Genomic DNA, 55681 nt, shown 5'->3' on the forward strand with positions numbered 1-55681 from the left:
TGGAACACAACTGGTGCAGATATCAACTTCTTCGCCATTTTTATGAGCGTGGATAAAAACCGCATTTGTATCATCGCTGCTTTTTAGTCCGCAAACATTGCAAACCACTAGATCTTTTTCTCTCATTTTTTCTCCTTTGAAATTTTTGCTTATTTTAGCTCCTAAATTTTATACATAAAATGATTTAAGTCAAGCTTGCCTCGTGGCATTTAATAATTTTTTGTTATAATCCTTTAAAATTTTAAAAGGCCTAAAATGAATGAAAGAACGATTATTTTAGAGATGTTAAAGATGCAGCAAAGTCTAAATGATGAGACAAATGGGCTTGGCTGGGAAAATGGTTATACTAATAAAAATAAATTAATCAGCTGGAGGCGCTGCATATATATGGAGTGTGCTGAGCTAATCGATAGCTTTGCATGGAAACACTGGAAGAGCATCGATGCAAAGACTGATGAGCAAAATTTACGCATAGAAGTTGTTGATATTTGGCACTTTATAATGAGTCTAGCTTTGCAAATTTATAAATCAAAACAGCTTGGAGATATAGAAACTTTAGCTGATGATATTTGCCAATCAAGCGGATTTAGTGAGTTTTGCAAAGAGCCATTAAGGATCGAAGACGAGAGCATTTATGAGATAATGAATGACGTTGAAATGCTCATACATGAGTGCAGCGGGTTTGACTACGATATATTTGATATTTTAAAAATTTACTTCTCTATGTCTTTAAAATGTGGCGTAAATTTATACTCACTTTATGAGTGCTACATCGCCAAAAATGTACTAAATCGCTTCCGTCAAAATAATGGCTACAAAGAAGGCAGCTATAAAAAAAATTGGAACGGACGCGAAGATAATGAAGTAATAAGTGAAATTTTGTCAAATGGCATTAGCAAGATCGATGAAATTTACGCCGCACTTGAGCTTGAATATAAAAAGGTGAAATGATAAACCTTCTTCGCCTTGGCTTTAAAGATTTTTTTACAGCCAAATTTATAGCGCTATCCATCTTGCCACTTTGTCTTAGCATTTTTAGTCTTGCGTGGCTTACGATTTGGGGCGGTGGTGAGATATTTGACCTTTTAAATGATAGCGCTAAAAACGAAAATTTTGCCTTTTTAGAGACAAACTCGGCACTCTCTTTTATCGCTATTAAAATTTTAAGTTTTAGTGCTACTAAGTGGATAGTTAGTATACTTTTTTATATTCTGAGCACCTTTTTAACGATCATCATTAGTATCGTGATTGCCCTAATCGTAGCTGGCTTTTTAACGCCGGTTGTGGCTAAAGAGATAAACAAAAGGCACTACAACTACGTGCTTAAAAACGAGGTTAGCACGGCTAGAGTGCTAAAGGTGATGATGATTGAGATCATGAAATTTCTTGGGATATTGCTCGTTTGCCTACCGCTTTTATTTGTACCAGTCTTAAATTTTTTCATCATAAACGTGCCATTTTTTTATATCTATTACAAACTTTTACTGATAGACGTTGGCTCAAACACTCTTGATAGTGATAAATTTGAGCTAGCACTGCTTGAAGGTGGTGGGATAAAATTTATAATTTTTACACTTTTGTTTTATCTAATATCGCTTGTGCCGCTTGTGGGACTCTTTTTTCAGCTTTACTTTGTAATAGTCTTGTCGCACCTCTTTTTTGGGAAAGAAGCACTTGTAAAAATTTAGAGCCAGAAGGCCCTAAATTTAAGCATAGTAAGATACTTTGTTGCTCTCATCAAGTAATGTGTCAAATAGCCTTTTTGTGGCACTTAGTAGATTTTTGTTTGCATCATTTTTAGCCAGAAGCTCGTCAAACATCTTTAGCATATTGTCATTTATAAAATTTTTGTGATTTAGATCTTTTGCGGTAGGCAACATTTGCTTGATCTTGTTTGAAAGATCACTTATGCTTTGGCTGCTACCAGCGATCTTGTCGCCCTCTTTGACGTTTTTCATAAATTCATCAACTTGTGGGCGAATTTGCTTCATCGCCTCTTCGATCTCTTTCATATCTTGCTCGTCTATGCCGTTTCCTTTATATAAAAACTCATAGCCGTATTCGTGCGTGAGAGTAAGGCTTCTTTGGCTTGAAGTACCATTTTTCTGGCTTGAAAACTCCAAACTTTTGTTGTCATACATCGAAAAGCTTATCTCATCGCCTGAGCTAGTTTTCATCGAAAAGCTCATGTTGTTGTAGCTTCCTTGAGAGTAAAAATTTGTTTGCATTTTTAAATCCTTTTGAGGCTAAATCGGCAAATTTTTAATTTCATAAAGCAAAATTTTGTAAAATGCGTCAAAAAAGGACGGGCGATGTGTTGTTTTGGCACTAGGATCTTTTTGCTTATGCTTATCACTGTTTCAAGCTTTGGCTTTGCTAGGCTCTACCCAGTTTTACCGGTCGTTGGTTACTACTTAATACTTGCAAATTTACTTGCCATTTTTATGTTTTCACTATTTTTTAAAGGGCTTTTACCAAGCTTTGTAAAAGTAAATGCGATTCACTATTTTTCGCTAATTGGTGGCTTTTTAGGAGCATTTTTAGCGATGCTTGTTTTTAAAAAAGTTGCAAAAGATAAATTTACTTTAGTAGAGCTTATTATTTTTACGCTTTGGGTGCTAATAATCGCCATAGTCATCTTTAAATTTCAAACCATTCTTGATATTTTTAGGGGAATTTAGATGGATGAGAGGATAGTTAAATTTCTAAAAAAGATGCATCTCGCAAGTGTCTGCGCCATTGATGACGAGGGTCAGCCTTACGCTTTTAGCGCATTTTACGCCTTTGATGAGCTAAATTTTAGCCTTTTGTTAGCTAGCTCTGATGAGAGCTCACATGTTAAATTTTTAAAAAACTCAAAGCTTGTTGCTGGCACGGTCGCTCTTGATACAAAGATCGTTGGCAAGATAGAGGGCGTACAGTTTCAAGGAGTGATGAGAGAGGCCAAAGAAAATGAAATAGAAATTTATTTCGAAAGATTTTTTTATGCAAAAGCAATGGATCCAAAAATTTGGTGTATAAATCTTGAAAAACTAAAATTTACAAGTAATATTCTTGGTTTTGGCAAGAAGATAAAATGGGAAAGAAGCGATAAAATTTAGACGTTAAGCTTATATAAGCTACAATCGTTGAAAAATTAGAAAAAATAAGGAGAATCTATGAAATTTAGCGGAAAAAACGTGCTAATAACAGGTGCAAGCAGAGGTATCGGCGCACAGATCGCAAAGACACTTGCAAATATGGGCTTAAAAGTGTGGATAAACTACCGCTCAAAGCCTGAGATAGCAGACGCTTTACAGGCTGAGATCGAGCAAAATGGCGGCAAGGCTGCGGTGATAAAATTTGATGCAACAGACGAAGATGAGTTTATAAAAGGTATAAATTTGATAGTCGATAGCGACGGCGAGCTAAGCTACCTTGTAAATAACGCTGGTATCACAAATGACAAACTAGCACTTCGCATGAAAACTAGCGAATTTACAGATGTGATAAATGCAAATTTAACTTCAGCTTTCATAGGATGTAGAGAGGCTTTGAAAGTGATGAGTAAAAAGCGCTTTGGAGCGGTCGTAAACGTCGCATCTATCGTTGGTGAGATGGGAAATGCAGGGCAGGTAAACTATTCAGCTAGCAAGGGCGGACTAATCGCCATGAGCAAAAGCTTTGCAAAAGAGGGTGCAAGCAGAAATATACGCTTTAACAGCGTAACTCCGGGCTTTATCGAGACTGATATGACGCATGGACTAAGTGATGAGGTGAAAAAAACTTATAGCGATAATATCCCGTTAAAACGTTTCGGCAGTGCTAGTGAAGTAGCTGAGGCTGTTGCATTTTTACTAAGCGATCACGCAAGTTACGTGACTGGTGAGACACTTAAAATAAATGGCGGACTTTATATGTAGGTAAATTTCAGACAAGTTTTGAAATTTAAAATAAATAAAAGCGTAAATATTATAAGATAACAGACATTTTTTATAAGGAGACCTTAAAATGGCAGTATTTGAAGACGTAAGAGACGTAGTTGTAGAGCAACTAAGTGTAGATCCACAAGCAGTAAAATTAGAGTCTAAAATCATTGAGGATTTAGGCGCTGATTCACTTGACGTTGTAGAGCTAGTTATGGCTTTAGAAGAGAAATTTGAAGTAGAAATTCCTGATAGCGAAGCAGAGAAATTAATAAGCATTCAAGACGTTGTAAATTATATAGAAAAACTAGGTAAGTAATTAAATTTACACAGTTTGATTTAAGGAGATGTATTGAAACGAGTCGTTGTAACTGGTATAGGCATGATAAACGCACTTGGTCTTGACAAAGAGAGCTCTTTTAAGGCTATTTGCGAGGGTAAAACAGGTGTGAAAGAGATCACAAGCTTTGATGTAAGTGACTTTCCTGTTAAAATTGCTGCCGAGATAACTGATTTTGATCCAAATAGCATTTTAGACGGCAAAGAGGTGAAAAAAGTAGATCGTTTCATACAGCTTGGCATAAAAGCATCTAATGAAGCTATGGCTGATGCGAATTTTAAAGAGTTTGATGCTCATAAATTTGGCGTTAGCTCGGCAGCTGGCATAGGTGGTTTGCCAAATATTGAAAAAAATTCAATTACATACTTTGAAAAAGGCGTAAAGAGAATTTCGCCATTTTTCATCCCATCTGCACTTGTAAATATGCTAGGTGGCATAGTTTCTATAAATCACGGACTTAAGGGTCCAAATTTGTCTAGCGTAACAGCATGTGCAGCAAGCACTCATGCGATATCGCAAGCTGCAAAATGCATTATGATTGGTCAAGCTACAAATATGCTAGTTATCGGTGCTGAGTCTACTATTTGTGGTGTAGGTATAGGTGGCTTTGCAGCAATGAAAGCACTATCAACTAGAAATGATGAACCAAGTAAGGCGTCAAGGCCATTTGACGCAAATCGTGATGGTTTTGTAATGGGTGAAGGAGCCGGTGCGCTTGTACTTGAAGAGTATGAGTCGGCTGTTGCAAGAGGTGCTAAAATTTACGCTGAAGTAGTTGGATTTGGTGAGAGCGGAGATGCACACCATATCACATCACCAACACTTGAAGGTCCATTAAGTGCGATGAAACAAGCACTTGATATGGCAAAAGGTTTAAAGATAGATTATGTAAATGCGCACGGTACTTCAACACCTGTAAATGATAAGAATGAGACTGCGGCACTAAAAGCGGTTTTTGGTGACAAATGTCCACCAGTTAGCTCAACAAAAGGTCAAACTGGACACTGTCTAGGTGGTGCTGGTGCGATTGAGGCTGTTATATCTATAATGGCAATGAGAGACGGTATTATCCCTCCAACAATAAACTACGAGACTCCTGATTCAGAGTGCGATCTAGACTACGTTCCAAATAAAGCTAGAAAAGCTGATATAAAAGCTGTTATGAGCAACTCATTTGGCTTTGGTGGAACAAACGGCGTCGTAATATTTAAAAAGTTGGATTAAGATGTCAAATTATTTAGATTTTGAAAAAAGCATAAAGCAAATTGATGAAGATATAGCAAATGCTAAGATCAGAGGCGATGAACATGCTGTTGAAATTTTAAATAAGAATTTATCCAAAGAGATATCAAAAGTATATAAAAATTTAAACGAATATCAACGTTTGCAGCTTGCTCGTCATCCAGATAGACCATATTCTATTGATTATATCAATGCGTTTTTGATTGATGGATATGAGATTCATGGAGATAGAGCTTTTAGAGATGATCCAGCGATAGTTTGCTACATTGGCTATATCGGAGGTAAAAAGACTATTGTTATAGGCGAGCAAAAGGGCCGTGGTACTAAAAATAAGTTAAGAAGAAATTTTGGTATGCCTCATCCTGAGGGTTATCGCAAAGCTCTTAGAGTTGCAAAAATGGCTGAAAAATTTAATTTACCTATTTTATTTCTCATAGACACTCCAGGCGCATATCCAGGTGTTGGAGCTGAAGAGCGAGGACAAAGTGAGGCTATAGCTAGAAATTTATTTGAGTTTGCAAATTTAAAAACTCCAATAATTGCTGTTGTTATTGGTGAAGGTGGAAGTGGTGGCGCTTTAGCTATAGGCGTGGCTGATAGACTTGCTATGATGAAAAATTCTGTGTTTTCGGTTATTTCACCAGAAGGCTGTGCTGCAATACTTTGGAATGACCCAGCTAAACAAGAACAAGCTACAAAATCTATGAAAATAACAGCTGATGATTTAAAAAGTCTATCACTGATTGATGCTGTTATAGATGAGCCGATAAATGGAGCCCATAGAGATAAAGATGGTGCTGCAAAAGCACTTGCAAATTATTTTGTCTCAGAGCTAGCTGAGCTTGAAAAGCTTGATATAAATGATCTTGTAGCAAAAAGAATAGAAAAAATTCTCTCTATCGGAGCATTTGAAGAATAAATTTATAGTCACAACAATTTTATAAGAATACTTATCAAATTTGTTTGTGGCATCATCTACTAAAATACTAAAAATATTTAAAATCAATATAAATTTAATCGCTTTAACAGCCATAATTTTTATACTAGCTTTTATATCTTTAAGATTTAAACACTAAAATTGTTAATATCAAATCCATATAAAGAGTATTAATGGATAAATTTCAAGAAAAATATATCACTCTTTCAAAAGAATATTATAAAAATAATGGCAATGCTTCTAGTATTGAGGCACTCTATGAGTTTAAAGAAGAGTTGGAAAATTGTGATGACGTTTGCGCAAAGTATGTTTTGGTCGATGTTTATCAGCTTTTATCTATGAGAAAGAGTGCTTACGACTTACTTTTAAAAATATATGACAAAAGTGATAAAAAACAGCTAAAGACACTTGGCTATCTAGTGCAATTCATTGACGAAAATGATAAACGGGCACTGCCTCGCCCAAAAAGTAGAGGCCAAATTTTGGCTCAAAAAGATAAAGCTATCACGTTACCAAAATTTATCTACCATCCCAATCCTTTAAAAACTGGCGCATTTAAAGATGATATGAACATAGTGTGTGAGTGTTGTGGCAAAGATACTGAAGTTTATTATAGCGGCAGCATTTATTGCGAGCAAGATATTTCGTGTCTTTGTCCTACTTGTATTTCTAGTGGTAAGGCTGCTAAGAAATTTGACGCTACATTTGTGCAAGATGCTGACAAACTAACTACAAGTGATGCTAAAAAGGATGACGAACTCTTTAGAAGAACCCCTGGCTACGAGAGCTGGCAGGGCGAGCATTGGATAGCTTGTTGTGATGATTATTGCGAATTTTTAGGTGATGTTGGTACAAAAGAGCTCGAAGAAATGGGCATAGTAGACGAGGTCTTTGAGGACTACACAAAAAGAGCCGAATACGACGATAAAATGCTACGCGAACATCTTGTTAAAGCTGGCGATATTGCTGGATATTTGTTTCGTTGTTTGCATTGTAAGAAGTATCATATATACGTTGATGCTTGTTAAAGAGGAAAATATGGATATTATAAAAATTTCTAAAGGTTGTAAAGAACGTGGGCTGGATGAACTTTTTAAACTTTTATCGCCACTAGCAAGAAATGCCATAAGGATAGATGTGCAAGCTAAAAATGACGATGATATCGCCGTTGGAGCGTCTAAATTTGGCGGCTCGCCAGATCTGCCAGATGGTTTATCATGGCCTTCAAATGAAAACGGCGCTTTGAGTTTTGTGGCACAGATAAATTTTGCTGAAGCTAGCAAATTTGACATTGACTCACTATTGCCAAAAAGCGGAATGCTCTATCTCTTTTATGATAGAAATTTGCGTATTTGGGGCTATGATCCTGCCGATAAAAATGGCTTTGCAGTGATCTTTTCTGATGTAAATAATGGACTGCTTTCTCGTAGGAGAGTGGAGAGCTTAGAGGGAGAAAATTCTACGTTTAACGTACGCTTGCTTAGCTTTGAAAATGAGATAAATTTGCCAAATTTACAAAGCTCGATTGTGCCATTTAGTAAAATTAGTGAGGCTGAGTGGGAGGCTTATCATGAGGTTATTGAGCCAAGCTGGCAGGCTAAAGAAAATAAGCTCCTTGGACACTCCGATAATGTCCAAGATGGCATGGAGCTAGAGTGTGAGCTGGTTGCAAATGGACTTAGCTGTGGTGATGGTAGCGCTTATCACCACCCAAGAATAGCGGAATTTGAGAAAAATTCTGCCCAGTGGCAACTGCTTTTACAGATAGATAGTGATGATGAGGGCGACATGGACTGGGACGGAGAAGGCAAAGTTTATCTGTGGATAAAGAGGGATGATCTGGTAGCACGAGATTTTAGCAAGACGTGGCTAATTTTGCAAACAAGTTAATTACAAAAATTTATTAAGATCGCTTGTATTTTTTGTATCATTGGCAAACACTTTAAAGGGATTTATGCCTAAAATTTCATCGCGCAGGCACTTTCTTACTACGACTGCTTTGCTTGCAGCAAGTGCCATTTTGCCTACTTTTGCTCACACATCGCCCACAAAAGGTCAAAACCAAACAAATTTAAAAAAGATGATTAAAAATATCGTTTTAGCTCATGGCGCGTTTGCCGATGGTTCTTGCTACGCTGAGGTGATCCGCCACTTGCAAGAAGCTGGTATTAACGCCGTTGCCGTGCAAAACCCGCCAACTTCACTTGTAGCAGACGCTTAGAGGCTTAAGCACATACTTTAGAGGGCTCAGGGTAAGAGTCTGCTAGTTGGGCACTCACGAAAAGGTCGCTACACCTGTCTATCTCTTAGCCACCCTGCCCGATAATATCGAGTGCGCTGCTGAGGCGCTTGAGCGGCAAAATGCGCCGATGAAAGGTCTTAGTCCAGATGTAAATGGCCAGATATTTTTGCCAGCTGAGGCGCTTGCGGATGTGATGGCAAATGACCTGCCGGCAAAGCAAAGCCGCGTTTTAGCAGCGCTTCAAACGCCTATGAATGCAGCTGCATTTAGCGATAAGATAGGCACGGCTGCTTGGCATGAAAAGCCATCTTTTTATCTTTTAACTAAAAACGACCACGCCTTGGCGTATGAGGTGCAGCAGCGTTTTGCAAAGCAGATAAATGCAAAGATAAAAGAGCTTGATAGCGGACATCTTTCGATGATTGCAAAGCCAAAAGAGCTAGCAAATTGGCTCATTGAGATTGCAAATTTGATTTAAATTTATAAAACGAGCCACGTTAAATGAGTGGCTTGAGGCTAAATTTTGCTAGCACTTTTATCCATCAGAGCTTTAAATTTATCTTTTCTTTTTTAAAATAATTAAGTTCATAAATGCCCAAATTTAGGCAAAATTTAGTAAAATCCTTAAAAAATTTAAAGGCAAAATATGTTTAATGGCTTGATCCGTGAGATAGCACAGGTTGTTAGTTATTCACAAAATATTTTAAGGCTAAAGGCAAATTTTCGTCCAAATTTAGGCGATAGCATCGCAGTAAATGGCGCTTGCTTAAGTGTGACCAAACTATATGATGATGGCTTTAGTGTGGAGCTAAGCGCAGAGAGTAGGGCAAATATCGCGGTTGAAAATTTAAAAGAAAGAGTGCATATCGAGCCAGCGATGAAGCTAGGAGACCGAGTAGATGGGCATTTGATGCAAGGACACATCGATTTTATCGGTAAAATTTCAAATATCAAAAAGAATGAGAATGGGGTTGATTTTTATATCGACCTGCCACGTGAGGCGATGGCTCTGATGGCAAACAAGGGCTCGGTGGGCGTCGAGGGAGTGAGCCTAACCATAAATGAAATTTTGCCAAAGGGCATAAGGCTTACCATCATACCTATCACATTTAAAGATAGTCTTTTTAGCACTTTCAAGGTCGGCAGACGCGTAAATATCGAAAGTGATCTTTTGGCTCGATACGTAGCTAGGCAGCTTTTTTGCAAGCAAGATAGTGGCCTTAGCTGGGACGATGTCGAGCGAATTTCTAGCCTTTATTAGGTTGATAAAATGCGTGAAAATTTAGAGATAGTCTTTGATAAAAATGGCGTATTAGCTGGCTTTACAAATAGATTTGGCGGTGTAAGCGAGGGTGCTTTTGAGAGCTTAAATTTAGCAGATCATGTTGGCGATGATCCGCTAAAGGTCGCACAAAATCGTGAAATTTTAGCAACGGCGCTTGGCATTATGCCTGTTAATTTAAAATTTATGAGCCAAATCCACTCAAATAAAGTGGGAATTTTGCAAGATTTTAACGATGATCTATCTCCATGTGATGGTGTGATAACATCATTAAAAGGTGTGGCGCTTTGCGTCTTAGTCGCTGACTGTGCGCCTGTTTTGATAATAGATGAACATCTTGGCGTAGTCGCAGCTGTGCATGCGGGACGCGCAGGTGTTACTAGTAAAATTTGTACAAATGCAGTGGGGCTAATGACGAGTGAGTTTGGTTGCCGCACTAGTAATTTACGCGTATTTATAGGCGCAAATATCAAAGTGCAAAACTACGAAGTAGGCAAGCTAGATCTTGGTGAATTTAACCGATATAAAAATGATGGAAAATTTGATATAAACGCAGCTTTATTAGACGAATTTGCTAAGCTTGGAGTAGAGCAAATATCAATAGATCCTCGTTGCACTTTTGAGAGAGATGAATTATTCTCATACCGCAAACAGAGTAGGACCGGGCGTTTTTGCGGATTTGTGATGAATAGAGCCACATCGGTAAATAGTAAAAGATAGAAGTAAATCTTTAGCTTCATTGCTTGCCTGTTAAAATTTGCCAGCTAAATTGTATTGAACGTTTTGATATTTAATTTGATCTAAAAAATGGCTAAATATAATAATTTTTAGCTACAATTTGACATCAAATCTCAAAAAGAACAACAAGGAAAATCATGCAAATAGGTAAAATTTTGACTGCCATTATGTTAACAGGAGCCTTTTATATGGCGCAAGCACACATGTTTTGGGTAGATGGAGCTAATGATGAAAAGCTAGGAAAATTTATCGCAAACATGGGTTATAGCGACGATTTTCCAAAGCTAGAGCCTATTATGGCCGAACGCGTCCATCTTTTTGCGCCAATTACTGTAATAAGTAAAGATGGTAGCAAAAAGAAGCTTACACAAAGTGGCGAGAACTACCGCTACGAGGGCGAAAGATTAGACAAAGGCACATATATCTTACTAGCACAGCAAAATCCTATGTATTCGCTTAAAAAGCGTAGTGATGGCAAGTGGCTAATAGACACAACTAAGCTTGATCTAAAGGATCTAAGCGATATACAGATTTGCCGGCTGATGACAATAACATCTAAGAGAGTCTTAAATTTAGGTAAAACAGACGACTTCGTAACTAAACCTATTGGAGTTAAAATCGAGATCGTACCGCTACAAAACCCAGCGGATTTTAGAGTGGATAAGCCTTTTAAATTGCAGGTTTTTACTGATGGAAAGCCGTTAAAGCGAGCTAAACTAACTGGTACTTTTGCTGGATTTTAGACATAAGCACGCATTTTACGGTATGACAGATGAGCAAGGCATAACTGAAGCGTTAGCTCTAAAGCCAGGATTTTGGGTATTTGAAGTTATTTATGAAAGACCTTATCCAGACGCTGCGAAGTGTGACAAAGAGACGTTAAAAACGACGCTTAGTTTTGAGATAAAAGAATAAAAGTTTGATATAAATTTGAGTTCGAATTTATTATAAATTTTTATAATTGCTTTATAATTTTGAAAGTAGAGAAAGAATGCCTTACGAAAACTTTAAATCAAAAAATCCTCTTGTGCTAAAAATCACTACAAACGCAAGAAAATTTGGCATAGAAACGCTACAAAACGAGGAGTTTGTAAGCATTCTTTTAAATGTTAAGAAGCTTGAAATTTCATCCGAACAAAGGCAAGCAATGGCAGAAATTTTTGCTAAGTTAATAAAAATCGAAGAAGACTCACAATTAAGTAAATAAACTTTAGTTTAAATTCATATTATTTTAAGTATAATCCCCCTTTATTTCACACACGACAATCCTAAATTTGGTTGTGCGAAAGCATTAATGGTCGTGGAGGATAAAACTAAATTCAAGGCAAAATGCCTAAAACAAGGAGAAACTCATGGTAACTATGAGAGATTTATTAGAGTGTGGCGTACATTTTGGTCACCAAACACGCCGCTGGAATCCAAAGATGAAAAAATTTATCTTTGGCGAGAGAAAAGGTATCTATATTATAGATCTACAAAAGACTATCCGCTACTTCCGCTACACTTACAACATCGTTCGTGACGCAGCTGCTGAAGGCAAGTCAGTGCTATTTGTAGGCACTAAAAAACAAGCTATCGACGCTATAAAAGAGTATGCTGAAAAATGTGGAATGCCTTATGTAAATCACCGCTGGTTAGGTGGTATGATGACAAACTTTGGTACCATCCGCCAATCTATCCGCAAACTAGAAGTCATCGAAACTATGGAAGAAGATGGTTCGATAAATTTACTAACTAAAAAAGAGGCATTGATGCTTCGCCGCAAAAAAGAGAAACTTATCGCGACTCTTGGCGGTATCCGCAATATGAAAAGCCTACCTGATATGATATTTGTTGTTGATACAGTTAAAGAAAAGATCGCTGTTCAGGAAGCAAATCGTTTAAAAATTCCAGTTGTAGCACCTATTGATACAAACTGCGATCCTGATGTTGTTGATTATCCGATCCCAGGAAACGACGATGCGATTCGCTCTGTTCAGCTTTTCTGCCAAGAGATGGCTGAAGCTATCAACGAAGGTAAATCACTTCTTGAGCAAGATGGTGGCGAGCAAGCTGCTGGCGAAGAAGTAAGCCAAGATGAGAAAGACGCAGTTGTAGCTGAGGCTATGAGTGAAGAAGACTTTGGCGAGGACGAAGAGTAATGGAAATAACTGCACAAATGGTAAAAGAGCTCCGTGAATCAACTGGAGCTGGTATGATGGACTGCAAAAAGGCGCTTAGCGAAGCAAATGGCGATATGGAAAAAGCCGTTGATATCCTTCGTGAAAAGGGTCTTGGTCAAGCTGCTAAAAAGGCTGACCGTCTTGCAAGTGAGGGCTTAATAAGTGTTGAAGTTTGCTCAAAATGCAAAAAAGCAACTATCAGTGAGATCAACTCTGAGACTGACTTCGTTGCTAGAAACCCACAGTTTCAAGCACTTGCAAAAGATACAACAGCTCACATCCAATCAAGTAGCATAAAAACAGTTGAAGAGCTAAATACAAGCACTTTAAACGATGTTAAATTTGAAGAATACTTCAAAACTCAGATCGCAACTATCGGTGAAAACCTTGTAGTTCGCCGCTTTGAGACTATTAGTGCTGACGATAAGAGCGTGGTAAATGGCTATGTTCACTCAAATGGCCGCGTTGGCGTACTTATCGGTGCAGCTTGCGAAAGTGCTGAAGTTGCAAACAAAGCAGCTGAATTTATAAGAAATTTATGTATGCACGCAGCTGCTATGAAGCCAAGTGTTATAAGCTACAAAGACCTTGACAAAGAGTTTGTTGAAAAAGAATTTATCGCACTTCGCGCTGAACTTGAAAAAGATAATGAAGAGCTAAAACGCCTAGGCAAACCACTTCACCACATCCCTGAGTATGCTAGCCGCTGCCAGATAGGTGAGGCTGAGCTTGCAAAAGCTACAAAAGCGATCGAAGAAGAGCTAAAAGCTGAGGGCAAACCTGAGAAAATTTGGGACAAGATCATCCCTGGTAAGATCGAGAGATTTTACGCTGACAACACAGTGCTTGACCAACGCCTCACTCTTTTAGGTCAGTTTTATGTAATGGACGATAAAAAGACTATCGAACAAGTTATCGAAGATAAAAGCAAAGAGCTTGGCGGTAAGATCGAGATCGTGAAATACGTTCGTTTTGAGCTTGGCGAAGGCTTAGAGAAAAAAGTAGATGACTTTGCTGCAGAAGTTGCTGCTCAAATAGGCTAATGGAAATTTTAAGAGCGTCTAATCTAGGCTTTGCGTATGATTATACGCTCTTTAATAATATAAATTTAACTCTCAATCAAAAACAAAGCATCGCTATAACCGGTGTTAGCGGTTGTGGTAAATCAACGCTTTTACACATACTTTCAACACTTTTAAAACCAAATTTTGGCGAGGTCATCTACCAAGGTAGATCGATCTATGAGCTTTCTCAAAACGAGCTTTTGGCTATTAGAAGGCTTCATTTTGGTATTATTTTTCAGTCGCACTATCTTTTTAAAGGTTTTAGCGCTTATGAAAATATCGAGCTCGCAAGTATCTTATCTGGCGAAAAAATAGAAGAAAAAGAGCTTGAGTCGCTTAAAATTTTAAATGTGATAAATCAAAAAGTTGGTGAGCTAAGCGGTGGTCAGCAGCAACGTGTTAGTATTGCTAGAGTGCTTACCAAAAAGCCAAAGATCATCTTTGCAGACGAGCCAACGGGCAACCTTGATAAGCAAACAGCAAATGAAGTGATGCAAGTTTTATTTGACTATATAAATGAAAATAACGCTGCCCTTGTTCTAGTAACTCACGACAACGATCTAGCAGCTAAATGCGACAACTCATATAAGCTTGAAAACAAAGAACTTATACAGATTTTTTAAATTTTGAAGATTAAAATTTACTATTTTGTCTTTTAGTATGTTTGTAAATTTAGTCAATTTATAATATAAATTTTTATTAAAAAGCTTTATATAATAGGTACAATTAGGTAAGACTAAATTGCTTGCCTGATTAATAGAAAGTTTAGACTACCCACCAACATGTTTTGTATTATTCTTATCAGCCTTTTGTTTTAAAAATTCCTCTTCTTCTTTTATAGGGTTATAATCATCTTTCATAAATTTTTATATATTGGCTTCCAGTATTCAGGGTAATTTCTAAAGCCAGCGCTATGTCCTGCTTCATAGCAGCAACTTACACATTTTAGCTCTTTACCACTGCCAAGAATTTTTTATAGTGAGTATACATCTTTTGAGCTTGTGCTGATATTTTATTGCAGCTAGTGCAGCCATTGTCACCGATCTCTTTAAATTTGCTAGGATTATCGCCTTGGTTTTTGATGGCAATCAATACAATCAAAGCTTAGATACTCGTGATGAGGCTTTAGCTTATGTTTGGCTCTTAGCTCGTCAGAAACTACTATCTTTGTAATATTTAGATCACTCTTTGGATAAGCACCAATCTATTAAGATAAATTAATATAAAAGTATGCAAATAACTACCAACGCGTTATTCTAAAAGAATTTATAAGCAAATAATCGGACTTTATATCACTAGAGAAATTTTTGTACTTTATGATAATAGAGAAGGACCTTAAATCTCTTCTTTGATTTTTTTGTAAAGCTCTAAAATCTCATCTTTTTTAATGATAAAGCTATTTTTATTTGCTATTAGATAAGCTGAGCTTTGCATGATATCACCAGCGATCTTTAGTCCGTTTTGTTTCATGGTTGAGCCAGTCTCGACTACATCAACTATCGCGTCGCTTAAGCCAACTAGTGGCGCAAGTTCGATCGAGCCATAAAGCTTGATGATCTTTACAGCTACGGCTTGTTTTGTAAAATAATTTCTTGTTATATTTGGCATTTTTGTGGCTATTTTTAGCTCTGGCTGGTTTAGATCTAGTTCAGAGTCGTTTTTTATGCCAATGCAAACTTTGCACTGTCCGATTTTTAAATCCAGTAGCCTTACAACATTTGGCTTGTGCTCTTCAAGTACGTCGAGCCCCACTACACCAATATCAGCCGCACCTTCAGTGACGTAAGTTGGGATATCTTGGTTGCGAACCATTAAAAATCTAAAATTTCCTTCTTCAAGGATTAATTTTCTATCTTCAAATAAAAAACTTGAACCAAAAATTTTTCTAAAAATTTCTAGTGTTGCCTCGGCTATTCTTCCCTTTGGTAGTGCTACTGTTATCATATTGTCATATCTTTCTTTTCAGTTATTAGCTTTTGCATGGCACGAAAAACAAGCATCTTGTCGCAAATAGCATTTTTAAAAAATTTTGACAAAAAGTCGCCATCTCCACCAGTAAAATATACTTTTTTGTCACCGGCTAGTTTATCTAGTAGAGTTATTATTGGTTTAATAATGCCATAACTCACGGCATCAGCTGTTTTTTGCGGTAGAGCATCTATGTCAATTTGTGAATTTATAGTGATATCAAGTCGTGGCGAGATGCTTTTGTAGGCATTTAGCATACTTGAAATACCTGGCAAGATATATCCTCCAAGATGGATAGAATTTGCCATAATGTCAACCGTTATCGCGCTTCCAGCATCAACGATTACGCCATTATTTATAGAGTAACATGCAGCTATTCTATCTACGCCTAGACCCTGGTATATCGTATCAATAGTAAAAAATGGTTCTAGATCCACAAACATCTTATTATCTTTTAAAATATTTAAAATTTCATCATTTACGGATATAAAATATACTTTTTTTTCTGGCTTATAGCTTTTAAACTCAGAAATTTTCATACGTGAGATTTTGCCATCTTCTAAAAATGTAGCGTTAGTATTGCCTATATTACACAAAATCATAACATCGCCAATTATTGTCTTGTAGTTCTTTTAAGGCTTTAGAACAAATTTCTGAGCTATAAAATATAGTTTTTTTTCTTAGATTTGTTTGGAATTTCATCTCTATTTTTTTAGAAATTTCTTCAAGTTCCAAAGCCTCTTTGCGTAGCAATCTACTTTTTGCTGTTCTTAAAAAGACAAGATTGTAAAAGCTCTTATTGTCCACTCCCCAAAAGATATCAAGCGTCTTTTTTGTGCTAAATTCACTTGTGTTAAGTTCTTTGATATCTTTTAAGAGAATTTTTTTGGCTTCAAAAAGCTCCCAAATTTTTTGGTTCATTGCCCTAAATTAACAAGCTCATTATCATAATAAAAGGCACCATTGCCCATAAAGCTTTTATCTTTTATCTCATCGCTAAATTCATAAATTTCAGCTCCACTGAGGTCTAAATTTGTTTTTATAACGTAGCCTGTTTTTTCGATTACGTAGAGCTTATTATTGATAATAGTGGCTGCTGAGAAGATGGCAAATTTGAAATTTACTTTATTTTGCTCTTTTAGCATAAGATTTGTTCTTACGATCGTACCATCTTTTTTAAAGATATAAATTTCATCGTTATTAACTAGTACATCTTTGATCTCACCGTCATAATAAACCGTTTGACTTGGGTTAATGACGATTAGTTTTTTTGCTGTTGCTGCTATTAAGTTATCACCCTCAACGCCTAAGAATATGATGTTATTAAAGAAATTTTCAGAGCTTACGACCACGTCACGTAAAATTCTACCAGTCTCTTTTTGTACTATGTAAATTTTGCCATCTAATGCCGGATAAACGATAAGCGAGCTCATAAAAAATGGTGCTACGACCCTTGAATCAACTGCTGCTATATTAGACGAGCTATATTCCATTATTGTTGTTGCGGTATTTATGTCTATTAGATAGATGTGGTTTGTCGCGCTGATAGCTGCTAATAGGTTTTGATCAAGAGAAGCAGCAACAATTGCTGTTGGAAATTTATTGCTATAAACGCTGCGTCCACTAGGATCTGTCACATTTAGATCGCCATTTATACTAGATGAGATGATAAAGCCGTTGTTTTCATTTAAGAAATTAAAATTTTCAGGCAACTTAATGTTTGTATTTAGGCCGTTTTTGGTGATAATATTGCCGTTATCAAGAGTGGCACCATTTGCATTTGCTGATTTGATATAAGATGGCATATCTTTTGACAAAGAAATTTTGCCAGAGGTTTGAGCTGGCTCGAAATATTGTCTTTTTGTGCCACATCCGCTTAAAACTAAAGCCAAGGCAAAAGCCAAGAAAAGAGTAATTTTTTTCATTATTTTATTCCCTGATAGTGTTTTAAATTTTTAACTAAAGTTTGAAGTTGAGAGTCGAGTGAAATTTTATTAAACTCATCATTTGCTTCTTTGATTTTGTTTTGTTTTAAAAGCTCAAAACCTTTTAAGAGCGTGCTATATTCGCTTAAAATTTGAGTGTTTGCATTACCATTTTGTGAAAGAATAATATCTTTTACTATAGGATTTACTTTTAAATTTGCAAGCTCGCTAATACCATTTGTCTCATTTTTATCAAGCTTTTGCTGAAGTGAAAAAAGTGCATATAAATTTGGTTCTTTTTCTTTTAAAATGCTTAAGGCATTTGCATCGTTTGGATTTAAAATGAGCTTTGAGTAAGCCAAATTTGCATCTTCAATTCTATTATCATTTATTATTTTGTTCGAATAAAATCCAATAATTGCAATGACGGCAACAATAATGGCAATTATCATAAATTTTTTATACTTTCTAAAGAAACGCTCACCTTTGATCATGCTTTCTAAAAACTGTTCTTGAGCACCAATCTCTTGTTTTATCTGTGTTAGATCTTCTTTTATAGCCAACGCTTTTCCTTTATTTTTTAAAAATTTTAATTCGCAGATTTTAACATAATTAAATTAAAACTATCCCAAAATTAAAGCTTGAATGTGATATAATGGCTCAAAATTAATTAATAAGGTTATTTATATAATGCAAATAGATGATATTCTTTTAAATAAATTAGAAAAACTTTCTGCCTTACAAATCAGTGATGAAAAAAGAGAAGAAGTAAAAAAACAACTAAGCGAGATTGTATCTTTTGTTGATATTTTAAACGAACTTGATCTAAGTAGCGATGAAGCTGTAGTTAGCTCTATAAAAGGTGGCACACCTTTAAGAGAAGATGAGTCAAGACCAAGTGATGTGATTGATACGATCTTGAAATACGCTCCTTCACGTGAAGGGCATTTTTTTGCTGTACCAAAAATAATAGAATAATGGTAAAAATATGGATCTAATCGAACAGCTTCAGGCAAAGAATTTAAGTGTAAAAATACCAGAAGATAATAGCCTTAATAATCTTGCTAGCGATATAAAAACACTTTTAAAAACTGTTGTGAGTGATAAGGCAAGCGATCTTCACCTTGTTTCAAGATCTGAGCCTCAAATAAGAGTAGATGGTGCTTTAAAGCCCATTAATTTTGGCATATTAAGTGGTAAGGATATAGAAAATTTATGTTCTGCTTTGATTACTGATGAACAAAAAAGTGAACTTGAGAATAATAAAGAGCTTGACTTTGCGATCGAGCTTCCAGATATTGGTCGCTTTCGTGGCAACTATTACTATACCATGAATGGTGATTTAGCTGCTGCTTTTCGTATAATCCCAATCAATATCCCATCTCTTGATGAGTTAAATGCTCCACAAATTTTTAAACACATTATTAAGCGTGAAAAAGGTCTTATTTTGGTTACTGGACCGACAGGAAGTGGTAAATCAACAACTCTTGCAGCCATGCTTAATGAGATAAATTTAAATTATAGAAAGCATATTATTACAATTGAGGATCCAGTCGAGTTTGTGCATAACAATAAAAAAGCTCTATTTTCTCATAGAAATATCGGCACTGACGCAACTTCTTATTCAAGGGCTCTAAAATCTGCGGTTCGCGAAGATCCAGATATCATACTTGTGGGCGAGATGAGAGATAGGGAAACGATTTCAACGGCTATCACGGCGGCTGAGACTGGACACTTAGTCTTTGGTACGCTTCACACAAATTCAGCCATTCAAACTATAAATAGGATCGTTGATAGTTTCGATGGAAGCGAGCAATTACAAGTAAGAAATATGCTTAGTGTTTCGCTAACTGCTGTCGTTTCACAAAGTCTAATCCCAAAGATAGGCGGTGGAAGATGCGCGGTGCATGAAATTTTAATAAACAATATGGCGATCTCAAACCTGATACGTGAAAATAAAATACATCAAATTTACTCTCAGATGCAGCTAAATCAACAACAAACTGGCATGAGTACGCAAACTCAGGCTTTGATGAAAGTGCTAAAAGAGGGTAAGATTACAAAAGAAAATGCGCTAGCTTATTCAACTAGCCAGCAAGAACTTCAAAATTTAATAGGAACTATATAATGGATTTAGTAACGTGGTTTGATATTATTATTATTGCTCTTGTCTTGATGCTTGGCATAAAAGGCATATTAAATGGACTTATCAAAGAAGCTTTCGGACTTATCGGACTTATCGGTGGCTTAATTATAGCTAGCAGGTTTTCAGATCTATCTGGTGAGTTTATAACTAAAAATATATATAAATTTGAAAATCCTTCATTTTTACAGTTTGTTGCATTTATCTCTCTTTGGCTAGTTTTTTGGCTAGTTTGCTTGCTAGTTGGTAAATTTTTATCAAAAATAGTTTCAGTAAGTGGGCTTGGTTTTTTGGATAGACTTGGTGGATTTGTTATGGGAAGTGGAAAAATTTTCTTAACATTTTCGGCAGTAGTTGCTGTAATATCTGGTACTTCGCTAAATAATATAATTGCTCCTTATTTTGCGAACAGTAAAGTTTATCCGGTTTTGATAGAAACTGGCAAATGGATAACAAATCTTGATGTGAAAAATATCAAAAGTGAGTTAGATGAGATAGTGGCAAGACCAATGGATACAAATAAAACTGATGCATTTATCTCAATGGATGCAAATGCTAGTGTAAATACCGACTCTAATATCACAAAAGGGGAATAAGATGATAGAAAATTTAGAATATGATGCGTTGCTTGAGAAATTCAAAAGAGTGCTTCGCGACAATGGTTTAAAATATACGAAACAGCGTGAAATTTTACTAAAAACGCTATACAACAATGGCGAACACTTTACTCCAGAAAGACTTTATCTTTTTATAAAAGAGACACACCCTGAGCTAAATATTGGTATCGCAACTGTTTATAGAACACTAAATCTACTTGAAGAATCAGAGATGGTGACATCAATCAGCTTTGGTTCGCAAGGTAAAAAATTTGAGCTTGCCACAAAGCCACATCACGACCATATGATATGCAGAAAGTGCGGTCTTATCATAGAATTTGAAGATCCAATGATAGAAAAAAGACAAATCAGTATCGCAAAAGATCATGGCTTTAAACTAACTGGTCATATGATGCAGCTTTATGGAATTTGTGAAAAATGCTCAAAAAATAATATAAAGGGAAAGTAAGGTGATATTTGACAATCAACATGAGATTCAACGACTACAAAGCATAGACGAGCTAAGAAATTTAGGCATTAATCCATATCCACATTTTCTTAGAAGAGATATGAATATCTCTAAATTTAGACTAAAATTTAACTACATTAATGATACAGAAGAAAAAAAGGCCGAAGGTCAGCTAGTAGGTCTTGCAGGTAGAATAAAACTCATTCGTGATGCTGGAAAAGCGGTTTTTGCAAATATCGAAGATGAAGATGGAAATTTACAAATTTACTTTAGTAATAAAACGCTTGATCCAGAGTGGTTTAAAATCGTTAAAAAATACGTAGAGATAGGCGATATCGTCTATGTTAGAGGTTATGCATTTATAACAAGAACTGGCGAATTTTCTATGCATGTAAGCGAGCTTAGCCTTGCTTCAAAGTCGATAAGCCCACTTCCTGAGAAGTATCATGGCCTAGTTGATGTTGAGACAAGATATCGCCAAAGATATCTTGATATGATAATGAACCCTGAAGTTAGAGCTGATTTTAAAAGACGCTCGGTGATTATTAGTACGATTAGAAGATTTTTTGAAGAAAAAGGCTTTTTAGAAGTTGAAACACCGATGCTGCACCCAATAGCAGGCGGTGCAAACGCCAAGCCATTTATCACTTTTCATAATGCTCTTGGAGTCGAGAGATATCTAAGGATCGCACCTGAATTATACCTCAAACGTCTTATAGTAGGTGGCTTTGAAGCTGTTTATGAGATGAATAGAAATTTTAGAAACGAAGGAATGGATCTTACTCATAACCCTGAGTTTACAAGCATAGAGTTTTACTGGGCATACCACAACTATCACGATTTAATGGGCATTACAGAGGATCTTTTTAATGTCATTTTAGACAAGCTAGATATGGAAAAGGTTGTAAATTTTGACGGCATGGAGATTGATTTTAGTAAGCCATTTAAGCGAATAAGCTACAAAAAAGCTCTCGTTGAGATCGGCGGACTAGATGAGAATATCATAAACGACAAAGATAAAATTTTAGCAAAACTAAGAGCCGATGGCCTTGAAGCAAATGAGAAGCTCGATCTTGGTCACTTGCAGGCTGAGCTATTTGATAACTATGTAGAGAGCAAACTAATCCACCCAACTTTTGTTATTGATTATCCGATTTCGATCAGTCCACTTTCAAGAAGAAGTGACGCAAACCCTGATGTGGCTGAGAGATTTGAGTTATTTATCGCTGGTCGTGAGCTAGCAAATGGCTTTAACGAGCTAAACGATCCAATCGATCAATACAACCGTTTTAAAGCGCAAATCGATGCTAAAAACGCAGGCGATGATGAGGCACACGAGATGGATGAGGACTATGTAAAAGCCCTAGGATACGGCATGCCACCAGTTGCAGGTGAGGGTATAGGCATCGATAGGCTTGTTATGCTTTTAACTGATAAAAAATCAATACGTGATGTTGTGCTCTTCCCAGCGATGAGGCCACTTAAAAATGAGATAAAGGAGAATGAAAAATGAGTTTGCAAAGCTACGATAAGGACATTTACGATCTAGTAAATTTAGAGCTAAAACGCCAATGTGATCACCTTGAGATGATCGCTAGTGAAAATTTTACATATCCAGAAGTTATGGAAGTAATGGGCTCAATCCTAACAAACAAATACGCTGAAGGCTATCCTGGCAAGAGATATTATGGTGGCTGCGAATTTGTCGATGAGATCGAGCAAATAGCGATTGATAGATGTAAAGAGCTTTTTGGATGTGAATTTGCAAACGTTCAACCAAACTCAGGCTCTCAGGCAAATCAAGGTGTTTATGGCGCTTTACTTAATCCAGGCGATAAAATTTTAGGCATGGATCTAAGCCATGGTGGACACTTAACACACGGCGCAAAGGTCAGTAGCTCTGGCAAGATGTATGAGAGCTTTTTCTATGGCGTCGAGCTTGATGGCCGCATAAACTACGATAGAGTCATGGATATCGCAAAGATAGTAAAACCAAAAATGATCGTTTGTGGCGCAAGTGCATACACAAGAGAGATCGAGTTTAAAAAATTCCGTGAGATAGCTGACGCTGTTGGGGCGATACTTTTTGCAGATGTTGCTCACATTGCTGGTCTTGTTGTTGCTGGTGAGCATCAAAGTCCTTTCCCATACTGCGATGTCGTAAGCTCAACTACGCATAAAACATTAAGAGGCCCAAGAGGCGGCATAATAATGACAAATAACGAAGAGTATGCTAAGAAGATAAATGCCTCTATTTTTCCAGGTATCCAGGGCGGACCACTAGTTCATGTTATCGCAGCAAAAGCAGTTGGTTTTAAGCACAACCTTAGTCCTGAGTGGAAAATTTATGCTAAACAAGTAAAAGCAAATGCTAAAAAATTAGGCGAAGTACTAATAAAAAGAGGCTTTGACCTAGTAAGCGGTGGCACTGATAACCATCTAATTTTAATGAGCTTTTTAAATAGAGATTTTAGCGGTAAGGACGCAGACATCGCTCTAGGAAATGCTGGCATAACTGTAAATAAAAACACAGTCCCTGGCGAGACAAGAAGTCCATTTATCACAAGTGGTATACGTGTGGGTAGTCCTGCGCTTACGGCTCGTGGTATGAAAGAGGCTGAGTTTGAGCTAATAGCAAACAAAATAGCTGACGTTCTAAGCGACATAAACAACACATCTTTACAAGAGAAGACAAAAGCTGAGCTAGTTGAACTTGCTCATAAATTTATAATCTATGATAAAGCGACATTTTGATGCAAAGTATTGATACGGCACTTATAAAGATTATTACAACTCACTACTATATCAAGCGTGATACGATCGTTAATAAAATAGAATACAGAGGCAAAATTTTCTTTGATAAATTTGAAAAGATAAATGAGCCACTAACTTACGGTGTCATGAAAGAGCATGAAGAGGGTAAGGCTGTTATCGCGCACTCTTTAATAAATGCATATGATAAAGTTGAAAATATAGTTTTTGACTATAACGGCAGAACCCCTGATAGATTTTGGCATAAAGCACAGCTTCTTCTAAGAGAAGAGGGCTTTATAAATTTTACAGCCTACGAGAGCAAGACGCCAGGGCATCTGCACCTTTATGTGCATAAAGGTCACACTACGCTAAATGAGGCTTGCCAGCTAGCAAACGTGCTCAACGCAAAGCTTTCACAGAAGCTACCTAAAGAGTGGAGAATGTTTCCAAATATCGATATGCCAAAAGAATTTAATATACTAACTTTACCTTATAAGCTCTATCAAAAGGAGCGTGGGGCAAGTTGGTCAAAATATATGTAATTAAGGATAAAAAGTGGAAAATGATGAGTTAAAAGATATTCTTTTAGAAAGAGATGATGACGCAAGGGGATTGAAGCTAAAAAAACTTCTTATATTTATAGCAGCTCTTATTATACTTTTTTTGATCATTGTAGTGGCTATGAAGCTAGTAAATTCAAGTGATCCTTCACAAGCGCAAAATGAAGCTGATTCAAGACTAGTGCTTCCTCCAGTACCAGCTGAGCAGCCAGTAGATAGACAAGCTCCGATAGCTGATACAAATTCAGACAATAAAAAAGGCGATACACAGCTTTTTGAGCAAGTACCGATCGTGCCTGAAAATAAGCAACAAGATGAATTTGAAGATATGATCAAAAAGCTAAAAGATAAAGAAAACAATAAGCCTGTTTCTAAAACCGAAGAGTCAAAAGAGATAGTTAAGCCTATTGAAAAGCCAGCTGAAATACCAGCTAAAAAAGCTGAGACAAAGGTAGATGCTCCAGTTAAAAAAGTCGAAAAAGTGGCAGCTACTGATAAAAAGAGTGAGTCAAAACCAGCCAAAACTGAAAATAAAATAGATAAAAAGATTGAAAAAAAGGTTGAAACCAAAGTAGAAAAAACGGATAAAAAAGCTGAAGTAGCTAAAAGTGAACCTGCTACAAAAGGCTCTTACGTTCAAGTGTTTGTGACTAGTAAATTTAATCCAAATGCTGAGTATATGAAGAAGATCGCTGCCAAGGGATATAGCTACAAGACTATAAAAGTTGGCGAGCTGACTAAAATTTTAGTTGGTCCATTTGATGAAAAAACGCTTCAAAAAGCAGTAGGCGATATTAGAAAAGATATCAATAAAGACGCTTTTATCTTTAGAGCAAAATGAAAACATTCGCAGTCTTTGGAGATCCAATAGCTCACTCGGTATCTCCGAGGCTGCACAATAAAGCCATTGCAGACCTGGGTTTAAAAGCACTTTACACAAGAGTCTTGCTAAAAGATGGCAGCGAATTAGTCAATAAATTTAAATCCTTAAAATTAAATGGTGTAAACGTAACACTTCCACATAAAGAGTGGGCTTTAAATTTAGCCGATGAAGCTTCGGATATAGCACGCAAAATAGGCTCTGCAAATACGCTTGTGCTTAAAAATGACAAAATTTATGCATATAACACAGATGCGCCCGGGTTTTTAAAAGCAATAAAAAATTTTAAAGATGTAAAAAAAGCTATTGTCCTTGGAGCTGGCGGTACTGCAAATGCCATAACTTATGCATTAAAAGAACAAGGTATTAATGTTTGCATACTAAATAGAAGCAAAGATAGGCTTGAGAAATTTAAAGATGAGTACAAATGCTTTAGCTGGGATAACTACGAAGAGCAAAAATTTGATCTAGTCATTAACTCGACCTCTGCTGGTTTAAAGGATGATTTTCTACCAGCACCTAAAGAAATTTTAAAAAGCATTTTTAAGGATGCTAAATTCGCATTTGATGTGATTTATGGCAAACAGACACCATTTTTAGAAATGGCCAAGCAAAGCAGCCTTAGTGTAAAAGATGGCGCCGATATGCTTTTATATCAAGCGGTTTTAGCACTAAATTTATTTTTTAACAATACACTCGATGAGTCAAAGATAGAGCGCTCAATGAGAGAAATTTTCTATCTATAATAGCCACCAGTATTTATTTTTGTAAAAATTTATGGCTTGTATAAAAACATTTTGATTAAAAATTTTTATTAAAAGTAATTGGAGTAAATATAAAAAGCAGGGAAGATCCCTGCTAAATTTTACTATTCATTTGTTTTGATATAAGCGTAGTCAGAAATTTTAGTCCATTCTCTTGCTTTTTTAAGGAAAGCTCTTTGCGACTCAACGATCTCTTTAAATAATGGATCTTTAGCACTCTCTTCATCAAGAAGCTCATTTGTGGCTTTTTTAAGAGCTGCGATTACTTCTGGTGGGAAAGATTTTACTTGGATGTCTGGATACTCGCTTTTCATTTTATCCCAGTACTCGACATTTGAATAAAATACTTTTGTATTTGCATCTCTTGCTACTTCGGCTGCAGCTGCTTCAAAGATTGCTTTTAGGTCATCTGGAAGCTTCTCGTATGATTTTTTATTAAAGAAAAATTGGGTTTCACCGTTTGGCTCTTGCCAGCCTGTGTAGTAGTATTTTGCCACTTTGTGAAAGCCAAGTGCCATATCATAAGCTGGGCTAACCCATTCGACTGAGTCGATCGTTCCCATCTCAAGGGCCATGTAAAGCTCACCAGTTGGGATAGTATTGATGTTAGCGCCAAGTTTAGCGTAAATTTCACCACCAAAGCCTGGAATTCTTATCTTTAAGCCTTTGATATCATCTAGTGATTTTATCTCTTTTTTAAACCAGCCACCCATTTGCATGCCGGTATTTCCAGCTCTAAAAATTTTGATATTGTATGGATCGTAAACTTTTGCCTCAAGCTCCTTACCACCGCCAAATTCATACCAAGCTGTTTGCTCGTCAGTATTCATCATAAATGGAGTTGCTGTAAAAAATATAGTTTTAGCATCTTTGCCTTTATAATAATAGCTACTTGTGTAGGTAATGTCGTATTGACCGCTTTTAGCAAAATCAAGCATCGCAAAAGGTGATTTATGCTTTGATGGATAATCAATCCTTAGCTCAAGTCTGCCATTACTCATCTTTTCAACTTTATCCTTTAGCTCTTTTGGCACATCACCAAGCACTGGCATAGTGCTCTCCCATGAGCTAGCAAGCTTTAGCTTATAAACTTTATCATCTCCCATAGCAACGCAAGCAACAGCTGCTAAACCAAGAGACGCTAATAAAAATTTATTCATATCTTCTCCTTTGAAATTTTGCCTATTATACAAAAAATTACATTATTAAAATGTGTTATAATCGCAAAAATCAAATTTATGGGGCATAAAATGATAAAAAAGACGAAAATCGTAGCTACTTTGGGGCCAGCAAGTGATAATGAAGAGACAATGGAGGCGATGGTAAAAGCAGGTGTTAATGTCTTTCGTTTAAATTTTAGCCATGGGACACACGAATACCATAAATCAAACATTGACAAGATAAGAAATATCGAAAAAAAGCTAAATAAAAGAATAGGAATTTTACAAGATATCTGCGGCCCAAAGATCAGAGTTGGTAAGCTTAGTGAGCCATTTTATCTAAAAGCCGGCGATGAACTAAGCATTTACGCAGAGGATATCGTTGGTGAAAAAGTAGAAAAAGGAATTTATAAAGTAAGTCTAAATCAGCCTCAAATTTTGCCAATGCTAAAGGTTGGCGAGTATGTCTATCTCTATGATGGCTCTATAAGAGCAAAGGTCATTAGTGAAGGTAAAGAAATAGTAAAAACTATCATTGAAAATGATGGAATTTTAAACTCAAACAAAGGCGTAAATTTCCCAAATACAGCCCTTGGCATAGAGATCATCACACCAAAAGATAAAGAAGATATGAAATTTGGCGCAAAGCATGGCGTAAATTTTGTCGCCATTAGCTTCGTACAAGATGCAAATGACGTAATAAAGGCAAAAAATATCTTAAAAGAATTTGGCTCAAGAGCTGCCGTTTTATCTAAGATCGAGAAATTTGACGCGGTTGAAAATATAGACGACATCATTGCAAAGAGTGATGGTATCATGGTAGCTCGTGGCGATCTTGGCATAGAAGTGCCATTTTATAAGGTTCCAACTATCCAAAAGCTCATCATCAAAAAAGCAAATGCAGCCAGCAAGCCAGTCATCACAGCAACTCAAATGATGCTAAGCATGGCAGAGCATGAAACTGCCACAAGAGCGGAGATCAGCGACGTAGCAAATGCTGTATTAGACGGCACTGATGCTGTTATGCTAAGTGAAGAGAGTGCGATCGGTAAAAACCCAGTCGCGGTCGTAGAGGCGATGAGTAAAACGATCATCCAAACTCAAAGCATCTATCCATATAATAAATTTGATGAGTTTGATTTTTTTGACGAGACTGATATGGTGGCAAGTAGCGCCGCATCTCTTGCTGTTCGCATAAAAGCAGATGCATTAATCTCAATCACTGGCTCAGGAAAATCGGCTATAAAATTAGCTAGAAACCGCACAAACATTGACATCATTGCAGTCGCTCACGATGAGCAAACAGCTCACATGCTTACCCTTGCTTGGGGTGTTACGCCAGCGCTTGTACTAGAAAAAACAAAGCTTAGCTCACTTTTAGCAAATGTCATGAAAAAGGCGTATGAAGAGGGATATGTTGAACACGACAAGACTTATCTTGTCACAGCCGGTCACCCTACGGGTGTTGAGGGTAGCACGAACCTTATACGTATTATCAGACGCGATCAGCTTGATTATTATCTAGAGCTTGCAACTGAGTAAATTTATATACTCTCTTGCAAATTTTAAAATTTTGCTTGCTTGTAAGAATTGACTGCTAAGATTTGCCTGACACTTGCTCGATAGCAAAACGCATGCACCTTGAACTTGTCAGGATAGAGGGATTATTAAGGGAGAATGGAGTTCTTTTGCTTTGCTAGCTCGCAACTGCAAGCAGACCGTAATTTAAGCTCCCTTCTCTCTTAATAAAAGAATAAAAAATATATGCTGTTTTATTTCTGTAAATTTTAAAATCTTATCTCACTCGCGTTAGCAGGCTACTAAATTTGGAGCCAAAATTCTCCGTTCATGAAATTTTAAAATTTGTGTGAAATTTACTTGTAAAAATTAGGATATATAAAATTTATTTTGAAAGAATTTGTGACGTTAAATTTGACGTCACAAATCTAAATTTATTTTTTCTTTTTGCCTTTTGGCTCATCGCCTTTAAACCAGCTTTTTATCTTATCAAAGACGCTTTCATCAGTATTTGATTTACCTGATTCTATGCCAAAGCTAGCTTGAAGCTTATTTAAAAGCTCTTTTTGCTCATCGCTTAGTTTTTCAGGCGTTTGAATAGAAATTTGCGCTACGAGCCTACCTTTTTTGCGCGAATTTACACCTTTAATGCCCTCGTTTTCAAATATAAATTGCTGCTTGTCCTTTGCACCAACTGGAAGTTTTAGCTCAGCTTCTCCTCGAAGAGTTGGAATTTTTATGCTTTCGCCAAGTATAGCTTGCGTGAAAAAGACAGGAATTTCTAGATAAACATCGTCGTTGTGGCGAATGAAATGCTTATCTTCTTTTACGTTTATGCTTACATAAAGATCGCCTTGAACGCCGTTCGTACCGATATTGCCTTTGCCAGCTACTCTCATTCTCATGCCGCTATCAACGCCTTCAGGGATGGTAATCTTTACAGTTTGTTGTTGGGTTTTGTAAGCTTTTGCGTTACAATCAGGGCAAGGCTCACTTATTACTTCACCACTTCCGTGACAATATGGACATTCTTGGACGATATTCATAAAGCCATTTCCGCGTGTTATCCTGCCACTTCCGCCACAGTGCTGGCAAGTCTTGCTCTTGCCATCTTTACTGCCAGTCGCATTGCATGTTGGGCAAGGTACTTTTTGATCAAATTTTATCTCTTTTTCACAACCAAAAATAGCTTCGTTAAACTCCAAATTTATAGGAATTTCAAGATCGGCTGAGTATTTTTCGGAGTATCTTTTTCTCTGTCTAGAACTACTTGCAAAACCGCCACCAAAAAATGAGTCAAAAATATCTGAAAGATCAAAATCGGCACTAAATCCGCCACCGCTACCAAATCGACCTTCAAGGCCTTCTTTGCCGTATCTGTCGTAGATAGAGCGTTTTTGCTCGTCACTTAAAACTTGATAAGCTTCATTTATTTGTTTAAATTTTAGTTCAGCCTCTTTGTCGCCAGAATTTCTATCTGGGTGATATTTTAAAGCAAGTCTTCTAAAGGCTTTTTTGATCTCATCTCCGCTTGCATTTCTTGAAATTTCAAGGATTTCGTAATAGTCAAATTCCACATTTTTCCTTGTTAATTAAGCTTATTTTAAATATGGGATTTTACCCAAAAAAGTTTAAATTTAAAAAAGAATTTACATTTTTGCCGTATAATCTCTACATTTTTAATAAAAAGGATAATTCATGGTTAATGTTTTAATGATAGAAGACGATCCAGAATTTGCACAAATTTTATCTGAATATCTTGATAGTTTTAATATAAAAGTTACGAATTTTGAAGATCCATATTTAGGACTTAGTGCTGGGATAAAAAACTATGATTTGTTAATACTTGATCTTACTTTGCCGGGTATTGATGGGCTTGAGGTTTGTAAAGAAATTCGCCAAAAATACGACATTCCTATTATTATAAGTTCAGCTAGAAGCGATATTAGCGACAAGGTCGTTGGGCTTCAGCTAGGAGCAGATGATTATTTGCCAAAACCATACGATCCAAAAGAGATGTATGCTCGTATCACAAGTCTTATAAGAAGATACAAAAAGACAAATGAAGTACAAGAAGAGGTCGTTGATAGCGCATTTAGGATAGATGATAAACGCCACGAAATTTACTTTAACAATGAGCCATTAGCTCTTACTCCAGCTGAGTATGAAATTTTAACTTATCTCATTAAGCAACACAGCTTTTCAGTATCACGTGAACAGCTAGTTTATAACTGCAAAAGCCTAAAAGATAAAGATTCAAAGAGCTTAGATGTTATTATTGGACGCCTTAGATCAAAAATCGGTGATAGCTCAAAAGCCCCAAAACATATATTTTCAGTAAGAGGCATAGGATATAAGCTTATCGGATGAAATATTCCATAACTACGAAGATAACTATTATCTTTGCCATAGCTTTCTCGCTGATGTGCTTGCTCTTTGTAACTTTTGCAAACATTCAGCAAGAAAGCGCTTTAGAAAAGCTAAAAGATAGACAAATAAGTGCGATGAACTATCTTGTCGCACTCTATGAACGCGGAAATCCCCCAAGAGATTTAGAACATTATTTTAAAAATTTTTACTTAGAGTATGTTGGAAATAAAAATTTAGCCACTTCAATAGCTACAAATGGAACTGTTGTTTTTACGCAGCACACACCTCTTGGAGTGGTGCAATCGGTTAATTATAAAGGCGATTTGTATTTGCTTATTAAAAACCCGTCTTTTCAGCTGCTTCTTGAAAGTAATGATGCAAGACACGTAAATGATCCGCTTTGGGTTGCATTTTTGATAGTTTCAGCCCTTCTCATCTCACTTTATGTTTCAGTTCTTAGAAGTCTTTCGCCACTTAGAAGGCTTAGTAAAGATATCAGAAAATTTGCCAGCGGAAATATGGAAATGGCGATGACGGCTAGGCTAAATGAAAATGAGCAAGACGAGATCGGACAAGTCGCTGTTGAGTTTGATAACGCTGTTTGCAAGATTAGAGAGCTCATCCGCTCAAGGCAGCTATTTTTACGTGCGATTATGCATGAGCTAAAGACTCCTATTGGCAAGGGCAGGATCGTCTCTGAAATGGTCGCAAATGAGACCCAAAAGATGAGGCTCATAAACGTTTTTGAGCGACTTGAGATGCTGATAAATGAATTTAGCAAGGTCGAACAGCTCCTTTCTAAAAGCTACGCACTAAACTACCAAGAGTGCCATTTTTCGCTTATTTTGGAGCAAGTGCAAGATATGCTCATGCTTGATAAATTTGAAGAACGAGTGAGCTGCGACATCAGAGATGACGTCATATTAAGAGTGGATTTTCAGCTTTTTAGTTTGGCGATTAAAAATTTGATAGACAATGCCCTAAAATACGCAGAGGACAAAAAGGCCATCTTGATCTGCGATAGCGAATTTATAGCGGTTAAAAATTTAGGCAAAAAGCTAAATCATCCGATTGACTACTACAAACAAGCCTTTGTTAGAGGCGATAAGGTAAGTGCGGGAAGTGGTATGGGGCTTGGACTTTATATTATCGAGCAAATTTGTCAGATGCAAAAATTTGAGCTAGTTTATGACTACGAAGACGGCTATCACGTCTTTAAAATTTTACTTAAAGCAAAGGCAAAACGCGCATGAAAAGAGGCTTAGAAAAATTTAACGAGCTAACCGAGTCTTTTGCTAAGCTGCCAGGTGTCGGTAAAAAATCAGCCGCAAGGTTTGCCTACTTTGTCTGCATGCAAGATAGCTTTGCAGGGCTAAGGCTCGCTCAAAATATCGAAGACGCAGTGAGGTTTATCAAACGTTGTGAGCGTTGTGGTGGGCTAAGTGAAAATGAAATTTGCGACATTTGCAGTGACGAGAGTAGGGACAGTGAGGTCATCTTGCTGGTTGAGAGCCCAAAAGATATCTTAGTTTTTGAGCAAAATGGCATTTATAACGGCCTTTACTTCGTGCTTGACGAGATTGACGAGGATACCATAGAGAGGCTGCGAAGCGCGATCAAACAAAATGGCTCAAAAGAGGTTGTTTTTGCCTTTACGCCAGGGTTAAATTCTGACGCGCTTATGCTTTACGTCGAGGATAAGCTTGGTATGAGTGAAATTTCATTTAGCAAGATCGCCCAGGGCGTGCCAACTGGTGTAAATTTAGAAAACGTTGACATGCTTTCACTTTTAAAAGCCTACGAAAGCCGTACAAAAGCCTAATTAAACTTTCTTTTAGTTATAATTTTGCCTAAATTTATAGAAATTTAGCCAAGGCTCAATCGCTGCTAAATTTAAAGGATATAGGTTGATTTTACTCATAGATAATTACGATAGTTTTGTTTTTAATGTTGAGCAATATGTAAAAGAGCTTACAGATGAAGAGGTTAGATGCGTTAGAAATGACAAGATCACGCTTGACGAGATCAAAAAACTAAACCCAAGCAAGATTATTTTAAGCCCAGGGCCAAAGCACCCAAAAGATAGCGGAATTTGTTTAGAAATTCTAAAAGCCGACCTTGGCGTGCCGGTGCTTGGAATTTGCCTTGGACATCAAGCTATAGGGCTTAGTTTTGGCGCAAAGATAAAAAGACTAAATGACCCACTACACGGCAAAACCTCGTTTATTGACGTGAAAAATAAAGAGCCGCTCTTTGCAGGATTGCCTGAACGCTTTGAGGTTATGCGCTACCATTCGCTTTATGTCGATGAGCTCCCAGCTAGCTTAAGCGCTGATGCAGTGAGTGATGATGGCGTAGTTATGGCGCTTAGCGTAAAAGATAAGCCGATATTTGGTATCCAGTTTCACCCAGAGAGCTACTTTACACAATACGGCAAAAAGATCGTTGAAAATTTTGTAAATTATAAGGCAAAAGAAGAGGTAAAAGAGCCAAAAATTCGCTCACTTAAGCCATATCTTATCAAGCTTCAAGAAAATATCCCGCTTGATGATAGCGACTTTGAGCAAATTTGCGAGATAATAGCCAGCAAAGAGTACGAGATCGTGCAGCTTTCAGCCCTTTTGGTGCTCATTAGCGAAAAGAGTCTCTATCCAAAAAGCCTCGCTGCGCTTGCAAAAAATATCCTAAAATACTCGCAAACTTACCGTGATGACACGCCTATGATCGATCTTTGTGGCACTGGAGGCGATGGCTTTAAGACGATAAATATCTCAACAACTGTGGCATTTATCCTCGCAAGTCTTGGCATAAAGGTCGCAAAGCACGGCAACAAGGCAGTTTCAAGCAAGTCAGGTAGCTCTGATGTGCTTGAAATTTTAGGCGTAAAAAGTGAAAAATCGCTGGCAAAACAGCGTGAAAATTTAGCTAGTAAAAATTTAGCCTTTTTCCACGCGCCATTTTTCCACCCGCTAGTTGGTGAGGTGAGAGAGGTGCGCCAAAGACTTGGCATAAGAACCGTCTTTAACGTGCTTGGACCGCTTTTAAATCCAAATTTAAACCTTACAAATCAGCTAGTTGGTGTCTATCACAAGCCAGTGCTAAAGCTCTACGCCCAGACGCTTAAGATCCTTGGCAGAAAGCACGCTCTAGTCGTTCGAGGTGATGATGGATTAGACGAGATCACGCTTTGTAGCGAAACAAGCGTTGTTGAGCTAAAAAATGGAGAAATTTTTGAGTACAGTATCACGCCAGAGCAGTTTGGCTTTAAAAGAGCGCTTCACAGCGATATCGAGGGTGGCACGCCTGAAGAAAACGCCAAAACCTTGATCCGCACGCTAAAAGGCGAGGAGCAGGGGGCGAAATTCGACATCGTGGTTTTTAATGCGATGTTTGCACTCTACGCAGCTGATGGCGCAAAGAGCCCAGACGAGGCCAAAAAAATGGTGCTTGAGGCTATAAATTCAGGCAAGGCGTATAAATTTTATGAAGAGTTTATAAAGGCTTGGGCTAATGGCGCTAGTTAAAATTTGTGGCATCAAAACGCTAGATGAGGCAAGTGCGGTTTGTGCTTTGGATGTTGATTTTATCGGGCTGATATTTGCTAAAAGTAAAAGAAGAGTTGAGCTAAATTTAGCTAGGCAGATAGCCAAATCTGCTCACAGCAAGGGCAAAAAAGTAGTTGGCGTTTTTGCTGATCAAAGTGATTGCGAGATAATGGAAATTTGCCAGTTTGCTGGCCTTGACGTGGCTCAGGTGCATGGATTGGTGAGTGAAAATTTAGAGGCAAATTTAAAAGATATGGAGCTTGAGATTTGGCAGGTTTTTAGTGTGAAAGATAGCTTGCCAGAGGTTGATTTTAAGCATTTTGACATGGTGCTTTTTGACTGCAAGGGCGAAAATGCTGGTGGAAATGGCACTAGCTTTGAGTGGGAAATTTTAAAAGAGGTTAAGTTTAAATTTGGCATGGCTGGGGGCATAGGCGAGCACAATATAAAAGAGGCGCTGAAATTTAAGCCAGCTCTAGTCGATATCAACTCAAAAGTCGAGGACGAAAACGGCATAAAAGATGCGCAAAAGGTAGAGAGAATTTTAAAGATCATAGGTGAGGTAGAAGATGAACAGTAAAGCATATTTTGGAAAATTTGGCGGGCAGTTCGTGCCTGAGACGGTGATGTTTGCCCTTGATGAGCTAGAAAATGCTTATGAGAGCATCGCAAAGACAAAAGAGTTTAAAGATGAGCTTGATGATCTTTTGAAAAACTACGTTGGCAGGCCTAGTCCGCTCTTTTTTGCAAAGCGCCTAAGCGAGCACTACGGACATGAAATTTACCTAAAAAGAGAGGATCTAAACCACACGGGTGCGCATAAGATAAATAATGCCCTAGCTCAAGCGCTACTTGCTAAAAAAATGGGTAAAAAGAAAATTTTAGCTGAGACTGGAGCTGGTCAGCACGGTGTGGCAACAGCGACTGCAGCAGCACTTTTGGGCCTAGAGTGTGACGTCTATATGGGCGCAACAGACGTGGCTAGACAGCAGCTAAATGCCTTTCGTATGCAGCTTCTTGGCGCAAAAGTGGTGAGCGTAGAAGACGGCTTAAAAACGTTAAAAGAGGCGACTACGGCGGCTATTCAAGCGTGGGTAAATGAGATAGAGAGCGCATTTTACGTCATTGGCTCAGCCGTTGGTCCGCACCCATATCCAAAGATCGTGCGTGACTTCCAAAGCATCATCGGCACAGAGGCCAAAGCTCAGCTTGCAGATTACGGCAAAAAGGCCGACTACGTCATCGCCTGCGTTGGCGGCGGCAGTAATGCTATTGGCATTTTTAGCGCATTTTTGGACGATGAGAGCGTAAATTTAGTAGGTATAGAAGCTGGCGGCCTTGGCATAGAGACGCCTTATCACGCAGCTACACTTAGCAAAGGCAAAACCGGCATCATCCACGGCATGAAAACGACGGTCTTGCAAGATGAGTACGGCATGATATCGCCAGTGCATAGTATCTCAGCAGGCTTAGACTACCCAGGCATCGGTCCAGAGCACGCCCATCTAAACGACATCAAAAGGGTAAAATACGAAGCCGTGACCGATGATGAGTGCATAAATGCTTTGTATTTTCTAAGCAAGATGGAGGGCATCATCCCAGCCATCGAGAGCGCGCATGCGCTGGCGTATCTGGAGAAGCTTTGCCCAAAACTTGATAAAAAAAGCGTCATCGTCGTAAATGTCTCAGGCAGGGGCGATAAGGACATAAACACAGTTATCGGCTACGAAAAAGGAAAAATTTATGGATAAGATAAAAAGTGCATTTAGTGGCAAAAAAGTAAACATCGGCTACATCGTGGCTGGATATCCAAGCCTAGAAAAAACGAAGGAATTTTTAGAAAATTTAGATGAGAGTACGCTTGATCTAGTTGAGATTGGCATCCCTTACTCTGATCCGCTGGCTGATGGTAAGCTCATAGCGCAAGCTAGCTTTGAGACGGTGCAAAATGGCGTAAATACGGATATTGTCTTTGATATGCTTGAGGGTTGCAAGGCAAAAGTGACAAAACCACTCGTTTTTCTGGTCTATTTTAATATCATCTTTGCTTATGGCGTTGATAAATTTCTAAAAAGATCAGTTGAGGCTGGAGTTAGTGGCTTTATAGTGCCGGATCTGCCTTGTGAGGAGTGCGAGGAGTTTGCCCTAAAGTGCAAGGAGCTAAATTTAAGCCTGATACCACTTATCAGTGTCACATCTGGTAGTAGAGCGGATGGAATTTTAAAATTTGGCTCAGGATTTATTTATGCTCTTGGTGCGATCGGCGTTAGTGGTTCAAAAAGGGCTGATGAAGATAGGATAAAAAATTTGGTCCTAGAGCTTAAGAAAAAGAGTGATCTGCCAGTGGCTGTGGGCTTTGGTATCAAAAACAAAGATGATGTTAATGAAGTAAAAAAATATGCTGACGGAGCGATAATAGGTACGCAAATAGTTAAGCTTTGTGCCGAATTTAGCGGTAAAAAGCTAGTAAAAGAGATAGATAAACTCTTTTAAAATGCTTAATAAATTTATAGCTAATTTAGTAAAGCCAAAGTATAATTGAAAATGCATTTCAAGTCTTAAGGAAGAGATATGAGAAAAGTTATAGATGAAGCTACAAGCTATCTTTGCAAGGACACTTTAGGGCTAGATTTAGAGTTTGGTAAGAGTCTAGGCAAAGGATTTTACGGAGCTAGCATACCAGTCTATAAGGGCAAAAGCGAGTATCATTTTTACCTATTTTTTAAAAAAGATACTTTGAAAATTTTTATGAATGCCTTTTTTGGTCACGAAGATGTTGATGGTGGCGATCTGGACGATCTTTGCAAAGAGATAGCAAATCAGATCATTGGCAAAGCTAAAAATTTACTAAATGAAAAAGAGCCAAATGCTTATAAGCTTGGAACGCCTGAATTTTTAGGTGAAGTTGAAAATTTTGGCATCAAACTAAAAGAGAAATTTGTATATAAAATAAAAAATAGAACATTTCAAATAGGCTACGACATACAATGAACGACGAGAGTGCGATAGAGACGCTAGAGCAGCTAGGGCTTTTTAAGAGCTATGATGAGCTTATGGATATAAGCGTTGATTTTATAGCTGAGCTAGGAACTACCACGGTTAGTATAAATGAGCTTTTGAAATTTGAAGCTGGCTCGGTCATAGACCTTGAAAAGCCGGCTGGTGAGAGCGTGGAGCTATATATAAATAATAGAATTTTTGGAAAAGGCGAAGTAATGGTTTATGAGAAAAATTTAGCCATCAGGATAAATGAAATTTTGGATTCAAAGTCAGTTATTCAGTACTTCAAAAAAGAACTTTTATGAAATTTATACTATTTTTCTTACTTTTTGCAACTCAAATTTTAGCTTCAAACCTATTAACTTACAATATCTATGAACGTGCTGATAGGGTTGATATTATGCTTAGCTTTGATGCACCTTATGAAGGAAATATCTTTCAAAAGCGCGAAAAAGACACAACATCTTTGATACTAAATTCGCTAAATTACGATCAAAGTGCCAGCAAAGATATAAACTCAAAGATTATTCAAGAGCTTGAGATAGAGCCAAAGCAAAACTCACTTGTCTTAAATTTGCGCTCAAACGATGCTATTATCGTAAATGCATCAAAGACAACTGATAGTTTTGGGCTCCGCATTCGTGTAACTTTAAAAAATGCAAAACCTCAAATACAAAATATGCCTCAAGCTAGTGCAAAAATAGAGAGCCCTAGCACTCCAAAGATAGATGAAGAGCCTATGTTAAATATAGACTCAAGGTATTTTATAGTCTTAAGTGTGCTTATTGCGCTTCTTGTATTTTTATATGTATTTAAAAGATATATTACTTCAAAGAGTAATGATTTTAGCGGGTTTAAAACACCTAGAAATCAGTCTCAAAATGATACAAAATCAATGAACTGGCTACTTAAAAATCAAAATAGTGGCGTAAATATCATCTATGAAAAATATCTTGATCGCACTAATAAACTAATGCTATTAAGCTATGAAAATAGGCGTTATTTAGTGATAGTTGGTAGCTCAAATGTAATGCTTGATAGCTTTGGTGAAGACAAGATACAAAATGAGCAGGATTTTGCTATGTTTTTCGAAGAGAACAAGAAAAAGCTAAGCTCATTTTTAGAAGAGCGAAAAAATAGTTTAAGTAACTATAAAGATAAAATGAGCGGAGAATTTTAGTAGTTTTAGCTAAAATTCTCATCCAATAATCGGGTCTTATTCTGAGTAAAATTTTAACCTTACTTGCTTAAAATTTTTATGCGTTAAAGCTAGTTTCAAAATTTATACAAACGAAATAGCAAAAATTTCAGGTTTTGTGATCTTTTTTATCTCTTCTTTTGCCATAGCAAATTCTTTTGCACCTTCTATTTTTAGCGTGTGCCCACTAAATTCGAAGTTTAAATTTAGCCTTTCACAGGTTAGATCAAGTGCCTTTGCTAGTGAGAGTATAAAGCTTAGCCATCTTATACACTCGGCTTTTGGAAGTAAATTTTTATATCGCTCAAATTCATAGATATTTTTCTTTCCGTTTGTGCCAATTACTACTGCAATCAATGCTTTTTGTTCATGCGAAAAGCCATAATTTAAGGCATTTAAGACTATATAGGCTGAGTTTTTATGATCGCCATAAAAGCCAATCTCTTGACCAACATTGTGAAGTTTTGCAGCAACTAAAAGCACTTCAAGATAGTTATCGCTTAGACCGTGAAGCTTTTTTAATACCATAAATATATCTTTTGCATATCTTGTGACTGATTTATTGCATGATAATATAAAACGATCTTGCAAACTTTTGACACTTGGATTAAAATTTTGTGGAAATTTAAGGCTAGGGCGTAGAAAATCTTTTAAGAACACTCCCTCTCTTACGCCAACTCCACTTGTTATAATATTTTTGGCATTTAGAGCTTTGGCGAGGGACAAAAAGATATGTGCACCCTCTCTAATGGTATCGTATCTATCTTTTTTAATAGGAAATTTATTTAGTTCAAGCACACTAATATTTGCGATACTCTCGATGTAGGCTTGCTCGTCGCTAAGCTTGTAGCAAAAGCCATGTAGTGATGAGAGCGGATATAAATTTTTGCTCATTATGGCAGATGATATCGCTCTAAGAGAGCCACCAATAGCAATTATGTTTTGGCATTTAAATCGCTCATCTATCTGTTTTGTAACTTGCTCTAAAAATTTTGGCAATTTATTTAAGTTTTTTTTATCAAAAAAAAGCTCTTTTAACCTAACTGTGCCAATGTCAAGCGAGAGCGTATCTGCTATTTTGCCTTTGCTTATTCTGGCAAGTTCAGTTGATCCGCCACCGATATCGATAGTGACGCATTCATCGATGTTATGGAGTAAATTTTTGGCTGCGATCGCACCAAAAGTAGCCTCTTCTTTGCCGTCAATGACTTTTAAATTTATACCAAGCTTTTTTCTTAAAAGAGAGATCAAAACATTTGCGTTTGGAGCGTCCCTAAGCGCTGAAGTACCAACACATAAGACTTTATTGCATTTGTAGCTTTTTATGATATTTGAAAATTCGCTAAAGGCCTTTAGCGCTTTTTCCATTGAGCTTTCGGATATTTCATTGTTTGAGCCATATCCACCTTCGCCTAGACGCACTTTTGTTTTATATTCAGCTAGTATAAAAAACGCTAAGCGTGACGTTCTCTCAAATATCGCCATTCGCATAGAATTTGAGCCAAGGTCGATTACTGCGGTTCTTTTTGCCATTTTTATCCTTTTATATTTAAAACTAGGCTTGCGACTGCACCGCTTCTATCGTTTCTATTTTTAATATCTACTTCGCCACCAAGAGCCTGCGCTGCACCTTTAGCTAGAAATAACCCAAGCCCAGCACCACCTTTGTCGCCATATCTTTTAAATGGAGCAAATAAATCTTTGCTCTCATCTATGCCTATTCCCTCATCTATTACTTCGATGATAAATTTATTTTTTATAAGCTTAGAGCTAATCGTAATGGTGCTATTTTTTGGTGAAAATTTAATGGCATTTTGAACAAAATTTTGCACAATGTGGGTTAGTAAGCTAGTTTGTATTTTTAGATTTAAAATTTCTGGTTTTAGGCCCAGTTTTATATTTTTTTCATCATTTTTTGCAAGTATCTCATAGTTTTTTGCAAGTTTTTTTAAAAATCCTATGACATCGGTATTTACTGGCTCTTCAAACTGAGCTCCCTCTTGGCGGCCGATCTCAAGCACAGAACTTATCATTGCGTTCATGCTGTTTATAGCTTCATTATTTGATTTTAGAGCCTCGATATATTTTTCGCTCTCGCGTGGCTTTAAAAGTGTAACTTCATTTTTTGTTTTCATTACAGCCAGCGGTGTTTTTAGCTCATGCGCTACGCCTACAAAAAGCTCTTTTTGGTATAAGACAAATGTTTGGATGCGAGAGATTAGCCTATTTATGCTCTGCCCAAGTGGTAAAAATTCATCTGGTAAACTTTTTATGTCGATCTCATGGAGAAATTTTTCATCTAAATTTGTAAGTTTGTGACTCAAAATTTTTATAGGTATTAAAAGCATTCTTGATAAAAATAGTGCATAAAAAAGCACCAAAAGTATCGCTGACACATTTACGATTATAATATCTATAAAAATTTCTTCTACTATATGAGCTTGAAGAGTAGTATCTTTTTCTAGGCTTAAATAACTGCTTTCATCGAGTTTTGTTATTAAAATAGTCTTACTTTGATCCTTTGATTTTTGCGTTACGATATATGTTTCTTTATCTTGTGGCTCGTCTGTTTTTATCGTTGCTAGAGTTTTATTTGGATTTTCTATCGTAAATGTTTTTGAATTTAAAGGATTGAAATTCTGAGGATTTTTTTTATAAGCTTCGGCTTGATAGTTTAGCTCATTAACTACACTTTGAAAAACGGTAACCCTTATATAGTGATAAAGCATTACCGAAATAACTACAATTAGCATCATAGCGCCAGATGCTAATTGTAGTATAAATCTATTCCTTAGGCTTTTTTGGGAAAACAAAATCTATATCCGCGTCTTCTAACAGTTTCAATTGTTGAAATATTTAGTGGTTTATCCATTTTTTGGCGGATTTGGTTGATAGCGACTTCAATGACGTTTGGAGTGACGAGCTCTGGCTCTTCCCAGATAGCATCAAGCAGTTGCTCTTTAGATACGATTTGATCTGAGTGTCTTGCAAGATGAGTTAGGACTTCAAAAGGTTTGCCCTTAAGCTCAATATCACGACCCAAATATGTGATTTTCTCCTCATCTGGATTGATGATGAGCTCATCGATTTTTATAATATTTGTGCCGCCAAAGCGTAGTCTAGCTTCAAGTCTAGCTACTAGGATATCAAAATCAAATGGCTTTTTGATATAGTCATCAGCACCAGCTCTAAGTGCTTTTATTTCACTTTCTTTGTCATCTTTTGCAGAAAGAACTACAACTGAAGTGCGTGGAGATTTATGTTTGATGATGTTTATAAGATCTATGCCATCGCCATCTTGGAGCATCCAATCAGTCAAAACTAGATCGTAGTTTCTGATGCCTATATAGTACTCGGCATCTTTAAAATTTTCAGAGCTATCAGTTTGATAGCCAAACTCTTGCAAGCCCTCAGCAATCGTCTTATTTAGCGTCACTTCATCTTCAACTATTAAAATACGCATTTTGCTTCCTTAAACTAAAATTTATGGGCGATTGTATCATAAATTAAGCAATATTTCAAGATAGTTTAATAAATTTTTAAAAAATAGTGTTTATTTTTGCTCCAACAACTGCATTTGGCAAAATTTCTGTTTTTAAAATTTCCATTTTAAGGCTAGTTAGTGAGCTAAAATTCTCTTTTAATGCTTTGCTGGTTTCTTCAAGAGACTCTTCAACGCTTTGAAACTGTCTTTCATTATAAAAATTTTTAACAAAGTCAATAATCAAAACATAATCAATAAAGCCAGTTGAGCAAATTTCTAGATTCATTTGCACCTCTTGCTTAGTAACTCGCTCAAAATCAAGCATTCCGATGATCGTTTCAAATTTATAATCTTTAATGATCGTCGTCATCTCGCTTTTCATACGACTTTTTTCTCCTTACCGGATATTAAACGAACGATATTTGGTATATGTTTATAAACCACCAAAAATGCGATGATTAGTATCGGAGCATGTGTGTAAATTTCATCTAACTCTGGATGGATTATAAAGCTTGACGCGATCAGAGCTATCAACGCACAAAGTGAAGCAAGAGAGCTTATCTTTAAAAATTTACCGACCAAAAACCAAACGACAAGAGCGATTATGATCTCAACTGGTAAGAAAAATGCGATCACTCCAGCTCCAGTTGCGACTCCTTTGCCGCCTTGAAATCCTAAGAATATTGAAAAACAATGTCCAGCTACGCTTAAGACCGCCATCGTCCAAAGCACACTTTGACTAGCTCCTAAAGATGAAGCGACAATAAGTGGCAAAACGCCTTTTAAAACATCACAAATTATCGTTAAAATGGCTAGTTTTTTGGCTAATTTTGGATCTTTTTGTTTTAAAACTCTTAAAACATTTGTCGCACCGATGCTCTTGCTACCTTCATTTTTTATATCAACATGCCCAAAAATTTTTGCAAGAATAAGGCCAGACGGAATGCTTCCAAGTAAATAACTAACGGCATAAAGTATTAAATTTTGCATATTTTACCTTTTAAATTTAATAGAAATGATAGTAAAAAAATACTAATTATTTTATAAATCATCTCCACAAAAGTACGACTTTCTCGTCATAGATATCGCTTTTCTTTGGTGAAATTTGCGTTTCGTTTATCGTGATGTTTTTAACATCATTTGCTTCTTTTAACGCATCGCACTCTTGTGCAAATTTCTCTTCAAGTTCGCTAATAGCTAAATTTATGTCATTTACACTTTGCTCGCTAAGCTTGACGTCACTTCGCTCTTTTAAGACTCTATTTGCACTTCTTGCGCTTGATGCGATTTTGCCCGCATTTTGACGAGATAAAAGCTTGTTGCCAAATATCGCTCCAAGTATGCTAGCGCCTATATTTATGGCAGCATCAAGCCCACTTGTGGTCATCTCTTTTTGCTCTTTATCAAGCTTTGCTAGAGCCTTGCTTAGCTTGTCTTGTAAGCTTTTTCGCTCTTTTTCAAATTTAGCTGTGAGTTTTGCGGTTTGTTCTTCTAAAATTTCATTGCACTTATCTTGAAGCCTGATATAAAACTGCTCCTTTGTTTCATTGTTTTTTGAATAAATTCCCAATGCCTCAAAGGTATTAAATTTAAAATTTCTATACAGATACTCTTTAAAATCTTTTTGGATATTGTCAAAATTTTTAGCTTTTAAGATGAAATTTGGTACGGCTGCAAAGCTTGCACCACTTGGCTCATTTTCGCTTGTATCAACGTGTATGTATTCGCTAGCCTCGCTCCAGTTTGGCTCATTATCATTTTCATTTAGTTCATAAAGATAGCTTACTTCATAAACGCTATCGATACCTTTTTTAGTGTCATAAATTCTTATCTTTGCGCTTGCAAATAAATTTGGTGTAAGGGTTTTTGAATTAGCATAAAGCTGCGTGATCTCATTTGAAATGATAGGCTTTATGCTAAATTTCATCTCACTTTTATCGATCCTTGTATCAGATAAATTTTCTTTTTGCTCTTTCATTAAATTTGAAATTTGTTCGCGGCTAAGCGGACCTTTTAGATAGCTTAATGCCCACCGCGTCGAAATAACGTTTAATCCGTCTTCGTTTATATTTTTCACTAAAAAATTTCTCTTTGCTAAATTTGATATGAGGCTTTCTAGCGAAGCTTTATCTAGATTTGATCCAGCGATACCGCTTAATCCGTCTATAACGCGTGCTTTGTCCTGCGCTGTTTGGAGGCGGCCGATAAACCAAGTACCGATGTTGCTAAGGCCTTTATAGTCAAGATCTACTGGGTTTTGTGTGCTTAAAACACAGCCCAAACCAAATGCACGGGCTTGTTTTAAGAGTGCGAGCATAGGCGTTTTTGATGGCGGGTTTGCGTTTGGTGGAAAAAAGCCAAAAATTTCATCCATATAAAGGATCGCTCTAAGTGAGCTAGTACCCTGTGTACCGCGCATCCACGCGATGATCTCGTTTAGTAAAAGGGTGACAAAGAACATCCTCTCAGCGTCATTTAGGTGCGAGATCGTAAAGATATTGCACTTTGCTTTGCCGTTTTCGTCAAAGAGTATCTTTGAAATTTCTAGTCTAACGCCTTGCGTCCAGCCTTTAAAGCTTGGGCTTGCGATGAGTGCGTTTATCTTCATGGCAAGCTTTAGGCGCTCACTGCTTGGATAGAAGGTATCCACGTCAAAGACACCTATCTTTTTAAAAGGTGGATTTGCGATGAAATTTATAAGCTCTTCGATACTGACGTCTTTTTGCTCTTTAAATTTAGTCTCAAATATGGTTGAGATGAGAAGCTGTTCTTTTGAGTTCATGTCCTCGGAATTTATACCTACAAGAGATAACACCGATGCTGCGAGTGAGTTTATATAGTTGCTAAAAATTTCTTCGTCATTGATATTTGGGCAGGCAAAGTCGCTAAGTAGCGCCACGCCTATGCCAGCTGAGCTTTTTGGTGTGTAGATGTTAAAGCTAGCGCTCTCTTTTAAAATTTTTACTCGCTCAAGATCTTGAAAACTCGATTCTACGCCGTTTTTCCAAAGCTCGGCTTGAGCAGCGGCAAATTCCTCTACACTTTGACCTTTATTAGCCGCCTCTGCTTCATCTATGTAGGGTAAAAAATCCTCCGGCCTCATCTGCGGAAAGGTGAGGGCTAAATTTGTGATGTCGCCCTTTGGATCGATGATGATAGAAGGGATATTGTCTATGCAGGCTTCTTCTAAAAGCGTGATACCAAGGCCTGTTTTACCGCTACCTGTCATACCTATGATAGCTGCGTGGGTGGTTAGATCCTTATTTTTATAAAAAAATGGCTCTTTATCTTTTAATCCGATATAAAAAAGTTTTAAATTTTCTTGTATTGTTTTCACTAACTGCCTTATTCGTATAAATTTATACGTGAGCGAAGCTCATCAAGTGTCTCTTTTATGCGCTTTTGTGTAAAATCTTTTATTGTTTCATTATCATCAATAAGCTTCATGCAGTATCTTATGTAGCCTTTATATGCTAGCTCTGTAACAAGTCTTAGCTTTAAAGTCACATTTTTTACTTTATCTGGTGCGATTAAGATTTCAAAGGTCGCTTCTAGCTCTTCTCCATCTTGAAAATTTGTAGTTTGCGGGCTTAATACGCTTATGCCGCCTTCAGAAACATCATAAAGGCTACCTTCGATCTTGTCTTGCTTGCCTTTGATAATAGTTTTGGTGAAACGATTTGGTAAGATACGTTGGAATTTTCTTTTATATGCGTACATCGTCGTATTTCGTAAGAAATTTGAAAGAGTGACGCCTTTATTGACTATATTGTAATTAACAATATCGGCGCATAAAGGCTTTGAGAAAAAGCTATTTGGCAAAATAAAACCTTTGCCGTCTTGTTTCATAGCTAAAATTTGCATCATATCCACGCGAAAAACGACACTATCTTCTTTAACTTCTAAAATTTCAGCTTCGTACTTTATATTAAGCCCATCGTATAAATTTAAAAATTCTGGCCTTACCTTGGCTTTTTTCATGCGAGTGAATGTATTGATCGGATCTTCATAAAAAAATGTTCCGGTTTCAATCATGTCTTTTACATTTGTTTCTTGCTGGTCTTTGGCACCACATAAAATTTCTTTGATTCTTGAAACGGCATTTACGAAATAACCTATAAAGGTGCTATTGTCGCAAGAGTGACTAAAATTTAAAGTCAAATTTAAAAGTAGGAAATTTATTAATTCGTCTCTTGCGTTTGATTTTGGTATTAGATTATTCAAATCATCTTGTAGCTGCGTAGCATTTGGCTTTTGAATAAGCAGTGTATCAAAGATGTTTTCAAGACAAATTTTTACCTGATCGTGCGGTACGATAAATGTTAGCTGTCTACAAAATTTGATACCGTCATCGATAAATTTATCTCTTAATTTAAGTATGCTATCTTCGCAATTTATTACAAGCTCTTGCCTGCCTTTAAAATCCATATAGTCTCCGGAATGTTATTGATTAAAGCCGAGGCTATGATATAAAAAGTTATATTAAAAAAGTATTTAAATTTATTTGGAGGAGAAATTTCTAGGTAAAGATACCTAGAAATTTCTATTAATTATAGTTTGCCTTCGTTGTGTGAAAGGTAGTCGGCAACACCTTCAGTACTTGGTTTCATACCAGCATCACCTTTATTCCAACCAGCTGGGCAAACTTCGCCGTGCTCGTTTGTAAATAGCATAGTATCAACCATTCTTATCATCTCATCGATATTTCTGCCAAGTGGAAGATCGTTGATAACTGCATGGCGAACTGTGCCATCTTTGTCTAGTAAGAATGAGCCACGAAGCGCTACACCAGCATCTTCTAGAAGTACGTCAAATCCGCGAGCGATTGATTTTGTCATATCAGCTACGATAGGGAAGCGAACTTTGCCGATACCGCCTTTGTTTACTGGAGTCTCTTTCCATGCGAAGTGAGAGAATTGGTTGTCGCATGAAACTGCGATAACTTCGATACCACGTGACTTGAACTCGTCATATCTTTTGTCAAATGCGATGATTTCGCTTGGGCAAACAAAAGTAAAATCCATTGGATAGAAAAATACGACTGCGCCTTTCTCGCCAATATTTTTATAAAGATTAAAATCATTTACAATTTGATTGTTTCCTAAAACCGCTGCAGCTGTAAAATCAGGTGCTTTTTTTGTTACTAACATTTGTTCTCCTTAATAATAAATTTTATTGATTGCGAAATTATATCTATTCAAAATTAAATTTAGTTTAAACATATTTTAGAAATTTTTTTGTAGTAAATTTAGCGTTATTGATAAGAGTAGAAAATGGATTTTTGTTAAAAGTGTTAAAAATTTGAATTTTAAAAATTTTATTGATGAGAATACTTGAAAGAAATTAGTAAAAGCGTTACTAAAAATTTAGAAGATTACTTGCTGTAATTATTGTAAGTCGCTAAAATTTTTTCCACCAAATTTTAGTATCGCTGATCCCCATGTAAAACCGCCACCAAATGCGTCAAGAAGCAAAACTGAACCATTTTTGATGCGGCCGTCTTCATAGGCATCATTTATAGCCATCGGAATTGAAGCGGAGCTTGTATTGCCATATTTAGCAACAGTCAAGACACACTGCTCATCTTTAAAATTTAATCTATTTTTTACTGCATCTATTATTCTTATATTTGCTTGATGAGGTATAAAAAAATCAATATCTTCGCTTTGCATTTTATTTGCATGCAGAATTTCTATTACACTTTTGCTAAGTGTTTGAACTGCTATTTTAAAAACTTCATTTCCACTCATATGGATAAAATTTAGTCTATTTTTTAGTGTTTCCTCGCTGGCTGGAAATACACTCCCGCATCCTGGAGTTATTAAAAGTTCAGCTTGCTTACCATCACTTGCTGTATGAATATCAATGATCTCATTACCATTACTACTACTAATTACAGCTGCACCTGCTCCATCACCAAATAGTATACAAGTGCTTCTATCTGCATAGTCAACAATAGAGCTTAATTTTTCAGCTCCGATAATTAATACATTTTTTTTGGCACCGCTAATAATGAGGGAATTTGCAAGTTCTAAAAGATAAATAAAACCTGTACAAGCTGCACTTATATCAAATGCCGTAACTCCATAGTTTAAATCCAAATTTGCAGCTATTTTACAAGCAGTAGATGGCATACAAAGATGATCTGGAGATATCGTAGCACAGATGATTGCATCGATTTGAGCTTTATCAAGCCCTGAGCGTTTTATGGCTAATTCACCAGCTTTTGTACCAAGGTCACTTGTTGTTTCGTTAGTTGCAATATGCCTTTGCTCGATACCTGTTCGCTTTACTATCCATTCGTCACTTGTTTCAACCATCTTCTCAAAGTCAAAATTTGTTAGAATTTTTTCTGGAATGTAAGAAGCGATAGAAATCAGTGAAGCTTTTGGCATGTTTTACCTTGCAAAGTGCGAAAGTTCTTCTTCGATAACTTTATTTATATTTGAATTAGCAAATTTTATTGCTTGAAAAATTGCATTCTTTATAGCTTTTGAATTGCTTTTGCCGTGACTTATGATAACACAACCATTTACACCAAGAAGCGGTGCACCGCCATATTCGTCATAGCTAACCTGTTTTTTTAGCGTTTTAAAAACTTTTCTCATGAGTACAGAGCCAGCTATAGCAAGAGGCGATTTTTTAATTTGCTTTTTGATGATTTTGCCTATTGCATCTGCAACGCCTTCGCTAGTTTTTAAAAGAATATTTCCCATAAAACCATCACAAACCATTACATCAATACTGCCATCAAAAATTTGATTACCTTCTGCATTACCAACAAAGCTATCAAGCCTAGAAACTAATTTAAATGCTTCTTTGCTAACTTCATTGCCTTTACTCTCTTCTTCACCATTTGATAAAAGACCAACTTTTGGCTCTTTTCTACCTAAAATTTCTTTTGCATAGGCTTCACCCATTATGGCAAATTGAAACAAATGTTCGCTTCTACAATCAACATTTGCACCAACATCTAAAACCAAAGTCGCAGATTCTTTTGAATTTGGCATAAGTGTTGCAATTGCTGGACGAGAGATATTTTTTAGCCTACCGATTCTTAGAGTAGCTAAACTCATAGTTGCACCACTATGACCAGCAGAAACTACAGCATCAACTTCCTTGTTTTTTAAAAGTTCAATCGCTTTGTAGATCGTACTATCTTTTCTTTTAAGCGCATCAGTTGCGCCATCTGCCATTGAGATAACTTCACTAGCTTCTAAAAATTCGATATTTTTTAAATAAGACTGTGGAATGAGTGGTTTGATGACATTGCTATCGCCGACTAATACAGCTTTAAATTCTGTCTCTTTTAGTGCATCAATAACACCAGATATTATAGGATCTGCACCAAAATCACCACCCATAGCATCGATAGCAATGCGAATCATATTTTAATATTCACCTGTAGTTTTGTTTATGCGGTGAGGCATTTTCCAAGAACCATCTTTGTCTTTTACAGGTACTGGAAGTGTAACTTTATAATGTGTTCTACGTTTTGCTGCACGAGAATGACTCACTCTTCGCTTTGGTACTGCCATTTTTACTCTCCTTTATAAATTTTTACATTTTTCACAATAGAAATAATCACTTTTAAAAGCTTCTAACTCGCTCTCAAAGACTTCTTTTAAATTAATATTGCCATCAAAAAATTCCATCGTATCGCTAAGCTCATTTTCGCTATCTTTATAAATACCGTCACTTAAATTTAGCTCTACATCTTGATCGATAGGTAGCATAAATACTTCACCGCATCGATCGCAAACATAATTTATATTCCCTTTTATTTTGCCTTGGCATTTTACCAAAAAAGGGTCTTTTCTTTTTAAAATTCCAATAAAAACTAAATTATCATTTCCTGCTAGCTCAAAGCTTATATCTTTGTTTGCTATTTTAGAAAAAGATATAATCAATTTTCTTGACCTAAAATTAGCAAATTTCTCTTGAAGCAAAGAAGAAATTTATTTCATTCACAGCATTTTCTAGACTATCACTTCCGTGAACCGCATTTGCATCAATGCTATCAGCAAAATCAGCTCTTATAGTGCCAGGAGCTGCTTCTTTTGGGTTAGTTGCACCCATTAGCTCGCGGTTTTTAGCAACTGCATTGTCGCCCTCTAAAACCATAACCACAACTGGCCCGCTTATCATAAATTCGACTAGATCGTTGAAGAAAGGTCTATCTTTATGAACTGCATAAAATGCTTTTGCATCGCATTTGCTAAGTTGGATTTTCTTTGCAGCTGCGATTCTTAAGCCGTTACTTTCAAATCTATCTATAATTTTTCCAACAACATTTTTCTTAACAGCATCAGGCTTAATAATAGAAAGTGTTCTTTGCATAAATTTTTCCTTAAATCTAGGTTATTTAAATTGAAGTTGGCAATTATATCAAATAAAGCTTAAAAATAAAATAGGCTCAATTTGAGCCTAAAAATTTATAAATATAAATTTATTGAATAACTGGAATAGAGCCATTGCGTGCATCAGCACCGATCTGATCGCGCGAAGGTTGTCCTGCTACAACAGCGTCCCATACGATACAACCATCAGTTGGACAGGCAGATGCACAGGCTGGCTCATCGTTGTAGCCTACGCACTCAACGCATTTGTTTGAATAAACATAGTATGTGTCTGCTCCAGTTGGGTTATCGCTGTCATCAACGATGGCTGAAACTGGGCATTCATCAATACATGAACCACAGCTTATACATATATCAGTTATTTTTACAGACATTTTTTCTCCTTAGGTTAAAATTTGGCGTAGAATATCAAAAAAAGCTGAAAATGATATAAATAAGCCCTTAAATTTAACTACGATCTTAAATTTTAGAAAAACTACTTTATAAATCTTTTATCACTTTTAGACTAAATTTACAGATTAAAAATTTTAAAAAGGTTGTATAAATTTAATGAACGATATTATTGAAATAACTGGTGCAAGAGAACATAACTTAAAAAATATTAATCTCAAAATTCCAAAAAATAAATTAGTAGTTTTTACTGGTCTTAGCGGAAGTGGCAAGAGCACGCTAGCCTTTGATACGCTTTATGCCGAGGGACAAAGAAGATATATGGAGAGCCTTAGCAGCTATGCTAGGCAGTTTTTAGACCGTGTGGGTAAGCCTGATGTTGATAAGATAGAGGGTTTAACGCCTGCTATTGCGATCGATCAAAAGACGACCTCTAAAAACCCTCGCTCAACGGTTGGCACGATCACTGAAATTTATGATTACCTAAGGCTTTTATATGCAAGAGTGGGCGTGCAGCACTGCCATAAATGCGGCAAACCTATCTCAAAAATGAGTGCGAGCAACATCATAAATGAAATTTCAAAGCTCCCACTTGGCGCAAAAGTGATCATCTATGCACCGCTAGTGCGTGAGAAAAAGGGCACATGGGCAGACTTGATCGAAAATTTACGCCAAAAAGGCTTTGTAAGAGCGCAGATAGATGGCGTGGTGGTGAGGCTTGACGAGGAGATCGAGCTTGCAAAAACGAAAAAACACACGATAAAGGTCATCGTTGATAGGATCGCTATCGATGAGCAAAATCACGAACGCCTTGCAAGCGACGTGGAAAAAGCGCTAAATGAGAGCTTTGGCGAGGTCGAGATAGAGATTGCAAATGCTGATGAACTAGGACTTAAAGAGAGTTTTATACATTACAGCGAGCACATGGCTTGTTTTGACTGTAAAATTTCATTTACGCCGCTTGAGCCACTTAGCTTTAGCTTCAACTCGCCAAAGGGCGCTTGCGAGCACTGCGACGGACTTGGCATAAGATATAGCCTAGATATGAGCAAGATCATCGACGAGGAAAAGTCGATAGAAAACGGCGCGATCAAGCTACTTTATGGCTATAACATGAGCTATTACTATAAATTTTTACTTGCTTTTTGCGAGCAAAATGGCATCGATATCAAAAAGCCCTATTACGAGCTTAGCGAAGATGAAAAGAGACTCGTTTTATATGGAAATGTCAAAGAAGTTGAGTTCTTTTGGAAGCGAAATAAACTGCTTAGAAAATTTGATGGCGTGGTTAAAATTTCACACGGGCTTTTGAAGGACTACAAAGACTTTGACGAATACATGAGTGAGAAAATTTGCGATGCTTGTAATGGCCACAGGCTAAAGCCCCAAAGCCTAGCAGTCAAGGTCGCTGGTCTTGGACTTGGTGAAATTTTAGATATGAGCATAGAAAACTGCACCGCATTTTTCTCAAACGAGAAAAATTTCGCCTATCTTAGCGACTATGATAAGGCGATCGCAAAGCCTATCTTAAAAGAGATCAACGAGAGGCTTTTCTTTTTGTATGACGTGGGACTTGGCTACTTGTCACTTGGACGTGATGCTAGGACGATCAGCGGTGGCGAGGCACAGCGCATCAGGATCGCCAGCCAGATAGGAAGTGGGCTAAGTGGCGTCATGTACGTGCTTGATGAGCCAAGTATCGGTCTGCACGAGCGCGATACGCTAAAGCTCATAAAAACACTTAGAAATTTGCAAGCCAAAGGCAACTCCGTAATCGTCGTTGAGCATGACAAAAAGACGATAGAGGAGGCTGATTTTATCGTAGATATCGGCCCTGGAGCTGGTAAATTTGGCGGTAATGTGGTCTTTGCTGGTAGCTCAAAAGAGCTTTTAAACTCAGACACTCAGACCGCCCTATATATAAATGGTAAGAAAAAGATCGACTATCAAAAAAATAGAAAAGCTGAGAAGTGGCTCGAAATTTCAAATGTAAATATCAATAATATCTCAAATTTAACCGCGAAATTTCCGCTTAGAAACCTTGTAGGTATCACTGGCGTTTCAGGATCTGGCAAGAGCTCGCTGGTACTTCAGACCTTGCTTCCAGAGGCACAGGAGCAGCTAAATAGAGCCAAAAAGGTGAAAAAAATAGCTGGGGTAAATTTGAGCGGACTTGAGAATTTAGACAAGGTGATCTACCTCGATCAAAGTCCGATAGGTCGTACTCCACGCTCAAATCCAGCGACATATACTGGTGTAATGGATGAGATAAGAAATTTATTTGCACAGACCAAAGAGGCCAAGCTTAGAGGCTATAAAATAGGGCGCTTTAGCTTTAATGTCAAAGGTGGGCGCTGCGAGAAGTGCCAAGGCGAAGGCGAGATCACGATCGAGATGCACTTTTTGCCTGATATAAACGTGGTTTGTGATGTTTGTAATGGCGCTAGATACAACGCCCAAACCTTGGAAATTTTATACAAAGGCAAAAACATCGCCGAAGTGCTAAATATGAGCATAGATGAGGCGGTTGAGTTCTTTAAAGCTGTGCCAAAGATCGCTTCAAAGCTCACCACGCTGCAAGACGTAGGGCTTGGCTACATCACGCTCGGACAAAATGCGGTAACACTTAGTGGCGGCGAGGCGCAGCGTGTAAAGCTAGCAAAAGAGCTTAGTAGAAGCGACACTGGAAATACGCTTTACATCCTTGATGAGCCAACGACAGGGCTTCATTTTGCCGATGTTGATAGGCTGGTAAAGGTGCTAAATCACTTAGTTGATCTTGGAAATTCAGTCTTTGTGATCGAACATAATATGGATGTTATCAAAAACTGCGACTATATCGTAGATATGGGACCAGAAGGCGGTGCAAAGGGCGGTAAAGTGATAGCGTGCGGCAACGTAAAAGAAGTAGCTAAAAACTATAAAAAAACTGGCAGCTACACTGGAGAATTTCTAGCACAAGAGCTTGAGGAAATGAAGAAAAAATAAAAAATTTGACTCAACCGTTTCTTTATAAAATTTAAAACGGTTGAGGTGTATCGGAGCGTTAGCTAATTTTTAAGGTCGATTTTTCATCTATCGCACTTAAAGCTAGAGCCCAAAATAGTAGCATTAAAAGTGCATTTTCATGGTGAAATGTTGTATTTGCGAGTGAAATTATATTATTAGCCATGAGCATTAAAAGTGCAAGAAAACTATGCTATTTTGTCTAAAATTTTTAATAAATTTTATAAAGAGTGATAGTTGAAATACCAAATATGCAAGCAAGGCAACGATGCCCTTTTCTGTTAAAAATGTTAAAAAGGTATTGTGTGCATGACTAACATGAACTTCAATATTGCCTGGAAAATATTTTGTTATATCAATGATCTTAAACTTACCAGAACCTATCCCAAATAAAGGGTGTTCTAACCACGTATAAAATGCGCTAGCAAAGATTGGATATCTAGTCTCTGATCCAGTGACCCCCTTTGTTAGTTGACTATACAATCTTTGATCTTGAGTGATATTCGTTAATATATATATAAGAAATAGCTATTATGCTAAACAAAATTATCAAGCCTAATAAAAATTTTATTTTTATCTGTTTATTTAAAATTTCAAAAAGCAAGTAAGTAAAAATAATGATTGGCAAAAGATACATTGCAGCTCTAGAGCCAGCTATCATTATACCAAGGACACAAATTCCGGCAACACTTATGCCTATGTACTTTTCAAAAATTTCTTTGCTATTTATCGAAACTAATGCTACACAAAAAACTAGCAGCATAAAAATAGCGCTATGATTTACGTGTCCTATTGATTTAAGCTCAAAAAGTGCTAAAGGATCATTTGAAGTGAATTTTTCTACACAAGCAGGGATAAATGCAGCAATCAAACCAGCAAATAAGGCAAAAAATAAAATTTTAAAATTTATTTTTTCTATGCCAACACTTCTGGCTACAAAGAAAAATAGCATACACCTTAGCGGATCAAGCGCTCTTGATACAGAAACTCCATTTATAAGGCAGCTTATAAAAGTAGCCAAAACAAAGATAAAAAGCGAGATATTTATGGGATCAAATTTAAATTGCCTTTTTTCTTTGACGCAAATATAAATTCCAATCAAGATAAAAAGTGTAAGTGAAATTTGCTTTAAGCCCTCAGTTACTGGCAGTGTAAATAAGACAATAACTAAAAAAATATTGTAGAGCTTAGACACGATGTCATTTTTCATGCAGATACTTTAAATTTTAAGTGGACATTTTATCATTGCTGAACTAAAAATAATATACAATTAAACAAAAATTAAAAGGAAGTATCGTGCCTGATGTGAAAATAAGCTTTGTAGTGCCTGTTTTTAACAAAAAAGAGCACATTGGGGATTGTTTAAATTCGCTTATATCTCAAGACATGGATGATATTGAGATTATAGTTATTAATGATGGAAGTACTGATAATACGCTAGAAATATTAGAAGAATATAAAGATAAAATAATATTAAAAACAAAGAGCAATGCTGGTGTTAGTGCTGCCAGAAAAGACAGTATATTGCTAGCTAGTGGCAAATATACTATCTGCGTAGATGCTGATGACTATGTGGAAAAAGATTATACTTCATGTGTTTATAATATCGCAGAAAAATTTGATGCCGACATGGTGATAACAGATGTATTTAAAATTTATGGTAATAAAAAAGTATACTT

General features: G+C 36.8%; 67 protein-coding genes (2 of these 67 running past the window's edge). 42 read left to right on the top strand and 25 right to left on the bottom strand.

Annotation, left to right across the window (positions count from 1 at the left end):
• A protein-coding gene (locus CVT13_RS07310) for a hypothetical protein (protein WP_021091806.1) crosses the window boundary here: on the bottom strand, positions 1-126 show its 5' portion. 63 nt of this gene lie to the left of the window's left edge; the window shows 126 of its 189 coding nt (coding positions 1-126); its start codon is at positions 124-126; its stop codon lies off the left edge, out of view.
• Between the two features lie 129 nt (positions 127-255).
• Here CVT13_RS07310 and CVT13_RS07315 point away from each other — a divergent pair, with 129 nt between their 5' ends.
• Together CVT13_RS07315 and CVT13_RS07320 are read left to right on the top strand one after the other, a co-directional pair.
• Complete coding sequence (locus CVT13_RS07315) at positions 256-951, top strand: dUTP diphosphatase (RefSeq protein ID WP_107812104.1); 696 nt, start codon at positions 256-258, stop codon at positions 949-951.
• On the top strand, positions 948-1688 hold the full coding sequence (locus CVT13_RS07320) for an EI24 domain-containing protein (RefSeq protein WP_107812105.1): 741 nt from the start codon (positions 948-950) through the stop codon (positions 1686-1688). Before CVT13_RS07315 ends, CVT13_RS07320 begins: the two co-directional genes overlap by 4 nt.
• An 18-nt stretch (positions 1689-1706) precedes the next feature.
• Here the strand turns inward: CVT13_RS07320 and CVT13_RS07325 are convergent, their stop codons facing one another.
• Positions 1707-2228 (bottom strand): ATP/GTP-binding protein, encoded by a 522-nt coding sequence (locus CVT13_RS07325; protein WP_107812106.1) that lies wholly within the window; start codon positions 2226-2228, stop codon positions 1707-1709.
• A gap of 84 nt (positions 2229-2312) precedes the next feature.
• Here CVT13_RS07325 and CVT13_RS07330 point away from each other — a divergent pair, with 84 nt between their 5' ends.
• The 18 genes from CVT13_RS07330 to CVT13_RS07415 all read left to right on the top strand — a co-directional run bounded on the left by CVT13_RS07330 (position 2313) and on the right by CVT13_RS07415 (position 14535).
• The gene (locus tag CVT13_RS07330; protein WP_199907285.1) at positions 2313-2681 is read left to right on the top strand and encodes an L-arabinose ABC transporter; all 369 of its coding nucleotides are present in this window, start codon (positions 2313-2315) and stop codon (positions 2679-2681) included.
• Complete coding sequence (locus tag CVT13_RS07335) at positions 2682-3101, top strand: pyridoxamine 5'-phosphate oxidase family protein (RefSeq protein WP_107812107.1); 420 nt, start codon at positions 2682-2684, stop codon at positions 3099-3101.
• A gap of 57 nt (positions 3102-3158) precedes the next feature.
• Positions 3159-3902 carry a 3-oxoacyl-ACP reductase FabG gene (gene fabG, locus CVT13_RS07340; RefSeq protein WP_021083753.1) on the top strand — a complete coding sequence of 248 codons (744 nt, stop codon included), beginning with the start codon at positions 3159-3161 and terminating at the stop codon, positions 3900-3902.
• Between the two features lie 88 nt (positions 3903-3990).
• Entirely contained in the window at positions 3991-4224 is a 234-nt protein-coding gene (gene acpP / locus CVT13_RS07345; protein ID WP_021091725.1) for an acyl carrier protein, read from the top strand.
• A gap of 33 nt (positions 4225-4257) precedes the next feature.
• Positions 4258-5469, top strand: coding sequence for a beta-ketoacyl-ACP synthase II (locus tag CVT13_RS07350; RefSeq protein ID WP_107812108.1), 1212 nt, complete (start codon positions 4258-4260; stop codon positions 5467-5469).
• A gap of 1 nt (position 5470) precedes the next feature.
• The gene (gene accA, locus CVT13_RS07355) at positions 5471-6406 is read left to right on the top strand and encodes an acetyl-CoA carboxylase carboxyl transferase subunit alpha (RefSeq protein ID WP_107812109.1); all 936 of its coding nucleotides are present in this window, start codon (positions 5471-5473) and stop codon (positions 6404-6406) included.
• Positions 6407-6597: 191 nt separating this feature from the next.
• Positions 6598-7452 carry a CbrC family protein gene (locus tag CVT13_RS07360; RefSeq protein ID WP_107812110.1) on the top strand — a complete coding sequence of 285 codons (855 nt, stop codon included), beginning with the start codon at positions 6598-6600 and terminating at the stop codon, positions 7450-7452.
• 10 nt (positions 7453-7462) lie between these two features.
• The gene (locus CVT13_RS07365) at positions 7463-8314 is read left to right on the top strand and encodes a YwqG family protein (protein ID WP_107812111.1); all 852 of its coding nucleotides are present in this window, start codon (positions 7463-7465) and stop codon (positions 8312-8314) included.
• Positions 8315-8378: 64 nt separating this feature from the next.
• The gene (locus tag CVT13_RS07370; RefSeq protein WP_159071110.1) at positions 8379-8645 is read left to right on the top strand and encodes a hypothetical protein; all 267 of its coding nucleotides are present in this window, start codon (positions 8379-8381) and stop codon (positions 8643-8645) included.
• A 46-nt stretch (positions 8646-8691) separates the two neighbouring features.
• Positions 8692-9144, top strand: a complete 453-nt coding sequence (locus tag CVT13_RS07375) for an alpha/beta fold hydrolase (RefSeq protein ID WP_107812113.1) — start codon at positions 8692-8694, stop codon at positions 9142-9144.
• A gap of 168 nt (positions 9145-9312) precedes the next feature.
• A complete protein-coding gene (locus CVT13_RS07380; RefSeq protein WP_107812114.1) occupies positions 9313-9927 on the top strand; it encodes a riboflavin synthase in 615 nt (204 codons plus the stop codon).
• A 9-nt stretch (positions 9928-9936) separates the two neighbouring features.
• Positions 9937-10668 carry a peptidoglycan editing factor PgeF gene (pgeF, locus tag CVT13_RS07385; RefSeq protein WP_107812115.1) on the top strand — a complete coding sequence of 244 codons (732 nt, stop codon included), beginning with the start codon at positions 9937-9939 and terminating at the stop codon, positions 10666-10668.
• 155 nt (positions 10669-10823) lie between these two features.
• Entirely contained in the window at positions 10824-11429 is a 606-nt protein-coding gene (locus CVT13_RS07390; RefSeq protein WP_107812116.1) for a DUF4198 domain-containing protein, read from the top strand.
• A 22-nt stretch (positions 11430-11451) separates the two neighbouring features.
• Entirely contained in the window at positions 11452-11601 is a 150-nt protein-coding gene (locus tag CVT13_RS07395) for a hypothetical protein (protein ID WP_159071111.1), read from the top strand.
• Positions 11602-11677: 76 nt separating this feature from the next.
• Positions 11678-11893, top strand: coding sequence for an acetyltransferase (locus tag CVT13_RS07400; protein WP_107812118.1), 216 nt, complete (start codon positions 11678-11680; stop codon positions 11891-11893).
• 145 nt (positions 11894-12038) lie between these two features.
• Entirely contained in the window at positions 12039-12827 is a 789-nt protein-coding gene (rpsB, locus tag CVT13_RS07405) for a 30S ribosomal protein S2 (protein WP_002941277.1), read from the top strand.
• Entirely contained in the window at positions 12827-13891 is a 1065-nt protein-coding gene (gene tsf, locus CVT13_RS07410; RefSeq protein WP_107812119.1) for a translation elongation factor Ts, read from the top strand. Before rpsB ends, tsf begins: the two co-directional genes overlap by 1 nt.
• Positions 13891-14535 (top strand): ABC transporter ATP-binding protein, encoded by a 645-nt coding sequence (locus CVT13_RS07415; protein ID WP_107793314.1) that lies wholly within the window; start codon positions 13891-13893, stop codon positions 14533-14535. The genes tsf and CVT13_RS07415 overlap by 1 nt, the downstream gene beginning before the upstream one ends.
• A 712-nt stretch (positions 14536-15247) precedes the next feature.
• Here the strand turns inward: CVT13_RS07415 and hisG are convergent.
• The 5 genes from hisG to CVT13_RS07445 are packed head-to-tail and all read right to left on the bottom strand — an operon-like array spanning position 15248 to position 18368.
• Complete coding sequence (hisG, locus tag CVT13_RS07425) at positions 15248-15856, bottom strand: ATP phosphoribosyltransferase (protein ID WP_084109560.1); 609 nt, start codon at positions 15854-15856, stop codon at positions 15248-15250.
• Entirely contained in the window at positions 15853-16482 is a 630-nt protein-coding gene (locus CVT13_RS07430; RefSeq protein WP_103580623.1) for a type III pantothenate kinase, read from the bottom strand. The genes hisG and CVT13_RS07430 overlap by 4 nt, the downstream gene beginning before the upstream one ends.
• The gene (locus tag CVT13_RS07435) at positions 16469-16801 is read right to left on the bottom strand and encodes a hypothetical protein (protein WP_103580622.1); all 333 of its coding nucleotides are present in this window, start codon (positions 16799-16801) and stop codon (positions 16469-16471) included. Before CVT13_RS07435 ends, CVT13_RS07430 begins: the two co-directional genes overlap by 14 nt.
• On the bottom strand, positions 16798-17805 hold the full coding sequence (locus CVT13_RS07440) for an L-seryl-tRNA selenium transferase (RefSeq protein WP_107812120.1): 1008 nt from the start codon (positions 17803-17805) through the stop codon (positions 16798-16800). The genes CVT13_RS07435 and CVT13_RS07440 overlap by 4 nt, the downstream gene beginning before the upstream one ends.
• Positions 17805-18368 (bottom strand): hypothetical protein, encoded by a 564-nt coding sequence (locus tag CVT13_RS07445; protein WP_087580345.1) that lies wholly within the window; start codon positions 18366-18368, stop codon positions 17805-17807. The genes CVT13_RS07440 and CVT13_RS07445 overlap by 1 nt, the downstream gene beginning before the upstream one ends.
• A gap of 127 nt (positions 18369-18495) precedes the next feature.
• Here CVT13_RS07445 and gatC point away from each other — a divergent pair, with 127 nt between their 5' ends.
• Genes gatC through CVT13_RS07490 form a run of 9 tightly spaced genes read left to right on the top strand, consistent with a single transcriptional unit; the run spans position 18496 to position 25953 of the window.
• Positions 18496-18783, top strand: coding sequence for an Asp-tRNA(Asn)/Glu-tRNA(Gln) amidotransferase subunit GatC (gatC, locus tag CVT13_RS07450; protein ID WP_107812121.1), 288 nt, complete (start codon positions 18496-18498; stop codon positions 18781-18783).
• A 10-nt stretch (positions 18784-18793) separates the two neighbouring features.
• A complete protein-coding gene (locus CVT13_RS07455) occupies positions 18794-19933 on the top strand; it encodes a type IV pilus twitching motility protein PilT (protein WP_107812122.1) in 1140 nt (379 codons plus the stop codon).
• Complete coding sequence (locus CVT13_RS07460; RefSeq protein ID WP_084041229.1) at positions 19933-20544, top strand: CvpA family protein; 612 nt, start codon at positions 19933-19935, stop codon at positions 20542-20544. The genes CVT13_RS07455 and CVT13_RS07460 overlap by 1 nt, the downstream gene beginning before the upstream one ends.
• 1 nt (position 20545) lies before the next feature.
• Positions 20546-21013 (top strand): Fur family transcriptional regulator, encoded by a 468-nt coding sequence (locus CVT13_RS07465; protein ID WP_021091630.1) that lies wholly within the window; start codon positions 20546-20548, stop codon positions 21011-21013.
• A 4-nt stretch (positions 21014-21017) separates the two neighbouring features.
• Complete coding sequence (gene lysS, locus CVT13_RS07470; RefSeq protein ID WP_223154669.1) at positions 21018-22526, top strand: lysine--tRNA ligase; 1509 nt, start codon at positions 21018-21020, stop codon at positions 22524-22526.
• Positions 22523-23767: a serine hydroxymethyltransferase gene (locus CVT13_RS07475; RefSeq protein WP_084041231.1), complete on the top strand. Its 1245-nt coding sequence runs from the start codon at positions 22523-22525 to the stop codon at positions 23765-23767. The genes lysS and CVT13_RS07475 overlap by 4 nt, the downstream gene beginning before the upstream one ends.
• On the top strand, positions 23767-24309 hold the full coding sequence (locus CVT13_RS07480) for a DUF1882 domain-containing protein (RefSeq protein ID WP_107812149.1): 543 nt from the start codon (positions 23767-23769) through the stop codon (positions 24307-24309). The genes CVT13_RS07475 and CVT13_RS07480 overlap by 1 nt, the downstream gene beginning before the upstream one ends.
• A gap of 13 nt (positions 24310-24322) precedes the next feature.
• Positions 24323-25168 (top strand): SPOR domain-containing protein, encoded by an 846-nt coding sequence (locus tag CVT13_RS07485; protein WP_107812123.1) that lies wholly within the window; start codon positions 24323-24325, stop codon positions 25166-25168.
• Positions 25165-25953 (top strand): shikimate dehydrogenase, encoded by a 789-nt coding sequence (locus tag CVT13_RS07490; protein WP_107812124.1) that lies wholly within the window; start codon positions 25165-25167, stop codon positions 25951-25953. Before CVT13_RS07485 ends, CVT13_RS07490 begins: the two co-directional genes overlap by 4 nt.
• Positions 25954-26075: 122 nt before the next feature.
• On the opposite strand, the gene CVT13_RS07495 is transcribed toward CVT13_RS07490, so the two are convergent.
• Complete coding sequence (locus tag CVT13_RS07495; RefSeq protein WP_021091622.1) at positions 26076-27131, bottom strand: TRAP transporter substrate-binding protein; 1056 nt, start codon at positions 27129-27131, stop codon at positions 26076-26078.
• A 90-nt stretch (positions 27132-27221) separates the two neighbouring features.
• On the opposite strand from CVT13_RS07495, the gene pyk reads away from it, so the two are divergent.
• Positions 27222-28673 carry a pyruvate kinase gene (gene pyk / locus CVT13_RS07500; RefSeq protein WP_107788426.1) on the top strand — a complete coding sequence of 484 codons (1452 nt, stop codon included), beginning with the start codon at positions 27222-27224 and terminating at the stop codon, positions 28671-28673.
• 410 nt (positions 28674-29083) lie between these two features.
• Here pyk and dnaJ read toward each other — a convergent pair whose 3' ends face one another.
• Entirely contained in the window at positions 29084-30226 is a 1143-nt protein-coding gene (gene dnaJ / locus CVT13_RS07505; protein ID WP_107812125.1) for a molecular chaperone DnaJ, read from the bottom strand.
• Positions 30227-30347: 121 nt separating this feature from the next.
• Here dnaJ and CVT13_RS07510 point away from each other — a divergent pair, with 121 nt between their 5' ends.
• The 10 genes from CVT13_RS07510 to CVT13_RS07555 all read left to right on the top strand — a co-directional run bounded on the left by CVT13_RS07510 (position 30348) and on the right by CVT13_RS07555 (position 38744).
• Positions 30348-31019: a response regulator transcription factor gene (locus CVT13_RS07510; RefSeq protein ID WP_021091583.1), complete on the top strand. Its 672-nt coding sequence runs from the start codon at positions 30348-30350 to the stop codon at positions 31017-31019.
• Positions 31016-32272 carry an ArsS family sensor histidine kinase gene (locus CVT13_RS07515; protein ID WP_087579187.1) on the top strand — a complete coding sequence of 419 codons (1257 nt, stop codon included), beginning with the start codon at positions 31016-31018 and terminating at the stop codon, positions 32270-32272. Before CVT13_RS07510 ends, CVT13_RS07515 begins: the two co-directional genes overlap by 4 nt.
• Complete coding sequence (recR, locus tag CVT13_RS07520; protein WP_103640554.1) at positions 32269-32841, top strand: recombination mediator RecR; 573 nt, start codon at positions 32269-32271, stop codon at positions 32839-32841. Before CVT13_RS07515 ends, recR begins: the two co-directional genes overlap by 4 nt.
• Before the next feature lie 85 nt (positions 32842-32926).
• The gene (gene trpD / locus CVT13_RS07525; protein ID WP_107812126.1) at positions 32927-34543 is read left to right on the top strand and encodes an anthranilate phosphoribosyltransferase; all 1617 of its coding nucleotides are present in this window, start codon (positions 32927-32929) and stop codon (positions 34541-34543) included.
• Complete coding sequence (locus tag CVT13_RS07530; protein ID WP_107812127.1) at positions 34530-35144, top strand: phosphoribosylanthranilate isomerase; 615 nt, start codon at positions 34530-34532, stop codon at positions 35142-35144. The genes trpD and CVT13_RS07530 overlap by 14 nt, the downstream gene beginning before the upstream one ends.
• Positions 35134-36315 (top strand): tryptophan synthase subunit beta, encoded by a 1182-nt coding sequence (trpB, locus tag CVT13_RS07535; protein ID WP_103559766.1) that lies wholly within the window; start codon positions 35134-35136, stop codon positions 36313-36315. The genes CVT13_RS07530 and trpB overlap by 11 nt, the downstream gene beginning before the upstream one ends.
• The gene (gene trpA / locus CVT13_RS07540; RefSeq protein ID WP_107812128.1) at positions 36308-37057 is read left to right on the top strand and encodes a tryptophan synthase subunit alpha; all 750 of its coding nucleotides are present in this window, start codon (positions 36308-36310) and stop codon (positions 37055-37057) included. The genes trpB and trpA overlap by 8 nt, the downstream gene beginning before the upstream one ends.
• Before the next feature lie 78 nt (positions 37058-37135).
• The gene (locus tag CVT13_RS07545) at positions 37136-37555 is read left to right on the top strand and encodes a chemotaxis protein CheX (protein WP_084041241.1); all 420 of its coding nucleotides are present in this window, start codon (positions 37136-37138) and stop codon (positions 37553-37555) included.
• A complete protein-coding gene (gene fliN / locus CVT13_RS07550) occupies positions 37552-37869 on the top strand; it encodes a flagellar motor switch protein FliN (protein WP_021091807.1) in 318 nt (105 codons plus the stop codon). The genes CVT13_RS07545 and fliN overlap by 4 nt, the downstream gene beginning before the upstream one ends.
• Positions 37866-38744, top strand: coding sequence for an excinuclease ABC subunit A (locus CVT13_RS07555; protein WP_107812129.1), 879 nt, complete (start codon positions 37866-37868; stop codon positions 38742-38744). Before fliN ends, CVT13_RS07555 begins: the two co-directional genes overlap by 4 nt.
• A 102-nt stretch (positions 38745-38846) precedes the next feature.
• Here the strand turns inward: CVT13_RS07555 and CVT13_RS07560 are convergent, their stop codons facing one another.
• From CVT13_RS07560 to CVT13_RS07625, 14 genes are all read right to left on the bottom strand, one after another.
• Positions 38847-40295, bottom strand: a complete 1449-nt coding sequence (locus tag CVT13_RS07560) for a Ppx/GppA phosphatase family protein (protein ID WP_107812130.1) — start codon at positions 40293-40295, stop codon at positions 38847-38849.
• A gap of 2 nt (positions 40296-40297) precedes the next feature.
• A complete protein-coding gene (locus tag CVT13_RS07565; protein WP_199907286.1) occupies positions 40298-41515 on the bottom strand; it encodes a sensor histidine kinase in 1218 nt (405 codons plus the stop codon).
• Between the two features lie 38 nt (positions 41516-41553).
• Entirely contained in the window at positions 41554-42225 is a 672-nt protein-coding gene (gene hsrA / locus CVT13_RS07570; protein ID WP_021091657.1) for a homeostatic response regulator transcription factor HsrA, read from the bottom strand.
• Between the two features lie 76 nt (positions 42226-42301).
• The gene (locus CVT13_RS07575; protein ID WP_107812131.1) at positions 42302-42628 is read right to left on the bottom strand and encodes a dihydroneopterin aldolase; all 327 of its coding nucleotides are present in this window, start codon (positions 42626-42628) and stop codon (positions 42302-42304) included.
• Complete coding sequence (gene plsY / locus CVT13_RS07580) at positions 42625-43236, bottom strand: glycerol-3-phosphate 1-O-acyltransferase PlsY (RefSeq protein ID WP_107812132.1); 612 nt, start codon at positions 43234-43236, stop codon at positions 42625-42627. The genes CVT13_RS07575 and plsY overlap by 4 nt, the downstream gene beginning before the upstream one ends.
• A gap of 58 nt (positions 43237-43294) precedes the next feature.
• Positions 43295-45583: a helicase HerA domain-containing protein gene (locus tag CVT13_RS07585; protein WP_107812133.1), complete on the bottom strand. Its 2289-nt coding sequence runs from the start codon at positions 45581-45583 to the stop codon at positions 43295-43297.
• 8 nt (positions 45584-45591) lie between these two features.
• The gene (locus tag CVT13_RS07590) at positions 45592-46674 is read right to left on the bottom strand and encodes a PilZ domain-containing protein (RefSeq protein ID WP_107812134.1); all 1083 of its coding nucleotides are present in this window, start codon (positions 46672-46674) and stop codon (positions 45592-45594) included.
• A gap of 122 nt (positions 46675-46796) precedes the next feature.
• Positions 46797-47396, bottom strand: a complete 600-nt coding sequence (locus tag CVT13_RS07595) for a peroxiredoxin (RefSeq protein WP_021091673.1) — start codon at positions 47394-47396, stop codon at positions 46797-46799.
• 237 nt (positions 47397-47633) lie between these two features.
• Positions 47634-48641 (bottom strand): beta-ketoacyl-ACP synthase III, encoded by a 1008-nt coding sequence (locus tag CVT13_RS07600; RefSeq protein WP_107812135.1) that lies wholly within the window; start codon positions 48639-48641, stop codon positions 47634-47636.
• A gap of 3 nt (positions 48642-48644) precedes the next feature.
• Positions 48645-49634 carry a phosphate acyltransferase PlsX gene (gene plsX / locus CVT13_RS07605; RefSeq protein WP_072594492.1) on the bottom strand — a complete coding sequence of 330 codons (990 nt, stop codon included), beginning with the start codon at positions 49632-49634 and terminating at the stop codon, positions 48645-48647.
• 3 nt (positions 49635-49637) lie between these two features.
• Positions 49638-49784 carry a 50S ribosomal protein L32 gene (gene rpmF, locus CVT13_RS07610; protein ID WP_002942540.1) on the bottom strand — a complete coding sequence of 49 codons (147 nt, stop codon included), beginning with the start codon at positions 49782-49784 and terminating at the stop codon, positions 49638-49640.
• Between the two features lie 12 nt (positions 49785-49796).
• Positions 49797-50156, bottom strand: coding sequence for a hypothetical protein (locus CVT13_RS07615; RefSeq protein WP_107812151.1), 360 nt, complete (start codon positions 50154-50156; stop codon positions 49797-49799).
• Between the two features lie 16 nt (positions 50157-50172).
• Positions 50173-50586 carry a nucleoside-diphosphate kinase gene (ndk, locus tag CVT13_RS07620; RefSeq protein ID WP_087577781.1) on the bottom strand — a complete coding sequence of 138 codons (414 nt, stop codon included), beginning with the start codon at positions 50584-50586 and terminating at the stop codon, positions 50173-50175.
• 109 nt (positions 50587-50695) lie between these two features.
• Positions 50696-50980, bottom strand: a complete 285-nt coding sequence (locus tag CVT13_RS07625) for an NADH-quinone oxidoreductase subunit I (protein WP_021091598.1) — start codon at positions 50978-50980, stop codon at positions 50696-50698.
• 175 nt (positions 50981-51155) lie between these two features.
• On the opposite strand from CVT13_RS07625, the gene uvrA reads away from it, so the two are divergent.
• Complete coding sequence (gene uvrA, locus CVT13_RS07630; RefSeq protein WP_107812136.1) at positions 51156-53984, top strand: excinuclease ABC subunit UvrA; 2829 nt, start codon at positions 51156-51158, stop codon at positions 53982-53984.
• A gap of 189 nt (positions 53985-54173) precedes the next feature.
• Here uvrA and CVT13_RS10475 read toward each other — a convergent pair whose 3' ends face one another.
• Both CVT13_RS10475 and CVT13_RS10480 read right to left on the bottom strand, forming a co-directional pair.
• Positions 54174-54485, bottom strand: coding sequence for an O-antigen ligase family protein (locus CVT13_RS10475; RefSeq protein ID WP_234411999.1), 312 nt, complete (start codon positions 54483-54485; stop codon positions 54174-54176).
• Positions 54478-55212: a hypothetical protein gene (locus CVT13_RS10480; RefSeq protein WP_234412000.1), complete on the bottom strand. Its 735-nt coding sequence runs from the start codon at positions 55210-55212 to the stop codon at positions 54478-54480. Before CVT13_RS10480 ends, CVT13_RS10475 begins: the two co-directional genes overlap by 8 nt.
• 86 nt (positions 55213-55298) lie before the next feature.
• Between CVT13_RS10480 and CVT13_RS07640 the strand changes: the two genes are divergently transcribed.
• Positions 55299-55681, top strand: partial view of a glycosyltransferase family 2 protein gene (locus CVT13_RS07640; RefSeq protein WP_159071112.1) — the 5' end (the start) only. The gene runs 646 nt beyond the window's last position; the window shows 383 of its 1029 coding nt (coding positions 1-383); the start codon lies at positions 55299-55301; its stop codon lies beyond the right edge, outside the window.

Origin of the sequence: Campylobacter concisus (genome assembly GCF_003049085.1) — a bacterium.
Taxonomy (GTDB): Bacteria; Campylobacterota; Campylobacteria; order Campylobacterales; family Campylobacteraceae; genus Campylobacter_A; species Campylobacter_A concisus_H.

What these genes read in the sequence shown, in the direction of transcription:
- CVT13_RS07315 (WP_107812104.1), top strand. Translation starts at nt 256, where the DNA reads ATGAATGAAAGAACGATTATTTTAGAGATGTTAAAGATGCAGCAAAGT.
- CVT13_RS07320 (WP_107812105.1), top strand. Translation starts at nt 948, where the DNA reads ATGATAAACCTTCTTCGCCTTGGCTTTAAAGATTTTTTTACAGCCAAA.
- CVT13_RS07325 (WP_107812106.1), bottom strand. Translation starts at nt 2,228, where the DNA reads ATGCAAACAAATTTTTACTCTCAAGGAAGCTACAACAACATGAGCTTT.
- CVT13_RS07330 (WP_199907285.1), top strand. Translation starts at nt 2,313, where the DNA reads ATGTGTTGTTTTGGCACTAGGATCTTTTTGCTTATGCTTATCACTGTT.
- CVT13_RS07335 (WP_107812107.1), top strand. Translation starts at nt 2,682, where the DNA reads ATGGATGAGAGGATAGTTAAATTTCTAAAAAAGATGCATCTCGCAAGT.
- fabG (WP_021083753.1), top strand. Translation starts at nt 3,159, where the DNA reads ATGAAATTTAGCGGAAAAAACGTGCTAATAACAGGTGCAAGCAGAGGT.
- acpP (WP_021091725.1), top strand. Translation starts at nt 3,991, where the DNA reads ATGGCAGTATTTGAAGACGTAAGAGACGTAGTTGTAGAGCAACTAAGT.
- accA (WP_107812109.1), top strand. Translation starts at nt 5,471, where the DNA reads ATGTCAAATTATTTAGATTTTGAAAAAAGCATAAAGCAAATTGATGAA.
- CVT13_RS07360 (WP_107812110.1), top strand. Translation starts at nt 6,598, where the DNA reads ATGGATAAATTTCAAGAAAAATATATCACTCTTTCAAAAGAATATTAT.
- CVT13_RS07365 (WP_107812111.1), top strand. Translation starts at nt 7,463, where the DNA reads ATGGATATTATAAAAATTTCTAAAGGTTGTAAAGAACGTGGGCTGGAT.
- CVT13_RS07370 (WP_159071110.1), top strand. Translation starts at nt 8,379, where the DNA reads ATGCCTAAAATTTCATCGCGCAGGCACTTTCTTACTACGACTGCTTTG.
- CVT13_RS07380 (WP_107812114.1), top strand. Translation starts at nt 9,313, where the DNA reads ATGTTTAATGGCTTGATCCGTGAGATAGCACAGGTTGTTAGTTATTCA.
- pgeF (WP_107812115.1), top strand. Translation starts at nt 9,937, where the DNA reads ATGCGTGAAAATTTAGAGATAGTCTTTGATAAAAATGGCGTATTAGCT.
- CVT13_RS07390 (WP_107812116.1), top strand. Translation starts at nt 10,824, where the DNA reads ATGCAAATAGGTAAAATTTTGACTGCCATTATGTTAACAGGAGCCTTT.
- CVT13_RS07395 (WP_159071111.1), top strand. Translation starts at nt 11,452, where the DNA reads ATGACAGATGAGCAAGGCATAACTGAAGCGTTAGCTCTAAAGCCAGGA.
- CVT13_RS07400 (WP_107812118.1), top strand. Translation starts at nt 11,678, where the DNA reads ATGCCTTACGAAAACTTTAAATCAAAAAATCCTCTTGTGCTAAAAATC.
- rpsB (WP_002941277.1), top strand. Translation starts at nt 12,039, where the DNA reads ATGGTAACTATGAGAGATTTATTAGAGTGTGGCGTACATTTTGGTCAC.
- tsf (WP_107812119.1), top strand. Translation starts at nt 12,827, where the DNA reads ATGGAAATAACTGCACAAATGGTAAAAGAGCTCCGTGAATCAACTGGA.
- CVT13_RS07415 (WP_107793314.1), top strand. Translation starts at nt 13,891, where the DNA reads ATGGAAATTTTAAGAGCGTCTAATCTAGGCTTTGCGTATGATTATACG.
- hisG (WP_084109560.1), bottom strand. Translation starts at nt 15,856, where the DNA reads ATGATAACAGTAGCACTACCAAAGGGAAGAATAGCCGAGGCAACACTA.
- CVT13_RS07430 (WP_103580623.1), bottom strand. Translation starts at nt 16,482, where the DNA reads ATGATTTTGTGTAATATAGGCAATACTAACGCTACATTTTTAGAAGAT.
- CVT13_RS07435 (WP_103580622.1), bottom strand. Translation starts at nt 16,801, where the DNA reads ATGAACCAAAAAATTTGGGAGCTTTTTGAAGCCAAAAAAATTCTCTTA.
- CVT13_RS07440 (WP_107812120.1), bottom strand. Translation starts at nt 17,805, where the DNA reads ATGAAAAAAATTACTCTTTTCTTGGCTTTTGCCTTGGCTTTAGTTTTA.
- gatC (WP_107812121.1), top strand. Translation starts at nt 18,496, where the DNA reads ATGCAAATAGATGATATTCTTTTAAATAAATTAGAAAAACTTTCTGCC.
- CVT13_RS07455 (WP_107812122.1), top strand. Translation starts at nt 18,794, where the DNA reads ATGGATCTAATCGAACAGCTTCAGGCAAAGAATTTAAGTGTAAAAATA.
- CVT13_RS07460 (WP_084041229.1), top strand. Translation starts at nt 19,933, where the DNA reads ATGGATTTAGTAACGTGGTTTGATATTATTATTATTGCTCTTGTCTTG.
- CVT13_RS07465 (WP_021091630.1), top strand. Translation starts at nt 20,546, where the DNA reads ATGATAGAAAATTTAGAATATGATGCGTTGCTTGAGAAATTCAAAAGA.
- CVT13_RS07475 (WP_084041231.1), top strand. Translation starts at nt 22,523, where the DNA reads ATGAGTTTGCAAAGCTACGATAAGGACATTTACGATCTAGTAAATTTA.
- CVT13_RS07480 (WP_107812149.1), top strand. Translation starts at nt 23,767, where the DNA reads ATGCAAAGTATTGATACGGCACTTATAAAGATTATTACAACTCACTAC.
- CVT13_RS07490 (WP_107812124.1), top strand. Translation starts at nt 25,165, where the DNA reads ATGAAAACATTCGCAGTCTTTGGAGATCCAATAGCTCACTCGGTATCT.
- CVT13_RS07495 (WP_021091622.1), bottom strand. Translation starts at nt 27,131, where the DNA reads ATGAATAAATTTTTATTAGCGTCTCTTGGTTTAGCAGCTGTTGCTTGC.
- pyk (WP_107788426.1), top strand. Translation starts at nt 27,222, where the DNA reads ATGATAAAAAAGACGAAAATCGTAGCTACTTTGGGGCCAGCAAGTGAT.
- CVT13_RS07510 (WP_021091583.1), top strand. Translation starts at nt 30,348, where the DNA reads ATGGTTAATGTTTTAATGATAGAAGACGATCCAGAATTTGCACAAATT.
- CVT13_RS07515 (WP_087579187.1), top strand. Translation starts at nt 31,016, where the DNA reads ATGAAATATTCCATAACTACGAAGATAACTATTATCTTTGCCATAGCT.
- recR (WP_103640554.1), top strand. Translation starts at nt 32,269, where the DNA reads ATGAAAAGAGGCTTAGAAAAATTTAACGAGCTAACCGAGTCTTTTGCT.
- CVT13_RS07530 (WP_107812127.1), top strand. Translation starts at nt 34,530, where the DNA reads ATGGCGCTAGTTAAAATTTGTGGCATCAAAACGCTAGATGAGGCAAGT.
- trpB (WP_103559766.1), top strand. Translation starts at nt 35,134, where the DNA reads ATGAACAGTAAAGCATATTTTGGAAAATTTGGCGGGCAGTTCGTGCCT.
- trpA (WP_107812128.1), top strand. Translation starts at nt 36,308, where the DNA reads ATGGATAAGATAAAAAGTGCATTTAGTGGCAAAAAAGTAAACATCGGC.
- CVT13_RS07545 (WP_084041241.1), top strand. Translation starts at nt 37,136, where the DNA reads ATGAGAAAAGTTATAGATGAAGCTACAAGCTATCTTTGCAAGGACACT.
- fliN (WP_021091807.1), top strand. Translation starts at nt 37,552, where the DNA reads ATGAACGACGAGAGTGCGATAGAGACGCTAGAGCAGCTAGGGCTTTTT.
- CVT13_RS07555 (WP_107812129.1), top strand. Translation starts at nt 37,866, where the DNA reads ATGAAATTTATACTATTTTTCTTACTTTTTGCAACTCAAATTTTAGCT.
- CVT13_RS07560 (WP_107812130.1), bottom strand. Translation starts at nt 40,295, where the DNA reads ATGGCAAAAAGAACCGCAGTAATCGACCTTGGCTCAAATTCTATGCGA.
- CVT13_RS07565 (WP_199907286.1), bottom strand. Translation starts at nt 41,515, where the DNA reads ATGCTAATTGTAGTTATTTCGGTAATGCTTTATCACTATATAAGGGTT.
- hsrA (WP_021091657.1), bottom strand. Translation starts at nt 42,225, where the DNA reads ATGCGTATTTTAATAGTTGAAGATGAAGTGACGCTAAATAAGACGATT.
- CVT13_RS07575 (WP_107812131.1), bottom strand. Translation starts at nt 42,628, where the DNA reads ATGAAAAGCGAGATGACGACGATCATTAAAGATTATAAATTTGAAACG.
- plsY (WP_107812132.1), bottom strand. Translation starts at nt 43,236, where the DNA reads ATGCAAAATTTAATACTTTATGCCGTTAGTTATTTACTTGGAAGCATT.
- CVT13_RS07590 (WP_107812134.1), bottom strand. Translation starts at nt 46,674, where the DNA reads ATGGATTTTAAAGGCAGGCAAGAGCTTGTAATAAATTGCGAAGATAGC.
- CVT13_RS07595 (WP_021091673.1), bottom strand. Translation starts at nt 47,396, where the DNA reads ATGTTAGTAACAAAAAAAGCACCTGATTTTACAGCTGCAGCGGTTTTA.
- CVT13_RS07600 (WP_107812135.1), bottom strand. Translation starts at nt 48,641, where the DNA reads ATGCCAAAAGCTTCACTGATTTCTATCGCTTCTTACATTCCAGAAAAA.
- plsX (WP_072594492.1), bottom strand. Translation starts at nt 49,634, where the DNA reads ATGATTCGCATTGCTATCGATGCTATGGGTGGTGATTTTGGTGCAGAT.
- rpmF (WP_002942540.1), bottom strand. Translation starts at nt 49,784, where the DNA reads ATGGCAGTACCAAAGCGAAGAGTGAGTCATTCTCGTGCAGCAAAACGT.
- ndk (WP_087577781.1), bottom strand. Translation starts at nt 50,586, where the DNA reads ATGCAAAGAACACTTTCTATTATTAAGCCTGATGCTGTTAAGAAAAAT.
- CVT13_RS07625 (WP_021091598.1), bottom strand. Translation starts at nt 50,980, where the DNA reads ATGTCTGTAAAAATAACTGATATATGTATAAGCTGTGGTTCATGTATT.
- uvrA (WP_107812136.1), top strand. Translation starts at nt 51,156, where the DNA reads ATGAACGATATTATTGAAATAACTGGTGCAAGAGAACATAACTTAAAA.
- CVT13_RS10480 (WP_234412000.1), bottom strand. Translation starts at nt 55,212, where the DNA reads ATGAAAAATGACATCGTGTCTAAGCTCTACAATATTTTTTTAGTTATT.